This window comes from Candidatus Amarolinea dominans (assembly GCA_016719785.1).
Lineage (GTDB): Bacteria > Chloroflexota > Anaerolineae > SSC4 > Amarolineaceae > Amarolinea > Amarolinea dominans.
In genome coordinates, this window is record JADJYJ010000032.1 from 1 (window position 1) to 57,206 (window position 57,206).

The 57,206-nt window shown below is 63.4% G+C and carries 52 protein-coding genes and 1 CRISPR repeat array (1 of these 53 running past the window's edge); of the genes, 22 read left to right on the plus strand and 30 right to left on the minus strand.

What is annotated here, in order from left to right; translation table 11 throughout:
* Positions 1-1,741: 1,741 nt before the first annotated feature.
* On the minus strand, positions 1,742-2,152 hold the full coding sequence (locus IPM84_25430; protein MBK9096036.1) for a site-specific integrase: 411 nt from the start codon (positions 2,150-2,152) through the stop codon (positions 1,742-1,744).
* Positions 2,153-3,551: 1,399 nt separating this feature from the next.
* Here IPM84_25430 and IPM84_25435 point away from each other — a divergent pair.
* The 5 genes from IPM84_25435 (at position 3,552) to IPM84_25455 (ending at position 6,491) form a co-directional block, all read left to right on the plus strand.
* A complete protein-coding gene (locus IPM84_25435) occupies positions 3,552-4,073 on the plus strand; it encodes a hypothetical protein (protein MBK9096037.1) in 522 nt (173 codons plus the stop codon).
* 472 nt (positions 4,074-4,545) lie between these two features.
* A complete protein-coding gene (locus IPM84_25440; protein MBK9096038.1) occupies positions 4,546-5,013 on the plus strand; it encodes a hypothetical protein in 468 nt (155 codons plus the stop codon).
* The gene (locus tag IPM84_25445) at positions 5,000-5,800 is read left to right on the plus strand and encodes an ATP-binding protein (protein ID MBK9096039.1); all 801 of its coding nucleotides are present in this window, start codon (positions 5,000-5,002) and stop codon (positions 5,798-5,800) included. Before IPM84_25440 ends, IPM84_25445 begins: the two co-directional genes overlap by 14 nt.
* Before the next feature lie 75 nt (positions 5,801-5,875).
* Positions 5,876-6,199: a DUF1670 domain-containing protein gene (locus IPM84_25450; GenBank protein MBK9096040.1), complete on the plus strand. Its 324-nt coding sequence runs from the start codon at positions 5,876-5,878 to the stop codon at positions 6,197-6,199.
* A gap of 130 nt (positions 6,200-6,329) precedes the next feature.
* Positions 6,330-6,491: a hypothetical protein gene (locus IPM84_25455; protein ID MBK9096041.1), complete on the plus strand. Its 162-nt coding sequence runs from the start codon at positions 6,330-6,332 to the stop codon at positions 6,489-6,491.
* A gap of 65 nt (positions 6,492-6,556) precedes the next feature.
* Positions 6,557-7,188: a CRISPR direct-repeat array (repeat unit 37 nt; unit sequence GTCGCAAGACAACTAATCGCCTTCGGGCGATTGAAAC).
* A gap of 642 nt (positions 7,189-7,830) precedes the next feature.
* Here the strand turns inward: IPM84_25455 and IPM84_25460 are convergent.
* The 3 genes from IPM84_25460 to IPM84_25470 are packed head-to-tail and all read right to left on the minus strand — an operon-like array spanning position 7,831 to position 11,733.
* Positions 7,831-10,098, minus strand: a complete 2,268-nt coding sequence (locus IPM84_25460) for a trypsin-like peptidase domain-containing protein (GenBank protein MBK9096042.1) — start codon at positions 10,096-10,098, stop codon at positions 7,831-7,833.
* Positions 10,099-10,140: 42 nt separating this feature from the next.
* Positions 10,141-10,740: a hypothetical protein gene (locus tag IPM84_25465; GenBank protein MBK9096043.1), complete on the minus strand. Its 600-nt coding sequence runs from the start codon at positions 10,738-10,740 to the stop codon at positions 10,141-10,143.
* Positions 10,741-10,782: 42 nt separating this feature from the next.
* Positions 10,783-11,733, minus strand: a complete 951-nt coding sequence (locus IPM84_25470) for a PrsW family intramembrane metalloprotease (protein MBK9096044.1) — start codon at positions 11,731-11,733, stop codon at positions 10,783-10,785.
* A gap of 504 nt (positions 11,734-12,237) precedes the next feature.
* Here IPM84_25470 and IPM84_25475 point away from each other — a divergent pair.
* Both IPM84_25475 and IPM84_25480 read left to right on the plus strand, forming a co-directional pair.
* Entirely contained in the window at positions 12,238-12,768 is a 531-nt protein-coding gene (locus IPM84_25475; protein ID MBK9096045.1) for a nuclear transport factor 2 family protein, read from the plus strand.
* An 11-nt stretch (positions 12,769-12,779) separates the two neighbouring features.
* Positions 12,780-13,709, plus strand: coding sequence for an SDR family NAD(P)-dependent oxidoreductase (locus tag IPM84_25480; GenBank protein MBK9096046.1), 930 nt, complete (start codon positions 12,780-12,782; stop codon positions 13,707-13,709).
* Here the strand turns inward: IPM84_25480 and IPM84_25485 are convergent.
* The gene (locus tag IPM84_25485; GenBank protein ID MBK9096047.1) at positions 13,693-15,309 is read right to left on the minus strand and encodes an NAD(P)/FAD-dependent oxidoreductase; all 1,617 of its coding nucleotides are present in this window, start codon (positions 15,307-15,309) and stop codon (positions 13,693-13,695) included. The two genes, IPM84_25480 and IPM84_25485, sit on opposite strands and share 17 nt — an antisense overlap.
* Positions 15,310-15,753: 444 nt before the next feature.
* Between IPM84_25485 and IPM84_25490 the strand changes: the two genes are divergently transcribed.
* Together IPM84_25490 and IPM84_25495 are read left to right on the plus strand one after the other, a co-directional pair.
* Positions 15,754-16,191, plus strand: a complete 438-nt coding sequence (locus tag IPM84_25490) for a DUF3179 domain-containing protein (protein MBK9096048.1) — start codon at positions 15,754-15,756, stop codon at positions 16,189-16,191.
* A 21-nt stretch (positions 16,192-16,212) separates the two neighbouring features.
* Positions 16,213-16,827, plus strand: coding sequence for a DUF3179 domain-containing protein (locus tag IPM84_25495; GenBank protein MBK9096049.1), 615 nt, complete (start codon positions 16,213-16,215; stop codon positions 16,825-16,827).
* A 20-nt stretch (positions 16,828-16,847) separates the two neighbouring features.
* Here the strand turns inward: IPM84_25495 and IPM84_25500 are convergent, their stop codons facing one another.
* The 3 genes from IPM84_25500 to IPM84_25510 all read right to left on the minus strand — a co-directional run bounded on the left by IPM84_25500 (position 16,848) and on the right by IPM84_25510 (position 18,925).
* The gene (locus tag IPM84_25500) at positions 16,848-17,246 is read right to left on the minus strand and encodes a nucleotidyl transferase AbiEii/AbiGii toxin family protein (protein ID MBK9096050.1); all 399 of its coding nucleotides are present in this window, start codon (positions 17,244-17,246) and stop codon (positions 16,848-16,850) included.
* The gene (locus IPM84_25505) at positions 17,243-17,833 is read right to left on the minus strand and encodes a type IV toxin-antitoxin system AbiEi family antitoxin domain-containing protein (protein MBK9096051.1); all 591 of its coding nucleotides are present in this window, start codon (positions 17,831-17,833) and stop codon (positions 17,243-17,245) included. Before IPM84_25505 ends, IPM84_25500 begins: the two co-directional genes overlap by 4 nt.
* A gap of 156 nt (positions 17,834-17,989) precedes the next feature.
* A complete protein-coding gene (locus IPM84_25510) occupies positions 17,990-18,925 on the minus strand; it encodes a hypothetical protein (protein ID MBK9096052.1) in 936 nt (311 codons plus the stop codon).
* 392 nt (positions 18,926-19,317) lie between these two features.
* Between IPM84_25510 and IPM84_25515 the strand changes: the two genes are divergently transcribed.
* From IPM84_25515 to IPM84_25525, 3 genes are read left to right on the plus strand one after another with little or no spacing between them, the layout of a single operon-like run.
* Entirely contained in the window at positions 19,318-21,408 is a 2,091-nt protein-coding gene (locus IPM84_25515; GenBank protein ID MBK9096053.1) for an O-antigen ligase family protein, read from the plus strand.
* Between the two features lie 11 nt (positions 21,409-21,419).
* Entirely contained in the window at positions 21,420-23,087 is a 1,668-nt protein-coding gene (locus IPM84_25520) for a hypothetical protein (GenBank protein MBK9096054.1), read from the plus strand.
* Between the two features lie 9 nt (positions 23,088-23,096).
* Positions 23,097-23,513 carry a hypothetical protein gene (locus IPM84_25525; GenBank protein ID MBK9096055.1) on the plus strand — a complete coding sequence of 139 codons (417 nt, stop codon included), beginning with the start codon at positions 23,097-23,099 and terminating at the stop codon, positions 23,511-23,513.
* 64 nt (positions 23,514-23,577) lie between these two features.
* On the opposite strand, the gene IPM84_25530 is transcribed toward IPM84_25525, so the two are convergent.
* The 4 genes from IPM84_25530 to IPM84_25545 form a co-directional block, all read right to left on the minus strand.
* Positions 23,578-24,588 carry an enoyl-CoA hydratase/isomerase family protein gene (locus IPM84_25530; protein MBK9096056.1) on the minus strand — a complete coding sequence of 337 codons (1,011 nt, stop codon included), beginning with the start codon at positions 24,586-24,588 and terminating at the stop codon, positions 23,578-23,580.
* A gap of 95 nt (positions 24,589-24,683) precedes the next feature.
* A complete protein-coding gene (locus IPM84_25535) occupies positions 24,684-27,215 on the minus strand; it encodes an FtsX-like permease family protein (GenBank protein ID MBK9096057.1) in 2,532 nt (843 codons plus the stop codon).
* An 84-nt stretch (positions 27,216-27,299) separates the two neighbouring features.
* Complete coding sequence (locus IPM84_25540; protein MBK9096058.1) at positions 27,300-28,055, minus strand: ABC transporter ATP-binding protein; 756 nt, start codon at positions 28,053-28,055, stop codon at positions 27,300-27,302.
* A 98-nt stretch (positions 28,056-28,153) separates the two neighbouring features.
* Complete coding sequence (locus IPM84_25545) at positions 28,154-29,527, minus strand: PQQ-dependent sugar dehydrogenase (GenBank protein MBK9096059.1); 1,374 nt, start codon at positions 29,525-29,527, stop codon at positions 28,154-28,156.
* Between the two features lie 271 nt (positions 29,528-29,798).
* Here IPM84_25545 and IPM84_25550 point away from each other — a divergent pair, with 271 nt between their 5' ends.
* The 5 genes from IPM84_25550 to IPM84_25570 all read left to right on the plus strand — a co-directional run bounded on the left by IPM84_25550 (position 29,799) and on the right by IPM84_25570 (position 35,835).
* Positions 29,799-31,436 carry a PD40 domain-containing protein gene (locus IPM84_25550; protein ID MBK9096060.1) on the plus strand — a complete coding sequence of 546 codons (1,638 nt, stop codon included), beginning with the start codon at positions 29,799-29,801 and terminating at the stop codon, positions 31,434-31,436.
* Between the two features lie 247 nt (positions 31,437-31,683).
* Positions 31,684-33,306 (plus strand): PDZ domain-containing protein, encoded by a 1,623-nt coding sequence (locus IPM84_25555; protein ID MBK9096061.1) that lies wholly within the window; start codon positions 31,684-31,686, stop codon positions 33,304-33,306.
* 159 nt (positions 33,307-33,465) lie between these two features.
* Positions 33,466-34,446 carry a MerR family transcriptional regulator gene (locus IPM84_25560; GenBank protein ID MBK9096062.1) on the plus strand — a complete coding sequence of 327 codons (981 nt, stop codon included), beginning with the start codon at positions 33,466-33,468 and terminating at the stop codon, positions 34,444-34,446.
* Between the two features lie 214 nt (positions 34,447-34,660).
* Positions 34,661-34,879 (plus strand): hypothetical protein, encoded by a 219-nt coding sequence (locus IPM84_25565; protein ID MBK9096063.1) that lies wholly within the window; start codon positions 34,661-34,663, stop codon positions 34,877-34,879.
* A gap of 293 nt (positions 34,880-35,172) precedes the next feature.
* Positions 35,173-35,835 carry a Crp/Fnr family transcriptional regulator gene (locus IPM84_25570; protein MBK9096064.1) on the plus strand — a complete coding sequence of 221 codons (663 nt, stop codon included), beginning with the start codon at positions 35,173-35,175 and terminating at the stop codon, positions 35,833-35,835.
* Between the two features lie 13 nt (positions 35,836-35,848).
* On the opposite strand, the gene IPM84_25575 is transcribed toward IPM84_25570, so the two are convergent.
* The 17 genes from IPM84_25575 to IPM84_25655 form a co-directional block, all read right to left on the minus strand.
* On the minus strand, positions 35,849-36,406 hold the full coding sequence (locus tag IPM84_25575) for a PD-(D/E)XK nuclease family protein (GenBank protein ID MBK9096065.1): 558 nt from the start codon (positions 36,404-36,406) through the stop codon (positions 35,849-35,851).
* Positions 36,407-36,453: 47 nt separating this feature from the next.
* Positions 36,454-37,245 carry a L,D-transpeptidase gene (locus IPM84_25580; protein ID MBK9096066.1) on the minus strand — a complete coding sequence of 264 codons (792 nt, stop codon included), beginning with the start codon at positions 37,243-37,245 and terminating at the stop codon, positions 36,454-36,456.
* Complete coding sequence (locus IPM84_25585) at positions 37,242-37,496, minus strand: hypothetical protein (GenBank protein ID MBK9096067.1); 255 nt, start codon at positions 37,494-37,496, stop codon at positions 37,242-37,244. Before IPM84_25585 ends, IPM84_25580 begins: the two co-directional genes overlap by 4 nt.
* A complete protein-coding gene (locus IPM84_25590) occupies positions 37,483-38,196 on the minus strand; it encodes a haloacid dehalogenase (protein MBK9096068.1) in 714 nt (237 codons plus the stop codon). Before IPM84_25590 ends, IPM84_25585 begins: the two co-directional genes overlap by 14 nt.
* A 134-nt stretch (positions 38,197-38,330) precedes the next feature.
* Positions 38,331-39,494, minus strand: coding sequence for a glycosyltransferase (locus IPM84_25595; protein MBK9096069.1), 1,164 nt, complete (start codon positions 39,492-39,494; stop codon positions 38,331-38,333).
* A gap of 50 nt (positions 39,495-39,544) precedes the next feature.
* Positions 39,545-40,717, minus strand: a complete 1,173-nt coding sequence (locus IPM84_25600) for a glycosyltransferase (GenBank protein MBK9096070.1) — start codon at positions 40,715-40,717, stop codon at positions 39,545-39,547.
* Positions 40,718-40,755: 38 nt separating this feature from the next.
* Positions 40,756-41,553 (minus strand): SDR family NAD(P)-dependent oxidoreductase, encoded by a 798-nt coding sequence (locus IPM84_25605; GenBank protein ID MBK9096071.1) that lies wholly within the window; start codon positions 41,551-41,553, stop codon positions 40,756-40,758.
* A gap of 55 nt (positions 41,554-41,608) precedes the next feature.
* Positions 41,609-42,601, minus strand: a complete 993-nt coding sequence (locus IPM84_25610; protein MBK9096072.1) for a beta-ketoacyl-ACP synthase 3 — start codon at positions 42,599-42,601, stop codon at positions 41,609-41,611.
* 56 nt (positions 42,602-42,657) lie between these two features.
* Positions 42,658-43,569, minus strand: a complete 912-nt coding sequence (locus IPM84_25615; protein ID MBK9096073.1) for a PD-(D/E)XK nuclease family protein — start codon at positions 43,567-43,569, stop codon at positions 42,658-42,660.
* Complete coding sequence (locus IPM84_25620; GenBank protein ID MBK9096074.1) at positions 43,569-44,864, minus strand: hypothetical protein; 1,296 nt, start codon at positions 44,862-44,864, stop codon at positions 43,569-43,571. The genes IPM84_25615 and IPM84_25620 overlap by 1 nt, the downstream gene beginning before the upstream one ends.
* Before the next feature lie 63 nt (positions 44,865-44,927).
* Complete coding sequence (locus IPM84_25625) at positions 44,928-45,653, minus strand: phosphate ABC transporter ATP-binding protein (protein MBK9096075.1); 726 nt, start codon at positions 45,651-45,653, stop codon at positions 44,928-44,930.
* 73 nt (positions 45,654-45,726) lie between these two features.
* On the minus strand, positions 45,727-46,416 hold the full coding sequence (locus IPM84_25630) for an ABC transporter permease (GenBank protein MBK9096076.1): 690 nt from the start codon (positions 46,414-46,416) through the stop codon (positions 45,727-45,729).
* A 4-nt stretch (positions 46,417-46,420) separates the two neighbouring features.
* A complete protein-coding gene (locus tag IPM84_25635; GenBank protein ID MBK9096077.1) occupies positions 46,421-47,320 on the minus strand; it encodes a substrate-binding domain-containing protein in 900 nt (299 codons plus the stop codon).
* 72 nt (positions 47,321-47,392) lie between these two features.
* Positions 47,393-47,740, minus strand: coding sequence for a LysR family transcriptional regulator (locus tag IPM84_25640; GenBank protein MBK9096078.1), 348 nt, complete (start codon positions 47,738-47,740; stop codon positions 47,393-47,395).
* 234 nt (positions 47,741-47,974) lie between these two features.
* Complete coding sequence (locus IPM84_25645) at positions 47,975-48,364, minus strand: hypothetical protein (GenBank protein ID MBK9096079.1); 390 nt, start codon at positions 48,362-48,364, stop codon at positions 47,975-47,977.
* 47 nt (positions 48,365-48,411) lie between these two features.
* Complete coding sequence (locus IPM84_25650) at positions 48,412-49,491, minus strand: DNA translocase FtsK (protein ID MBK9096080.1); 1,080 nt, start codon at positions 49,489-49,491, stop codon at positions 48,412-48,414.
* 341 nt (positions 49,492-49,832) lie between these two features.
* Positions 49,833-50,504 (minus strand): HD domain-containing protein, encoded by a 672-nt coding sequence (locus IPM84_25655; protein MBK9096081.1) that lies wholly within the window; start codon positions 50,502-50,504, stop codon positions 49,833-49,835.
* 472 nt (positions 50,505-50,976) lie between these two features.
* On the opposite strand from IPM84_25655, the gene IPM84_25660 reads away from it, so the two are divergent.
* The 5 genes from IPM84_25660 (at position 50,977) to IPM84_25680 (ending at position 57,145) form a co-directional block, all read left to right on the plus strand.
* Positions 50,977-52,254, plus strand: a complete 1,278-nt coding sequence (locus IPM84_25660; GenBank protein MBK9096082.1) for an MFS transporter — start codon at positions 50,977-50,979, stop codon at positions 52,252-52,254.
* 154 nt (positions 52,255-52,408) lie between these two features.
* On the plus strand, positions 52,409-52,948 hold the full coding sequence (locus IPM84_25665; protein ID MBK9096083.1) for a GNAT family N-acetyltransferase: 540 nt from the start codon (positions 52,409-52,411) through the stop codon (positions 52,946-52,948).
* Positions 52,949-53,197: 249 nt separating this feature from the next.
* The gene (locus IPM84_25670) at positions 53,198-54,307 is read left to right on the plus strand and encodes a site-2 protease family protein (protein MBK9096084.1); all 1,110 of its coding nucleotides are present in this window, start codon (positions 53,198-53,200) and stop codon (positions 54,305-54,307) included.
* A 159-nt stretch (positions 54,308-54,466) separates the two neighbouring features.
* Positions 54,467-54,874 (plus strand): hypothetical protein, encoded by a 408-nt coding sequence (locus IPM84_25675; GenBank protein ID MBK9096085.1) that lies wholly within the window; start codon positions 54,467-54,469, stop codon positions 54,872-54,874.
* Positions 54,875-54,952: 78 nt separating this feature from the next.
* Positions 54,953-57,145, plus strand: a complete 2,193-nt coding sequence (locus tag IPM84_25680) for a glycosyltransferase family 39 protein (GenBank protein MBK9096086.1) — start codon at positions 54,953-54,955, stop codon at positions 57,143-57,145.
* Positions 57,146-57,174: 29 nt separating this feature from the next.
* Here IPM84_25680 and IPM84_25685 read toward each other — a convergent pair whose 3' ends face one another.
* Positions 57,175-57,206, minus strand: partial view of a nucleotide sugar dehydrogenase gene (locus IPM84_25685; GenBank protein ID MBK9096087.1) — the 3' portion only. The gene runs 1,249 nt beyond the window's last position; 32 of the gene's 1,281 nt are visible here — the last part of the coding sequence; its start codon lies off the right edge, out of view — the gene reads right to left on this strand; it ends in the stop codon at positions 57,175-57,177.

Sequence of the window (57,206 nt, forward strand, 5' to 3'; positions counted from 1 at the left end):
GCCGTGGGCGAGAGCCGCTACACCTTCGGCGCGACGCCGACGCAGCGGCGCTTCACCGGACAGTGCTGGACGAGGTGGCGGCGGTTGTATTTCTACAACGCCAGATACTACGACCCTTATCTTAACCGGATTGGATCCAACCCGACAGCATTATACCCAATCCTGGCGATCCGCAAAATCTCAATCGCTACTCTTACTGCCGGAATAATCTCTACGCTTTATCGATCCATCAGGCCACGATCCGTTGGATGGCGTGGCAAGACGAATTTGAGCAGATGCTCATCGTGCGCCGACGGCCGAAGACATTTTGATTCGTCTGTTCTCGATAGCCTTCTCCTGGCGAGTGGAATTGGTCAGTCTTCTGCGACGCTGACGGTAACTACGTCCAGGGAAACCTGGAGAGCGTATTCCGAGACAACCGACCTGCTAACTGGTCATGGAATGACATGCCAAGCGCGCTGAAACCCGACGGTTGGTGCAAAGCTGACGAAGAGGGTATGTCCACCAGAGACATTGGTAGCCTGTCTGGAGGTCAGCCAATCGCTTGGAAGCGCCAAACGCTTGGCCGGCGGTCAGCAATGCAGGGAATCCCACGAGACCTGGGTTTATTTTGATCGGCAGGGGTTGCCTGCCTCGTTCATGGGCACCCCCAGATGACGATGCGAATGTGCATCATTGGGCTTGGGCGCTGACCATGGGGGCGGAGTACGGCCCCGGGCGGCAGTTTGCTCAACACGGGGGAGCGAAATCACGCAATTTCATGGCGATTGGCGCAATAGCTGGTCAGATGTCAGCATCGGAAAATCGCAGCTGCGCCTCGGTGTTCGATTCCGTGTCCGTGGGGTTGACGGACATCACACACGCATGGAACCTCTTGGTGCTGGATCGTTGGTTCTGATGGACGCTGCCAGGAGGCTTGTTATGCAACATATCAGTGTTGCCGGCAGACTGGGAGCAGTGAGTGTCGTGATCTTGTTGGTCACACTGGTAGCTGGATGCTATTCATCGCCCGTTGGAGGGAGGCGAGAAAACAGGTGCCGTAGGCACGCTGCGCGCGATGCGATCCGGATTCTGAGCGAAAAGGTCTGGGTACCATCAGCCATGCCCCAATCTCGTAGGCGGTAAAGCTGGAAACAATCACGGATCTTTCTTCTTCGGTCTCGCCAGGCGTCTGACCAAGCCGACATCGGGATTGGCAAGAGTAGGCCTTGTCAATGGCGTATTCGGTGTGGGCGATGATCTCGGTAGCTTTGAGCCATACGTCTGGCATGCCGTCTTACCGAGACTGTTTGCAGCGTGAACACTTCGAAGATTAGGTTTGTTGGTCTCGCCCCCCACGCAGGGTGGGGGGAAGTTTGCGTTAAGCGCTTTCGGAGCAGTGCAGTTGCGGCAAGAGGCCAGGGAACCTCTGGCAGAACCAGTTTTGACTCCGCCCAGCGCCAACATCGTCGGTGATGACGTTCGCCAGTTTCTGCCGTCTACGCCGGCAGCTGCCTGAATCACGGCTAGGTGCGGCACACGTGGGGAGGTACCGAAGGTGGCGGCGCCAGCGGTGTTGGGGACCTGAAGCAGACGGCGCAATTGCGCTTACCAGGGTCAGCCGTTCTGCGTCGAGGCAGGGGCCAACTTGCCAGGCCGCGCGAGCAGCGCCAGCGAGGTCTCCTCGGTGACAACGTCGTTGACATGGGGGGGTGGGTCGGCTGGGGCGCTGGAGTCTGATCGGGCGTTAATTCGACCCGTATCATGGCGGCGAAGTAGTCAGCCGCGACGGTCTGGTCGTGGACTTAGCGCGTAGACCAAAGGTGGAGTTGAGCCGACGGTGTCCCAGCAGCTTTTGGATCGAGGTGATGGGGCAGCCGGCGTTGAGCAGTTGCGCACAGGTGTGGCGCAGGCGATGGGGGTAGACTTTGATGCCAGTGCGTACGCCAGCAGCCTTGATGCGACTGCGCAGTAAGTCTTGCAGACCGGTTGGTTGCGGTAGAGAAAGACGTGGTTGGTTGGCCCCATACCGCTCCCGGCCAGATAGGCCTGGAGCGCCTGCATGGTGATATTCGGTGAGATAGACGGGCGATCCTGCTGCCCCGTCCCGGCGGACGGTGAGTTGGCGGGCAGTCAGATTGAGATCGTCGAAGGCGCAGTTCTTCGACCTCACCCAGGCGCAGCCCGCCCTGCCATGCTGAGGTGGTGAAGGCGGCGCGACCGCCAGGGCATCGCGTGCTGATGCGATAGCTTCTGGCCTGAGCGACGCGCGTTGCTCGCAGTCAGCGCAAACGACGCACCTCATCGTCGGTCAAGAAACGGGGAGGCTATCCGGTTCCTTGAGATAGCGCAGCGCAGCAACGCCTGCGGCAACGGTGATCGTTGTCTTGCAGGAAGAGCACAAAGGCGTGCAAGGCGAGGAGGTCCCCGGTTTGATGCTTTGGCGCAACCGGCAGCCGATGGGTGATCCACATAGTCCAGGATGTATTGGCGTTTGACATCCGTTAACTGGGTCACGGCATGGTGTTCGCACAGCCAGCGCCAGAGACGGAGGTGGCCGCTCCAGAAGCGTCGGATGTTGTCTCTTCCAGCCGAGCGGGGCGCCAGTTGGCTTGACGGAGGTGTTGATAACGCGTCAGTTCGGACACAAGCCACTGCAGAGACCGGCGGTATGTACGGGTCACCCTCCAAACGGGTGGGCCTTGCTTTCGAGTTGACCCCGGCTCATGACGAGCGAAGGGGGTCAAAACTTGGCCCAGGCGTTACGACACATGTCGTCCATTCGGCACCTCAGTTGTTTGGCTTGGATGTAGGCGAGCGCCTTGGCCCAGGTCGGTGTCCAGGTCGAGTTGGCTGTGTGGCTTAAGATTGAGGCCCAAGACGTGACCGGCCGTGGGGATGTAGAGGATTCTGATAACGGCAGACTAGCGCCGCCGCTGAGCAGCCACGCCTGATAGCGTTCCAGGAATGCAATGTTCTCAGCATTGGCGGGCGGCCGTGGGCTGGGGCGCGCGCACAGCATGGCGGCATACGTTGATCGTGGCCGTAGTGCAGGCCTGGTCGTAGCGTGGGGCAACTAAATGATCGGGAAATGCGTTTAGGGTTCATGGACCCGAAGGCGCCGCCCTTTGAGCCTAAATTTCGGCCCGTGCCGGTTTGCGCGCAGGCGGCATTGTAGTCGGCATTGCACCGGACGATCATTGGCAGCCATGCGCCTTGGGTGGTGGCGGGCAAGAAGCGGTTCCGGGCGGGGTCTGGCGGCACGCAGCCCGGGGCAGGGCGGGGGGGTCGTTGGCGAGGTAACGCAGGCGGTGGAGGGTGAGGGGGACACCGGCTCTGTGTACGGTAGGCGAACGAACGCAGATGGATGGCCGTAGTGGAGAGACCCTGGCCTTGGTAGCTGACGAAGATGGCGTCGCAGGTGACGTGTGTTCAACGACAACTATAATTACTCATTGACGACAATTAGAACTGCCCACTAGGAAGCAGCAGGCAGGTCAGGTAAACTTCCTCTGATCATGAAGGAGAGGGAGGATAAGATGACTTGTACCGATGCTCAAGTGAGGCTAGCAATGCGTGAACGAACGAAAGGCCGTACCCAAGAACAATCGGCCGTCAAAGCGAACATTAAAAGTCGAAAAACGGTTGCTAAGTATGAGGAGCTGGAACAACTTCCCAGTGAAGTGCAGCAACCACGGGCATATCGCACGCGAGACGACCCGTTTAGTGACTATTGGCCGAAGGTAGAGCAGATGTTAGCAGCTGCTCCAGAACTGGAAGCCAAAACGCTTTTCGAGTGGTTGTGCGAACAGCAGCCAGATAAGTATCAGGAAGGCCAGTTGCGAACCCTACAACGGCGGATAGCCGAGTGGCGGGCGATACACCTGGCCCAGATCGCTGTTTTGGCGCAGGTCCACCGACCAGGCGAAATTCTGCAGACGGATGGCACCTGGCTAACGGAGTTAGGGGCGACAATTGCCGGTGAGTCCTTCAAGCATGTGCTGATTCACAGCGTGTTACCCTACTCCAACTGGGAATGGGGGTGGTGGCACAATCGGAATCACTATTGGCGTACCAGCGCGCCTTGCAGGTGACCCTGTTCAACTTGGGCGCGGTGCCGGTGTACCATCAGACCGACAATTCGTCGGCGGTTACCCACTCACTGAGCGCCAGCGATGAGTTGGGCCGGAGTATAATCTGGCTTACCTGGCTCTCTTGAAGCATTATGGGATGCAGCCGCGGACCATCCATGTCGGCAGCCCCGAAGAGAACGGTGACATCGAAGCGGCCAACGGTGCGCTCAAGCAGGCGTTGCGCCAGCATCTGCTACTGCGCAGCAGCCGGATTTTGCCTCCGTGACAGATTATGAGCACTTCATCGCTCAGGTGATGACCCGGCGCAACGAACGTCGGCGGGAGCGCCTGGCCGAGGAATTAGCGGTGATGAAGCCACTGACGGTACCTCCGCTGGAATCGTATCAAGAATGCCGGGTGAGAGTCGGCCGGGGTAGCATGATCCGGGTGCAGCACAATGCCTACTCCGTACCGACCAGCCTGATTGGGCCAAATGGTCATCGTTCACATCCATGAGTGGCACCTGGAAGTCTACTTCCGGCGAAACCTGATGGCAAAGATGCCCCGCCTTGTGGGCCAAAATCAGTATCAACTGAACTATCGGCACTTAGTGGATAGCCTGCTACGCAAACCCGGCGGCTTTCGGGATTACCGTTACCGGGAAGCCTTGTTTCCGACCGTTGTTTTCCGGCAAGCCTGGGAAATCTTGAACCAGTGGCACTCACCGCGCAAAGCCGACCTGATCTACCTACGCATCGTGCATTGGGCGGCGCACACCCTGGAAAGTGACGTGGAAGCCGCACTGAAACGTTTGCTGGAGAGTCCAGAAACCTGGGATGACACCGACGTTGAACGCTTGATCAAGTCTCCATCACCAGCGATACCCCAGTTGGCGACATCATCAGTCAATCTGGCCCAGTACGATGCCCTACTCAGGGAGGTGAACGATGACAGTGCTTGAACCAATTGCGCAACACTGCAAACGCCTGCGGCTGCCCAGCATCGCCGAGGCCGTACCGGAAGCCCTGAGCCTGGCCCAGCAGCAGGACTGGTCTCTCGAGAGTTTCCTGCTCTATCTGTTAGAGCAGGAAACAGCCGGTCGCCAGCAGCGTCGGGTTGAGCGCTTGCTACGTGAGGCTCACCTACCACCCGACAAAACCCTGGCCCGGTTTGAGCAGTCCCGGCTGCCTTTACGCTTGCGCCGCCAATTAGCTGGCCTGATCGAGGGCGGTTTCATCAAGGAGGCAGAAAACATATTGATTTTTGGGCCAACCCGGGACTGGGAAAACACATTTGGCCGCGCGTTGGCTTACGAATGGATTCACCACGATTACAGCGTCTGGTTCACTCCGACCTATAAACTGGTCGACGGCTTACTGCGAGCCAAACGGGACTATGCACTGGAACCGGAACTGAAACGGCTCGATCGCTTTCAGGTGGTCATCCTCGATGACATCGGCTATGTTCAGCAGAGCCGGGAAGAAATGGAAGTGTTATTCACTTTTCTGGCTGAGCGTTATGAGCGCCGCAGCGTAGTGATCACCTCCAATCTCGTGTTTTCACAGTGGGATCAAATCTTCAAAGATCCCTTGACCACGGCCGCGGCGATCGACCGCGTGGTTCATCACAGTCGGATCATCGAGTTCGGGTCCGAAATGACCAGTATGCGAGCGGAAGCAGCCGCCCGCCGCCAATCACAGGAAATGGGTCAGGCTCAGCCTGGCCAGGTTGAGGCAATTCGAAACTAACCATTCAAAATGGGTAATTCTAATTGTCGCTGATGTGTAAATCTAATTGTCGCTTGACAGTTACACAGCGGGGATTTGATCTGGACATGCACCGGAGACGAGGGACACAAGGCGCAGCCAGGGAAGGCGACCGAGGAGTACAAGACGGTGACAGTGGTGTTACCGCTGCTGGCGCCGGAAGAGTGGCAGGAGCGCGTGGAGCGGTGTGGTCGGGAACAGGCCGGAGCGCGTTTACAGGCACGTCATCGGCGACAGGTTGCGCGACTGGTACGGACGGCGGCCGAGCAGGGAGGGCTATTGACCGTGGCTGAGTTGAGCGTGATTCTGGGGATCGGGATGGATCGGGTGCGCAAGGCAGTAGCAACGGAGCAAGCGGAGACGGGAAGCCGTTGCCGCTGAAGGGCTACAAGATGGATCAGGGCAGTCGGCCGACGCACAAGGGAGAGATCATTCGGCTGCACGAGCAGGGTTTGGAGGCGCCGGACGTTCGCGGGAGAGCGGGCACTCACTCAAGAGCGTTGAGCGCTATTTGAAAGACTATGAGCGGGTCTGTTTGCTGCTCAAACAGGGTTTGGCGGTGGCTACGATCAGTGTTATGATTGGTCGTGGGCAGAGTGTGGTGCGAGAGTACGTGGCGCAGGCGCAAACGTATCATCCAGAATTGTTTACTACGACGACCGAGGGTAGTTAGGGTATACTGACATATGTCACAAACGTAACTCTGGCTATCGCGCGCCTGAAGTCGGGAGAATCCTGGTCGCAAGACAACTAATCGCCTTCGGGCGATTGAAACGGCGGGTAGTACCCCTGAGGGACCTGTTGCTGCGGCTGCGTCGCAAGACAACTAATCGCCTTCGGGCGATTGAAACATCCGCCCAAGACGCTGTTGACGATGGACTCGCGCTCGTCGCAAGACAACTAATCGCCTTCGGGCGATTGAAACGAGCGGTCGAAATCGCCGGAGCGGCATCACGTTTCAGCGTCGCAAGACAACTAATCGCCTTCGGGCGATTGAAACGTGCGCACTTATTCTGCATGTCGTGACTTTGCGGGCGAGTCGCAAGACAACTAATCGCCTTCGGGCGATTGAAACCCTGCTTGGACATCCATAACATCGGAGCAGGTCGTTGTCGCAAGACAACTAATCGCCTTCGGGCGATTGAAACTCAGAGCTATCTTATGAATCACGGTCAGCTCATGTCTGTCGCAAGACAACTAATCGCCTTCGGGCGATTGAAACACAGATCGGAGTCGGCGAACTGGATGGGCTCTCCGGGGTCGCAAGACAACTAATCGCCTTCGGGCGATTGAAACGCTCTCCGGGGGGCGGGGGCGGTGCGGATGTCGCGGAGTCGCAAGACAACTAATCGCCTTCTGCTTTGTAAAGACTTGTCAAATTTGGATGGGTGGGATGCGCGTGGGAGCGACCGTGCGTGGGTGAGACGACGGATGGTGGGCTGGGGGATGAGTTACCAGTCGAGGGGATTCAGGCGCCGGAAAGGCGGATACGGGGTGGCAAGCGGACCTCTCGCTCTCTATGATGCCCAATCACACTGGATATGCGACGTCAAGCGTCAAGATTTCTAAGCGAGCCACAACCACAGAGAACGCCGGTAAAGGAACGAGGCTTGGCCGTCAAGCAAAAGAACGCGACCATAAAGGTCAGGGAAGATTGGCGACGCAGCCGCCACCGGCCACCGGCATCCGCGATTCGACAAGGCGCCTGAGGTATGCCAGACTGGCGCTGTGGGCGAGGCGCACGTAAAGGCTGGGAGAGGCAGACAAACGCTGCCCTCACCGGCGACAATGACAGTGTTCCCCGCGGCGTTTGCCAGGCGGCGGGTCGCGCGAGCGGCAGCTGCGGGCGCGGGTTGAGCGCCGGCCGCGAGGTCGGATAGATGTCGCACCAAACATAACTTGCCTGCCCACGAGGACAAGGTCGGTCGCAGGCTGTGGTCTGTGGGCCGGCCTTGTTGTATTGGTGGGGGTCATGGGTTTAGGCAGCAGTTCCAATTGTCAGGTGATTCGCGTCAGCGTTTTTGCATCTGAATCTGCAGCTCCACCTGGTCTGGCGTCTTCTGATTGACGCAGGCGTCATCCTCATTGTGCGTCCAGTAGCCCTCGGCGGCAATCACGACGCTGTAGCACTGACCGCGCAACAGGGGCAACGGCAGTTGTAAGACACCCTGGCGGTCGCTCTTGGTCATCGAGTAGACCTCGTCGTCGGTCCACTTGAACGCGCTGACCTTGATCCCCGGCTTGAGCACGATGAAGAACGCCCCGGCGATGGGCCGCCCTGTGTCCGCGTCGCTGATGACCCCCTGCACCTGCACGCCGGCGGCGGGACTGGCGGGCGCCGGCGCGGGTGTGGGCGCCGGTGCAGCGCCACCGATCGTCACCGAACCTCGCTGCGCCACCTGACCTTCCACCACCAGCTCTAACGTGTACTCGCCGTTGGGCATTTCGTTACCGCTGGCGCTGAACACGTTCGACCAGGTTCCCGACTCGCCCGCCCAGGGCAGCCACTCGTCGCCCCACACATAGGCATTATCCATGAGCTTGACGCCGTTCAGATACAGGCGGTTGGCGCACTTCAAGCCGTTCTGCATGCCGGCGAAGTCCGAAAAGGCGTAGAAAGCGGTGATGCCGGCCGGAAAGCTGGTCTCCGTGTCGAGCGGCTTGCCCGTCTTGTTATCCACGTTGCGCGAAAAGACAAACGGCTGGAAGACAGGCCCGCCGCCCTGCTTCCCGGCGACGGTCAAATCGGCGCGGGCTGCCGGCTGATCGCCGATCGTCAGCTCCAACCGCCAGTTGCCCGCCGCCATGCCGGTGTCGTTGGTCAGCACCATGCGCATCAGACCGTCGGGCGGCCCATCCCAGGTCAGCGTGGCGCTATCTGCCGCCTTGCCTTCGAAAAACCAGGTGTAACCCCACTGGGCGCCAACGGTCATGTTCTGATGCTCGAAGAACCAGTAAAGGCGCTTGGTCCCCTCCGGGAAGAGACGGCTCGACTCGGACGGTTCGCCCGCACTCGTGTAGTCTTGACTGAATACAATGTTGGCAAACGTGGCTGCGCGCGGCGTTTCGACGCCAACCTGAATCTGGGTTTCGGCCACCTGACGGCCCTCGACCAGGAAGCGCATGCGATACAGGCCGTCGGCGAAGGGGGTGTCGCTCCAACCGACCCACCAGTTGCCCGTCGCCCCGCCGACCCAGCCGTCGGCCGACATTCCCAGATCTGGTTCGTCCTTGCCATCTTTGGAGACCTGCATCTCCCAACGCATCCCATCGGCCATATTCTCGTAGTCGAAGAAGATGTACATCTGACGGCTGCCGGAGGGCAGGCTGCTGATCAGCGTCGTTGGCTGCTGCGACTCGCTCACGCCGGACGCAAACTGCAGGTTGAAGAAGCGCGGCTGACTCGCCGGCGCAGGCGCGGTCTCGCCGGCGCCTGGATTGCTCTGGCCCGGCGAAGCCACCCCTTGCCGCGCCGCTTCGATCAGCGGCCTGGCCAGGTTGACCGGGCGCAATCCGTTCAGAAAGCCGCCGATCGGTACGCAGGAATCCTTGTCGTCAAGCTTGCCATCGTGATTGGTGTCGTTCACCGGGCGACAATCAACCACATCCGTGTCCTCGCCGGCGGCCGCGATCGTCGGCACGCCCACCAGCAGACCATCGGCGTCCACCGCTGTCCCGCCGCTGTTGCCGCCGGCAATCGTGGTGTCGGTCTTGATCCAGGCCCGGCCCTCGATGCTGGCGTCCAGCGTGAAGCCGCTGACAACGCCGCGCGTAAAGGTCACGGTGTCGCCGCCGATGCCCGGATAGCCAAAGATGTTCAGCTCGTCGCCCACATCCAGATTGTCAGAGTCGCCCAGGGCAACGAAAGGCAGATTCAACTGGCTGGACTGGATGGGGCGCAGGTTGAGATCGTGTGAGATGCGCAGCACGGACAGATCGAGCCGGGCGTCATCAGCGACGATTTCCGCCAGATAGAGCACCTGCGGCGGCCGATCCGAGCGCGTCGTCAGGGCGATGCCCAAACGGTTGAATTCGCTGAACCTCGGCACAGCGACATGGTGGTTGGTCAGCACCAGCCCATCGGCCGAGATGAGCGTGCCAGACCCGACGCCGCCGCCGCGCAGATTGCCGTTTTCTTCGGTGATCCACCAGACCTGGACCACGGCGGACATGATCTTCAGGCGTCCTGGCCTGTCCAGGGCCAGCGCCGCGGGCGCCAGGCTGGTCAGCAGCAGCGCCACGATCAGTGGAATGCTCAACAGACGGAAGATGCGATTCATCTCGATTGTTCCTTTCAGCGAACATCTGCGGCAGAGAACGGCTCAGCGCAGCGCCGCAGACTGTACGAAGCGGCGAAAATTTGGCGCGGCCGCCGCGAAGGCATCGCCTTCGGCGGCCAGCAGGCTGAAAATGTAGGCCTGGTCGCCGCGCGCAACGGCGATATCCAGGCCGTGTACGACAACCGGCGCGGTTTGGGCAAAGGGATCACTGGGCGCAGAGATGTAGACGTAGTTGGCTTCCATCGTTGGTTGACCGGACACCGGCGCGCCCTCGCTGATCTCGAACAGCCGATAGGCCGTCTCCTGACGTCCGCGGTCGAGCGCCATGTTGTTGAGCGCCAGGGCAAGGGTCGGCGTGATTGGGCCGCCCGCCGCAATCGGCATCGTGCGCGCCTGGTAGGTTGTCTTGAAAGTGCCTGATTCGGGGTTGATGGCCTGGAAGGCCAGATCGGCGCTTGACTGGAGCAGCCAGCCTTGCGGATATGCCACGGTCAGGCCAGCCTCGGCATTGCTGAATTGACTGCGCTGGCCCTGCGCCAGGTTCACGACGACTGCGCCCAGCAGCAGGGCGGCGATCAGTGCGCCGATGACCGCGCCATCGGCCCAGCGGTCAGACCGGCTGCGTGTAATTGATTGTAACATCGGTCGTTCGTCCTTTCTGAAATGCGTTCGCACGTGGGATCGTCACGGGGCGTCGGCGCCGGCCAGGGTCTGCCGGTTGGCGCGGCGCATGAGGCCAATCACCGCATAGAGGGTCACGCCCGCCACGACGGCCGCCAGCGCCAGACCGTACCAGGGAGTGATCGTCTGACCGGCCAGCGCCGAGCCGCTGCGCGTCAAGCCGCCGCGGGCCACGCTGAACAGGCCATTGAGCACGGCGGCCAGCGTCAAACCGGCGGGCAGCCACCAGACCGGTTCCTCTTCGAACTTGGCGCGGCCCAGAAAATAGCCGCTGACGCCGCCAAAACTGGCATGGGCCAGCGCGTTGACGACAATCGTAATGACGCCCAGGGCCAGATTGACCCCGCCGCTCTCCACCACGTAGTGGATGTTGAGCAGGGTGGCAAAGCCCAAACCGGCGGCGGTCCCGTAGAGGATGCCGTCCAAACGTTCGTCGAATTCGGGCGAGAGGTAGACGGAATAGCGCACGGCCGCGTACTTGAGGAATTCCTGTACGAAGCCGACGATCAGGATCGAAGCGAGCAGATCGAACCAGAGACCCCGGCCCAACGCATCCTGGACACGGAACAGATTGCGCACGATGGGGATGCCGACGGAGCTGGCCAGCAGCCCGCCGAACACGAACACAGCCAACACATGGCCCTTCGGCTCTGGCTCCAGCCGATCCTGGGCATAGAAGAAGACCAACCACAGCGCCGCCGGGATCAGGGCCAGCACGACGCCTACCGCCGTCAGCCAGGCGCCGCTCAGCGCCGGCTTGATCGCTCCGGCCAGCAGAGCCGCGGCCACGGCAAAGACCAACAGCGCGCTGACGCTGGCCAAGCCCGCACGCCACACGCTGCCGCGGCTGCGGCTGAGCGCGGCCCAATGCTCCTGGCAGTAGGCCCGGTTGCCCAGATGGGGCGCATTGCCCTCCAGCGGCCGCTGACACACACAACACTCCAGGGTTCTCATGTCCAATTTCTCCTTGTCTGGGATGCGACGGGGGCGCCATGTCTCGTAGTGTACACAGGGATCGTTTAGAGTTCGTAAATTAGCGGGCTGCATGCCGCACATGCGCCGCCAGATTGCGAAGTTCCGGCGAACCCAAACGCAATTGCGCGTTGACGCAAGCCCATGAATAAAGGAACGAGGCTTGGCCGTCAAGCAAAAGAACGCGACCATAAAGGTCAGGGAAGATTGGCGACGCAGCCGCCACCGGCCACCGGCATCCGCGATTCGACAAGGCGCCTGAGGCCGCGAGGTCGGATAGGTGTCGCACCAAACATAACTTGCCTGCCCACGAGGACAAGGTCGGTCGCAGGCTGTGGTCTGTGGGCCGGCCTTGTTGTATTGGTGGGGGTCATGGCGTCACCTGAACTGTAGACAGAACCGCGTTCGCCGGGTATAATGTGCGACTGGCCGGGGCAGACCGGTCCCCCCCTGAACCTCGTAGAAACATTTGGAGATGAAGTGCATATGGAAGAGCGGAAAGAACTGCAAGAACTGGAAGAACTGGAACCAAAGAGGGCGAACCTCAGTCTCGCGCTGCTTGGGAACAATGAAATCGGCCTGCTGAGGACACTGGACACCGGTGTCGTCAGGGAGTTGTGGGGCCGAACCTATAACGCCGACGGGAAACCGGACTGGTCCCATCTCTATCCGTACTATCACCCGGACATCGTTTTCCAGGATTCCATCCAGCGCATCGAAGGGATCGAGGAATTCGTCGGTCTCTGCGAACGCCTGACGCAGCGCTGTCAGAGCCTGCACATGCAGATCCTCTCCATCGCCCAGAACTCCAACATCATCCTGATGGACTGGATCATGACGATGGCTTTCACGAAGTATCCACCCAATCCCGTCTACGGCAGCACCAAGCTCACTCTGCACGAGGACGGCCGCATCATCGCACAACGCGACTATTTCGACCTGTGGGGCGCTATCCTTGACGGAATCCCGCCGCTCAAGACGCCCTATCGCCGCTTCATGCGCAGAGTCTTTGGTTGAAGGGAGAAGCCATGCCCGCCTTCAAGTTGCCGGATGAACTTGCGTTCATCACGAACCGCCGGGCCAGCCAGGGGACCACCACCGCTTCCCTGGCCGGGAAACTCTGCGTCGTCTCCGGCTCAACCTCAGGCGTAGGGCTGGCGGCCGTCAGACGCCTTGCCCGCGCCGGCGCCCACATCGTCATGCTCTGTCGGAACCCCGATAAGGCGAAGGCTGTGCAGAGGGAGCTGCTGGCACGCAGCAACGCGCCGGTCGCAATCGTCCTCGCAGATTTCAGCGATCTCGCCAGCGTCCGCGCCGCGGCCGCGGTTCTCCTGCGAGACTATCCCCGGATTGACGTGCTGATCAACTCAGCCGGGCTGTTTTCGACGAGCCGGACCCTCACCGGGGGTGGTTTCGAGACGGTGTTCTGTGTGAATCACCTCGCGCCATTTCTCCTGACGCACCTTCTGCTCGAACGACTGCAGCAGAGCGCGCCTGCCCGCATCATCCAGGTGAACTCCGAAGGTCACAGGTTCGGCGGGCTGGATCTGGCTGATCTGAACTGGGCGCACAGGCGCTACAACGGCTATCGGGGTTACGGCGCGTCCAAAGTCGCGCAACTGCTGGCCACGTGGGAATTCGCCGACCGCCTGCAAGGCACGGGCGTCACCATCAATGCCATGCATCCGGGGGACGTGAGGACGAACATCGGCAACAACAACGGGCCGTTGTACCGATGGTTTCTGCATCACATCATCTGGGGCACGCTCAAGGACTCCGCCATTTCCGGCGCAGCGCTGCACTACCTCGCGGCCGCGCCCGAACTGGCGGACGTCAGCGGCCGCTTCTTTCACCTGACCATCGAAGAGAAACCGGCCGCGCCGGCCCTGGATCGGGAGATGGGCCGGCGGGTCTGGGAGGCGAGCCTGCGCTTGACCGGCCTTACGCCAGGGCCTTGAGGACCCTGTCCGCGGCCAACTTGCCGGTCAAAATCGAGATGGGCAGCCCGGCTGGGCTGTAGGTCCATTGTCCTGCCTGGTAAACGTCCGGGATCGGCGTCAGCACCGAACTGGCCACCCCCGGCAGACTGCGCACAGCCGGCATGACATCATTGGTAAATGCCCACCCCGTGATGGCGCCGTCCGAGTTGCCTGAGATCCGTTCCATCGTGAGCGGCGTGGACGTGAAGCTGTCCATGACGGCGGCCCTCAGCCCTGGATAAATGCTGGCGTCCAACACCCGGATCATGTGATCAGCCACGAGCTGTTTGAACTCGTCATACCAGCCCAGCGCCGCGATGTGCTTCGTTAGCGAGTATTCGAAGAGCGAGCTGACGATGAGTCCGGTCTTGCCCGCGGGGGCCAGCGTGTGATCCCGCAGAACGGGGCAGGAAATCTCGTAAGTGGTGTGTTCCAGGTAGCGTCTGAGCCAATCCTCGATGCGCGGCCGGTCGGCGATCAGCCCGGCGGCGCTCTCTGGGCCAGCCATGCGCAGTTCGTCCAGCCTGACCTGGGAAAGACCGGCCGTTGACGGCGTGTGGAAGAAGTGCGGGCTGGCGATGCGCCCGAAGGCGCTGCTCTCCATGTCCACCGTGAGATACACGGTCAGAACCGAATCGCCGCCGACTTTCCCCACCAGGCTTTCCTTTCTGGCCCGGATGCGTTCGCCAGCCTGCCTGTCCGGTATGGATGCCGGGTTGACGATCCGGTAGAGCGCCTTCTGATCCGCGGCCCAAACCAGCTTCTTGTACTGGTAGACATTGCCCCGGTCATCCACCGCCTGGCGTCGTCCGGGGTCAAGACTCGTGATCAGGGTCTCGCGCCGGATTTCGCCGCCGTGGTCCAGCACGAAGCGCTCGAGGGCTTGGGGCAGCGTGCCGGTTCCGCCCCTGGGATAGCGGTAATCCAGGTAGAGGCTGAAATAGCTCAGGGCGAAATGTGTCGGCGTCTTCTGAAAGAAATGCTGGGCAATCATGTCAATCAACGCCTGGTTGGCCGAAAACCTGGCGAGATACGCCTCCACCGGCTCGCGGAGGCGGGCAATCTTCGGCGCGGTCAGCGCATATTTGAGCATCCACGGCAGGATCGTCCTGAACACGTAGCCCGGGTTGCGCTTCAAGTCCATGAACAACGGGTTGTCAATGCCATAGAGCACATCCATGTAGCCCATGATTTTCACAATTTCCCGCATGATGGCCGCGATGTCGTCCTTGTTGGCGGGAAAGTGCTTTTCCAGCAGCGCCTGGTACGCCGTCAGGCTGGCCTTCGACTCGATCCAGACCACATCCTCGCCGATGCCGATCGAGACGGGGCTGGGCAGGAAATCCACCTGCAAGCCCAACTGCCTCAGCATGGGCGCTACGATCCCCGAATTCTCGATCGCCCGGATCCCGCCATCGAAGACGAAGCCCTTGTACTCAAATGAATTGACCAACCCTCCGGTGTTCTTCTCTTTGTCACACAGCAGCACCTTCAGGCCTGCCCGCGCGGTGTAGGCCGCGGCCGTCAGGCCGGCCATTCCCGCTCCCACCACGATCACATCATAGGCGCTTGATTCCATACGTGTACCTACCAATCTATAATAGTCATTATTGTAACATACAGCTCGCTTCGTGTATAATAGCCGACACCCTGGCACTCGCATGCAAGATTCCATCCTGAACTATGCTGCGCTTCTTCTTCTTTGGGCAGTTGCGCCTGTTCGTCAACGGCGCACCGCATCCGTTTCGCGGCCTTCCGAAGACCTTGCCGCTTTGGGCCTATGTGCTCCTGCACCGAAGACAGGCGCTCAAGCGTGAGCGTCTCGCGCTCGGCCTTCATCTGCCGGACATTAGCCTGACGCCGAACGGGTGGCGCCTGATCGTGCAGAAATGCCTGCCTGGTAGTACAATCGAACATCGCACCCCCGGCTGTTCATCTGCAACGGAGTTATCTATGAGCCATGGCACACCCCTGCTGATGAAAATGGCTCATGGACAGCAGCGCATTTTCAGAGGAGAACCGGATGTCAACTGCACTTTCGCTCAGCGCGCTTCTGCTCAGCGTGGCCGCAATCTTCGCCTATCAGTGGGTGACGTTCGCCCCCTGGGCCGGCCTGGGCCTGCTCTATCGCATCAAACGGGTGCAACTCCTGGTTGCTGCTGTCGCCTGGACCTGCGCGCTGACCGCCTACGCCCTCCACCCCAGCAGCGGACAGGGGGTCGTCCTGCTGCTCACAGCGGCGCTGACGCCCCTCTCCGGCTTCAACAACGCCGCGCGCATCCTGGTGGCGCTCGACCGGCCGCGCCATGCCGCGGCCGCTGAAGCCGGCCTGGCAGATCGAGCGGCTGTCCTGGGCGCGGTGATCGCCGGCCGCCCCGTGGCCTGGAGCCTGGAGACGCTGGCGCCGCATCACCTGGTCAATGACCAGGTCGCCGGCGCGCCTGTGCTGGCCGCCTGGTGAGCGGCCTGTCGCAGCGGCATCGTGTATGCCGCCAACATCGCCGGCCAGCCGCTGACCTTCGAGACGGCCGCGGTCTGGCGTCGCAACATGATCATGCGCGACCGTGAGACCGGCGCCCTGTGGCAGCATGCCACGGGCGAGGCCCTGATCGGCCCCCTGGCCGGCGCAAAACTGGAATGGCTGGGCGGAGAGCAAATGACCTGGGCCGCCTGGCGCACCGAACATCCTGACACGGTAGTGGCGCTTGAGCCGGCGGAGTGGAGCGGGCGTGCGCCGCGTGCCCTGGTGATGCGCGTGTTAGAATTTGCCACCGCCCATGCCGCCGCGCTGCCGGGCCTCAGCGCGAACGACCGACGCCTGCCCATGCACGCGCCGGTGATTGGCGTCAGCCTGGCCGGCGAGGCGCGCGCTTATCCCCTGGCAACCTTGCGCCAGGCCGGCGTCATCAACGACAGCCTGGGCGGCGTCAACCTGCGCCTGACCTACGATCCGACCGGAGATCGTGTGCAAGCCTGGCGCCTGGCCGCGGCGCAGTCAGAAGAAGAAACAGCCGGCGCCCCAGAGCCGCTGCCGGTGCAGCGCACCTGGTGGAAAGGGTGGTTCGAGTTTCACCCGGCCACAGGAGTCTACCAATGATCCGGCCCCTTGTACGGAGCCTACCTGATCACTGACAGGCGAGCATTGACGAAGAATCGCCACCCTCCGTCAGCCGGACCGGGCAGAGGGGTGGGATCACGCTGCACCATAAAGCTGAACCAATCGCCCAAATCGAGATTTGCTGCTCGTAACAGGGTTGGGCCAATCTCCGGACGCGGTAGGCGCAGCAGTACGTCAACGTCTTTGGTAGTGCGAGCGCGCTGCCCCAGTCGTAGTTGCAGGGCGAGGCCACCCTTCAGTAGCCAGCCGTCTGGCTGCACAGCTAACAGGCGGGCCAGGAAGCGGTCAAAAGCAATTAGCTTGCGCAGGCGCACCAATGATAGCGATCCTTCGGTGCTTTGCTTGAGAAGGCGCGCTTCGAGCGCACGGCGAAAAGCATAATCGGTTTGGTAATTCATGGTTGAGCGTCCTCCGTTAGCGCACGCTGCAGCATTCGAACCAGGCGTTTACTTCGCGGCCTCGCCTCAGCCAGCAGTTCGGCCGGAGTAGTCAGACCAGCGCGTATCGCCTCGCGCGCCGCCTGTATCACAAACTCATCAGAAAGCCCGGCCACGGCAACATCTGCGATGGTGCGCGGTATGGTCGTCACGGGCAGCCCCTCATAGTGGGTAATGTCGTCCGGGCCGATTTGATTGGTGTGAAGGCGAAGGCCACGATGCCGTCGCGAGGTAGTTGGCGGGACCGTCAGGTGAATCGCCTCCGGCAGCACATCTGAGAGTTCGTATAGAAGCAAGGCACTCTCGTGAGAGATGACCGAGCGGGAGCCGACCGTCAACCAGGCAATCACGAGATCTTCGTGGCGCGAGTGCGGGAACTGCGTAAGTCGGTAGACGCCAGGACGGATGCGCTGCACGCGACTAACGTTGGCGAAGTACGCCAGCCGGCGGCGGTCCACACCCGCTGCTTCGGCCTGCGCCGTCGTGAAGTAACCGGCCTGCTCTTCGCCGATCTCATAGAGCCTGGTGAAATGATTGATCGTCTTCATACGGAGACCCATGTGCAAAATGTCTTCATAATACGGACATTATGCACATCATACTACGAACTACTACGTTGGGCAAGTTAGTTGGGCTGCGCGAGCGCAATCTGAATGACTCGAAGCACGAACAAGAAAATGCAACTGGGAGCAGAGTTCCACGGCCTACCAATCGTCTTCCAGGCCACCGCCCATGATCAGTATCTCCTGGCCGTCTTCTGTACGCGCACGGCGAGCGACGGTCTGCTCGAAGTACGAGATCTCTTCGGGGCGCTGTCCTGTCTGGGCGAGCGTATCGAAATCACTTTCGCTGAATGGGGGCGTTTCGGGGCCGTCGGGGAGGGGTAACACATAGTGGATAAAACTGGCGCGGTTTGCGATCAGGTCAAGCGGCAGTCGAATGTTGCTGCCCTGGTTACATGTCAACGCTTGCAGGACGAGTCGTTTGGCCTCAACCGGACCAATACGCGTCATCGGCATCCCGTCCCTCTCCCAGAACTCCACGTATTTCTGCAAAGCCATGAACGGAGTTTCACGCGGGAAGTGGGTAATGTCTTTGAGCGCGCCGTCCCAGGGTGGGTTGTAATCCAACAAGAAACTCATCCCCTGAACCTGGGTGCGCTGCATGTCGCGATACCAGAAAATGATGATGACCACCTGCGAGCGGTTGCCATGAAAAAAGGCATCGAAAAAGGCGTCCGGCTCCTGTGTCTGGGGCTGTATGGCAGGAGTTTCGCCCACTGCTTGCAGCCATGCCGCAGCCCGCTCGCGTTCGGCGCCGGCCAGGGAGTTCCGCGCGACCGCCTCACGCAGCGCGGGCAGATGTCCCCGGCTGCGCAGCCAGGCCGGCATAAGATGATCGAGCCGTGTCTGCGCCTGAGCTGGCGCGACCTGGTAAGCCTTGAGCAGCGTAGCAATCAGATTGACGGACGAGACGCCCTTGCTCAGCGCGTCAAGTTCACCTTGCAGAGCCGCGTCGTCTCCCTGTGGCCAGGCCGGATCGCCCCACAAAGCGTTGAGGCGTTGGGGAAGCAGCGCGGCAGGCGGCAGATTGAGCATCCCCCGCATCTTCTTACTGTGCTTTGTGTCGTGACGACTCATGGATCGCTCCTTATACTTGTAGCCACCAAAGTGGCCGCATTCTATACAACGTATTTCAGGGCGTCAAGTCTGACCCTATTATAACACAACGCCCGCCCGTAACTACTCAAGCATCCTATGCCGACTACAGCCGCCGAATGAATTCGGGCCGCACGGGCGTGGCGCCGACCCATTGACACAGACCCCCCGATTGCTGTACAATGGGGATAATGGTGTACGATTGCCCCGATGTTGCGGGACCACAAAGGCGTGTTCTCCCCACACGGAGGTGGGCCTATTGGCCTGCTTTCATGCGCTGATCGCGGACACCGTGCCTGAGACCGGGCGCCTGGTATGCGCGGCGAAAAACGCGCTGTGACCTGTCCCCGGCACGTCCCCGGAGGTCGTATGTGATGATCACAGTCAGACCCATGCGGCTCTTGCCCCGGTCACCTCCCCTGGATGTGACCGAGGTTCTCCTCCTTGTCGTTGTGTTCGCCGTGCCCGTGGCCGTGGTTCCCTGGGCGAGCAACGCCTTCGAGCTCCCCAAAGCGGCGCTGCTGTGCTTCCTCGTGTTGATCCTGGCGGCCCTGGGCCTGGGACAATTCCTGATCGCGGACCGCCAGCGCCGGCTGCGCTGGCGCGCCGGATGGCGCCACCCTCTGCTCTGGCCCGTTGTGGCCTTCAGCCTCGCGCTCGTGCTCGCCACGCTCCAGTCAACCAACCTTCTGGTCAGCCTGCGGGGTTCTTACGAGCGCCAGCAGGGTCTGCTGACCCAGCTCGCCTATCCCACTTTGCTCCTGCTGACCGTACCGCTCCTGCGCACCCGCCAGCAGATGGCGCGCCTGTGGGAAGCCCTGGTGTGGACCAGTGCGCCGGTCGTGGCCTACGGCCTGCTCCAGGCCCTGGGCGTTGATCCCCTGGGCTGGCAGACCGACGCGACCTCGCCTGTGCTTTCAACCCTGGGACGCGCCAATTTTCTTGGCTCCTACCTTGTCCTGATGGCGCCCTTGACCGGGGGGCTGCTGCTTATCAACCGCCGGCGCAGCCTGCTCGCCCTGCTGCTGCTTGGCCAATTGACCTGCCTCGCGCTGACGCTGGCGCGCGGCGCGTGGATCGGCCTGGCCGCGGCCCTCTTGACCTTGGCGCTGGCCTGGGCCTGGCACACCGGCCAGCGCCGGCTGGCCGCGATGGCCCTCGGAACAACACTCCTGCTCCTCGCCCTGCTCGTCCTGCTCAATCTGCCCCAGCGCCCCCTCGGCTCGCTGGCCGACCTTCCCGGCCTGGACCGCCTCGCCAGCTTGAGCGATACCCGCGCCGGCTCGAGCGCGGCCCGCCTGACCATCTGGCGGGCGACCTTGCCCCTGCTGCAGGCCCGCCCCTGGCTCGGTTACGGGCCGGAAACCATGCGCACGACCTTTGCCGCGGTCTATCCACCGCAACTGATCTATTACCAGGGCCGGCAGACGGTGGTGGACCGTGCCCACAACCTGTGGCTCGACCTGGGAATGAGCGCGGGGCTGCTGGGCATTTTGACGTTTACCGCGGTGCTGGCAGCCTTCATCCGCATGGCCTGGCGTGCATTGCGCGCGGCGTGCGATCGCTGGACGGCCGCCGCCTGGACTGCGCTGCTGGCCGCGGTGACCGGACACCTGGTGGATCTGCAGGTGAGCTTCGACGTCACCGCGACCGCTGCCACCTTCTGGCTGATGCTGGCGCTGGCCGCGGCCCTGGGCCGGCCGGGTGGTCTACCGGCGACGGCTAAGCCCGTCAGCCAGGGTAATCAACCCGGCGCCCGCGCGACCGGTCCGGTGGGCTACCTGCTGGGCGGTATCGCCCTGGCCCTGGCCATTCCCCTAACCGTGCAACCTGTGCTGGCCGATCTGGCTCACTGGCAGGCGCAGCAGTCGCGCCAGCCGCTGACCGCCCGCCTCGAGGCGGCTGAACGGGCAGTGCGGTTCAATCCGGCCGAGCCAACCTACCGCCTGACATTAGCGGCCGTCGCCGTGCAGCGAGGCGACTGGAGCGCGGGCGAGGCTGCCGCGCGGCAGGCCGTGGCGTTGGCGCCTGACGACGCGGTCGTCTGGGCTGCGCTGGGCGACCTGGAGGCGCGCTGGGGCGCGCTGGATTCCAGCCGCCTGGCGATCGCTGAGCAGGCCTACCAGGAGGCCAGCAGACGCGCGCCCACGATCGCGGCCTACCACACCGCGCGCGGGCTGATCCTGGTGCAGCAAGGGCGGTTGGCAGCCGGCACGACTACCCTGCAGCGCGCGATTGATCTGGATGCCACCGATGGCGTGGCCTACGCCTACCTGGGTGATGCCTGGCTGGCCCAGGCGCAGATATTCGAAGCCCTGGCCGCGTATGACCAGGCAATCCGTTGGCTACCCACTCTGAGCCGGGCCTATGTGGGCCTGGCCCGTTGTTATGAACAGCTCGGGAATGTGGGGGCCGCCGAGGCGATGTGGGCGCGTGCGCGACAGCTCGCCGAGGCGGTCCCTTGAGGAGGAAACTCATGAGAACGCACGCTTCGTTGATGGTCGTATTGATCGTCGTCTTGCTGGCCGCGAGCCTGGGTGGTGCCGGGGTCGTCTTTTCCGATCCATTGATCCCAGGAGCGGTTGTGGCCGGCAAATTCAACTACCAGGGACGTCTGACAAGCCCCAGCGGTTTGCCCCTGGATGGGGTCTTCCCCATGCGCTTCCAGGTCTACGATGATGCCGCGGTGGGGGTTCTGCGTTGGGACAGCGGCGTGGTGAATGTCACTGTGGTCCGCGGCCTGTTCAACGTCGGTCTGGGCGTTAATCCGACCGACTTTAACGGCACGGCCTTGTGGCTGCGACTGTACGTGAACGGCGAATGGCTCTCCCCGCGGCAGGAACTGGCGCCGGTGCCTTACGCGTTGAGCCTGCGCCCGGGCGCGCAGATTCGCGGGGAGCCGACCGCCTGGTCAGGCTGGGTACTCAATGTCACCATGGACGGCGCCTATCCGCAAGCCGGCGCGGTGACCGGCGTGGCCGCGACGGGGTCGGCCGTGCGCGGTGAGTCATCCGGCGGCCTGGGGGTGTATGGCTACACCCAGGATGGATACGCAGTGTACGGTCGGGACACGGGAACCAGCCAGGCGCGTGGATACGGCGGGTACTTCGCCAGCGACAACGGCGTCGGTGTGTACGGCTACAGCGCGGCCGATCGCTATTACAACAACACCCAGGCGCCCGGCGTCTACGGCCGCAGCCTCAACGGCGTCGGCGTCTATGGCGTGGGCGAGACCACGCACGAAGGAGTGCGCGGGGAGAGCGTTGACGGCCAGGGATTGCATGGCGTGAGCACGAACGACGCCGGCGTGTATGGGTATAGTACCAACGACATCGGCGTCTATGGCCGCACGGGCGGCAGCACGGGCGCTGATGCCGGCGTCTATGGCTTGGCCGGCGCCGGCGCCTATGGGGTCCACGGTTATCAGAGCGGCACCAGTTCTGGGCTGGGCAGTTTCGGCGAGACCCAGGGCACAGGAGCGGGCGCCTCCGGTCTGAGCTCGAGCAGTGGGAATGGCACGTGGGGCTACAGCGCGAATGGCAATGGTTTGGCCAGCATGACGGCCCGCGCCGACAACAACTATGGGCTGTACACCTATGACAACCTCTACTCGCTGAACATCCACTCCTTTGGCGCGGCCATGCAGGTCGTACAGAACGGCGATCAAGGCTCCCTTGAGCAGGGAGATGTCGTCGCCATCGCCGGCCTGGGGGATTCGCCGGTGGACGGCGTGCCGCTGCTGCGCGTGGCCAAAGCCAGCGAGGCCAACAGCACGGCCGTGATCGGCGTGGTCTATTCCACGTACGCGGCGGCCTGGCTGGCGGACCCGGCCGCGGTGGATCCGACAGGGGCGACCGGTCGGGCCGAACCGATTCCGCCTACGGGGCCGGGGCCGGTTGCGCCCGGGGACTATCTGTTGATCGTCGTGCGCGGCCCGTGCCTGGTCAAAGCGAACGCGGCCGCGACCCCGATTCAGGTCGGGGATCTGTTAGCCAGCAGCAGCCTGGCCGGCCACGCCGCGCGCGCGGCGCGGGTCACGGTGGATGGAGTGCAGCTCGCCATCCCAGGCACGGTCTTCGCCAAGGCCCTGGCGCCCCTGGCCGCGGGTCAAAAACTGGTGGCGGCTTACGTCACGTTGCAGTAGGAGGAGATCATGACGACTCAACGTTCGATGGTGGTCCTGGTCCTTGTGCTGCTCGTCGTGGGCAGCTCTGCGCTGATGGGTCAAGCCCAAACCTCGACCACCTACGACCTGACCTGGCACGTGATAGGTGGGGGTGGTGCGCCGATCAGCTCGGCGAGTTATCGGGTCAACAGCACGGCCGGCCAGAGTGCGGCCAGCCCACCGGCCGCCAGCAGCGCCAGCTACGTCGTGAGCAGCGGCTATTGGCGCTGCGCCGTGGCGGGTGATGTCAACGACAATGGCGTCGTTGACCTGGACGACATTCAGGCCGTCGCCAGTGCCTGGGGTGACATCCCCGCGCCTGGTTACGCCGATCGCGATGGCGACGGGGATGTGGATGTCGTGGACATTCAGCAAGTGACGGCCCATTGGGGAGAGGTGTGCTAGCAGCCAGCACCTGGACGTGGTCTACAGTATCACACTCCCGGAGTGAAGACGTCGTATTGGCTGGTCACTTCCCGAACAAGTTCGGGACTCCCGGTTCGCCTGCAGTTTCGTCGTGATCGGCGCGGTTCAGGGTCGCGCCGCACGCGCCGCAGAAGGTGAACTGGCTGGGGATGTGGTCTGCGCCGCAGGTCTGGCAGGTGCGCAGCGGCGGGCCCCAGTAGAACTCCGGCGCCTCGTCGTTGGCCCAGGCGGCGCGTAGTTGGGCGTAGTCTGGCTGGCGTTTTTCGTCGAAGGCGCTCATCCCCTCGATCGTCTCCGGCGAGCTGTTGTGAATCGCCAGCCAGTCTGCGCCATGACCGATGGTCAGGTGCCAGGAAAGGTCGCGCCAGAAGTTGAGCTGCTGCTTAGTGTAGCGTGTCCCTTCCGGGAATTTGTTGACCAGTTTCACGCACAGGCGCTCGACGGCCGCGTCCAACTCCTCCCGCGGCACCACTTCGTTGACCAGGCCCCATTGCAGCGCTTTGGCCGCCGGAATCTCCTCGTTCAGGAAGAGGATTTCACGGGCGCGGCGCTCGCCCACCATCAGGGGCAGGAACTGCGTGGCGCCGGCCAGGGCGACGGAGCCGCGGCTGGTGCCCACCTGGCGCAGGTAGATGTCGTCGGCCGCGATCGCCAGGTCACAACTGAGGTTGAACTCGTTGCCGCCGCCCACCACGATGCCATTGAGTCGAGCCACGATCGGCTTACCCAGGTTGCGCATCAGTTCATGGGTGGCGATGAACTCACGCATCCATTTGTAATAATCGCGCGGGCGTTCACGAAACTGCTTCTGCTCCTGTAGATCGGCCCCGCTGCAGAAGGCGCGCTCGCCCACGCCGGTCAGCACTACCACGGCAACGGCATCATCCCACAGCGCGTCCTTGAACGCGATCTGCAGTTCCAGCAGCATCGCCAGGTTGATGGCGTTCAGAACCTGCGGCCGGTTGAACGCGACCCAGGCCACGTAGTCGCGCTTGCTGTACTGAATGGCCTTGAAATCGAAATGACTCGGAACTTGACCCACGAATGTGCGCATGGTGATTCTCCCCCCGGAAATAAGTATGGCAAAGTGCAGAGGGCGCTCAGCGTTCCTCTCCCAGCGTTTTGCACTTGGCGCTATTCCTCGTTCCTCTATTCTCCCCGCAGCGCGTCGGCGGTGACCATGTTGGCCTGACGCCAAGCTGGGTAGATGCCCGCCAGCAGCGCGGCCAGCAGCGCGACGCCAAACGCCTGCACGAATGTGGCGGGGCTGAGCTGTAGCTGCAGTGTCCAGCCAAACGAGCGCAGGTTGATGACATAAATAAGCACCAGGGCCAATGCCAGGCCGGCCGGCAAGGCCAGCAAGCCCGCGGTGCCGCCCATCAGCCCGGTCTCCAACAGGGTCAGGCCCCAGAGCTGGCGCCGCGTCAAGCCGCTGGCGCGCAGAATGCCTAGCTCGCGCGTGCGCTCCAGTTGCAGGGAGAGGAGCGCGCTCAGCACGCCAACAAAAGCGACCACCGTCGCCAGCAGTTGCAGCGCAACGGTGATGGCGAAGGCGCGGTCGAACACCTCAAGCACGGCGCGGCGCAGGGCGGCATTGGGATTAATGACCAGTGCTTCCTGATCGGCAAAGCGGGCGCGCAGTGTCTGCACCACGGCATCCACCGAACGCCCCGGCTGTACGTAGAGCGCCACTGAGTTGACTGCGGTATCCTTCCACAGGCGGCGATAGACGGCGTCATCCATGATGACCGTGCCGGCGCCGGCCGCGTAGTCGTAGTAGACGGCCGCAACGGGAAACTCGTGCAGCCCCTGATCGCTCAGCAGGCGCAGGGTGGCGCCGCGCCCCTGGTTGGGCAGCGCGCGCAGGTTGATGAACGGCTCCGAGACGATGACCGCGCCCTCTCGCACCTGCCGCCAAAGCTCGGCCGCATTGGCCCCGGACGACCACAGGTAGCGCCGGTGACCATCGGAGATGTCGCCTGAGACGGCCACCACCGCCACCTGGCCCAGGTCGGGCGAGCTGACGGTGACACTGCGCGCGGTCTCCACGCGGCGCAGGTCTGGCTCTTGCGCCAACGCGGCTGCCAGGCCCGCGGGCAGCGCGGTTGTCACCCGCGTGGCGGTCAGTGTGGGCGGGGAGACGAAGATGTCGGCCTGCAAGGTGGCGCCCAACCAGTCCTCGACCGTGCTGCGAAAGCTGGAAATCATGAGGCTGACGCCGATGATGACCGAGACGGAGACCATCAACGCGGCGATGGCCACCGAGGTGCGGCTGAGCGAGCGCGCAACCGTGCGCGGCGCCAGGCGTCCCAGGTAGCCAAACAGGCGACTGGAGAGCGGCGTCACCAGCGCCATCAGCACCAGGGTCACGCCGGGCGTGAGCAGCGCAAAGGCCAGCACCATCAAGAAGAGACCGGCGAAATTGAGCACGAGCGAATCCTGCGGCAGCCAGAGGAGCAGCACACTGACCGTCGCCAGCCCCAGCCCGGTCAGGGTCAGCCAGGGCAGGGAGCGCCGGATTTTGCTCTCGATGACGGAGCGTCGAAAGGCGCTGACCGGCGGTACGCTGGTGGCCTCCAGGGCCGGCCCGGCCGCGGCCAGCAGCGCGGCGGCCAGGCCGATCACCAGGCCCTTGAGCAGGCTGAGGAGCGGCACATCAACCGTGCGCACGTTGACGACGAAATAGAGATCGTTGATCGTCTGCGTGACCAGGGCCACGGCGGCGCGGCCGAGGATCACGCCCAACCCCAGGCCGAGCAGGGTGCCGATGAGGCCCAATGCCAGCGCTTCGATGAGGACGATGGCGAAGATTTCCCCGCGGGTGACGCCCAGGGCGCGCAGGGTGCCCAGCACCGGTCGCCGCTGAATGACCGAAAATGAGACGGTGTTGTAGATCAGGAACATGCCGACGACCAGGGCCAGCAGGCTGAGTGCGGTCAGGTTCAGCTCGAACGCGGAGGTCATCTGCTCGATCGCATTGGCGCGGGCGGCGGCCGGTTCGATGGACACACCGGGCGGCAGCATGACGCGCAGGCGATCCAACTGGGCCGCGTCAGTGGCCGGGACGATCAGGTCAATGTGACTCAGGCGCCCGCGCATGTCCAGCAGTTCCTGCGCGGTGGCGATGTCGGTCAGAATCAGGCCCGCGAGGGCGCGGCGGCTGATGTCGTCGCTGGGGCGAATCAGGCCCACGATCTGCACCGGCTTGATCTGCGCGCCGATGCGCAGGTCGAGGGTATCCCCACTGCGCAGGCGATAGCTTTCGGCCAGGCTTTCCGATAGCAGCACGGTGTTGGGGCGGGTGAGGAGCGCGGTCAGGCTGTCGAGCGGCACGCGTTGGGCGTTGGTGGTCAAGTAGGTGCGAAAGGGCGCCTCGGCAAAGGGGTCTACACCGAGCAGACGCAAGGGCTGGCTATCGAGCGTGGGCACGATCACGTAGCCTTCGACGATGGGCGCGCTGTCGCGTTGACCCAACTCCACGCGCAGTTGGCGATAGACGGCCTCGTCCAGGCCGGTCGGCCCGCCCAGCACTTGATGGGTGGCCTTGCCGGCCACGGTGTCGGTGGAAAGGCGAAAGGCGCGGCCGGCGCTGCCGTTGGCCAGGTCAATCGCCACCATCATGGCGACTCCCAGGGCGACCCCCACGATGAAGAGCGCACTCTGCCAGCGCCGACGCGCGATGTGGCGCAGGCTGACCCGAACGAGAGAGCGATGGCGATTTTCTACGAAAACATTCCTCACTTCTCACCCCTCACTTCTCACTCTTCACTTCTCACTCTTCTCTATCACCTGCCCGTGGACGATGCGAAAGACGTGATTGGCCTGGCCGGCCACTTCCATTGAATGGGTTGCCATGATGAGGGTGCGACCGGTCTGGCGCGTCAGTTCCAGCAGCAGGGCCAGCACGCTGCGGCCGGTGTCCTCGTCCAGGTTGCCGGTCGGCTCATCGGCCAGAATGAGGGTTGGATTGGCGGCCAGGGCGCGGGCAATGGCCACACGCTGCTGCTCCCCGCCAGAGAGGCGATCGGGGTAGGTGTGGGCGCGGTTGGCCAGGCCCACGCGTGCCATCAGATCGCGCACGCGTGCCAGCGCCTGGGCGGCCGGCCAGTTGTTCAGCTCCAACGTCAACAGGATGTTCTCCTGCACGGTCAGCGTGGGTATGAGGTTGAAGAACTGGAAGACGAAGCCGACATGCTGGCGTCGGAACAGGGTGCGCTGGCGTTCGGGCAGCCGGGTGACAGGCACGTCATTGATCCAGATCGTGCCCGCGCTGGGGTCGTCAATGCCACTGATGAGGTTGAGCAGCGTGCTTTTGCCAGAGCCGGACTTGCCCAACAGCACGGTGAACTCTCCCGCGCGCAGGTCCAAATTGACATCGTGCAGGATGACATGGCGCTCGCCGGCTTCTTCATAGTGCTTGCTCACCCCCTGCAAGCGCACGATGGGCACAGGCGCGGTCACGGACGCGGCGGCGGTCGGGTGTCTGTCGGTTTGGGCGAGCGGTGGGGTCAGCGTTGGCATGAGCAACCTCCAGGATGCGCCTGTCGCGGTGATGCGTTTCAATGGCAGGCTGAGTCATTGGACGCCGCGCCGCGGCGCTCGGTCACGCGCACAACGTCTTACTGCTCCAGAGGATGGGCAACGCCACCGCAGGCATCGCCCCAGTGAACCGCGGTCTCCTGCACATCCAGCACATCATTGGCGCCATCGAAGTTATTATCCAGGTGCATGCTGTAGCCGCTGTCCGGCCACGTGTTGCCCCACAGGTCGGCCGCCTGCTGCACATCGAACACATCCACCACTTGGTTTTGATCAAAATCCCACGGCAAAAGACATCCCTGGTTGCTGAGAACACTGACGGCGCCGAACTCGAGATAGTACAGGCGCCCGTCCGGGCCAACGCTCAGGTCGGTTGGGCAGGTAACGCCATCCACCACCACGGCGCTGCCCGGCGCCAGCGCGTCGAAGCGGGCCGAGGCAAATGGGGCATGGTACATGGCGTAATCACGGTTGGCGCACCAAATCAGGTGATGGCGCCAGGCGGGAATGGTCGTGCTGTTGAACAGTGTGATGCCCACGATGCCGATCGGGTCCGGATGGATGTAGATCGGCTCCTCGTAGGGCCGCGGCAGCGCCACACAGTCGAAATAGCTGGTCGAGCTGTAGGGCCAGCCATAGTTGTGTCCAGCCAGGATCCAGTTGATCTCGTCGTTGCAACCGGGACCGTTTTCGGTGGCAAACGCGAAGTTGGTCACGCTATCGAAGGTGAAATCCCAACTGTTACGCAGACCGCAGGCCCACACGCGGCGGTCAACGGGGCCGGCCGCCTGGGCTGCGTCACACAACGGGTTGGGGGCGGGGCGTGCGGCGTTGGGTTCGGCCAGAAAAGGCGGGCGCACGTCCAGACGCAGCATCTTGCCCTTGGGCGTAGCCAAATTCTGGCTGTGACCGCCATTGCAGCCGTAATCGCCGATGGTGACGTATAAATAGCCGTCGGGGCCGAAGTGCAGGTTGCCGCCGTGGTGCCAGGCACAGTTCAAGTCAGAGCCGGTGCGGGGCACGTCGAGCAAGACCAACGGCGCGGTCGCCGCGCCGTTGGCTTCGGTAAAACGCACCAGGCGGTTGCTGATGACGCCTTCGTTTTCCACGGAGTAGTAGAGGTAGACATACGGTTGCGTCGCGTACAGAGGATCGAACACAATTCCGACCAGGCCATGCTCCACCGCCGAGAGCACCACGCCCGACAGATCGAGCCAGACGGTGGCCGCGCCGCCGCCCACAGCCATCTGGTACACCCAACCTTCTTTGGTGTTCACAAACAGGCGCCCGTCCGGCGCCCACACCATCGCCGTCGGATAGCCGGTGGGCCAGGCGCCATAGGTTTCAATGGTCACATCCGGGGGCAGAGGCTCGGCATGGGCCGGTAACAACGGTGCGAGCAACAGACTGAGAAACCATGCCGCCAAGCAAGCGGTTTTCAGTTGACGACTCATTCTCATCTCCAGAGCTGCAAGTAGGGGCGCACCCTTGCGGCCGCCCACGCGGGCAGGCGCAAGGCGTTGCAGTATAGCATGACGCGCCGCGATAATGAAAATAATGAAATCAGTCATGTAGACGAGGAGAGAGACGGTTTTTACGTCTTGCCAAAACATGGTATGATAGCCGATGTCGTACTCCCGGATTGTGATCGGCTGTCGGCCGCTGTTTGTCTCTCTGCTCCCGGTCCAATTTATCCTGAGCTTATTCTGCCCTGAAAGGTTTGTCATGACCAATGCCGGGTACTATCGCTTCCCCACGCTGCACCGCGAGACGGTGGTTTTTGTTTGCGAAGATGATCTGTGGATGGTGCCCGTTGCCGGAGGAACGGCGCGGCGCCTCACATCCAACCCGGGTCAGGTGGCGACACCCGCGCTGTCACCCGATGGCGCCTGGGTCGCGTTCATCGGTCGCGATGAGGGCCATCCCGAAGTTTACGTGATGCCGGCCACGGGCGGCCCGGCCCGCCGCCTGACCTACCTGGGCGCCAATACGCGCGTCGTCGGCTGGACGCCCACTGGCGACGCGGTCATCTTTGCCAGTGATACCGGGCAACCCTTTGCCCACTTTTCCTTCCTCTACGCGGTGGCACGCGAGGGCGGGGAACCGCAACGCCTGCCCACCGGCCCCGCCCTGAGCATCTCCTATGGCCCGACCGGGGGCATGGTCATTGGCCGTAACGCCACGGACCTGGCGCGCTGGAAGCGCTACCGCGGGGGCTTGATCGGCGATCTGTGGATTGACCCAACCGGTCAGGGCGATTGGCGGCGCCTGCTGCAAGTGCAGGGCAACGTCGCCTTGCCGCTCTGGGTGGGCGAGCGCATCTACTTCGTGTCCGATCACGAAGGCATCGGCAACCTCTACTCGTGCCTGCCGAGCGGCGCGGACGTGCGGCGGCACACGCATCACGGCGACTACTATGTGCGCCATCCGGCCACCGATGGACAGCGCATCGTCTACCATGCTGGGTCCGAGCTGTACGTCTTTGACCCCGCCACGGACCAGACTCAGCCGATTCCGATCGTTTTCCATAGTTCACGCGCGCAGCGCAATCGCAAGTTCGTGGATGCAGCGGAGTACTTGCAGGACTACGACATCCACCCCAAAGGCTGGGCCGTGGCCCTTACGACACGCGGCAAACCCTTCGCCATGGCCAACTGGGAAGGCGCTGTCTTTCAATATGGGCAAGCCAACGGCGTGCGTTATCGCCTGGCAGCCTGGCTGGCCGATGGTGAGCGGCTGGTGGTGGTCAGCGACGCCAACGGTGAGGATGCCCTGGAAATCTACAAGGGCGACAAGGCCGGCATTGCCGAAGCGCGCCTGGAAGGCATGGACATCGGGCGCCCCTTGAGACTTGCGACCTCGCCGCAAAAGAACATGGTGGCCCTGAGCAATCATCGCAACGAGCTGATCGTGGTTGACCTCGATACGCGCACGATGCGCGTCTTAGATCGTAGTCGCCAACGCCCCATTCGAGGCCTGGCCTGGTCGCCGGATGCGCGCTGGCTGGCCTATAGCTTTTCCGATACGCAGCAAACCTCCATTATCAAACTGGCCCTGCTGGAAACCGGCGAGACCTGGGCGGCCACCAAACCTGTGCTGCGCGATGTCGGTCCCGCGTTCGACCCTGACGGCCGTTATCTCTATTTTCTCTCCTACCGGGAATTCGATCCGGTGTACGACAATCTACACTTCGATCTCAACTTCACCTGGGGGATGAAGCCCTACTTGATCACGCTGCAAGCCGGACTGCCTTCGCCGTTCATCCCGCTACCGCGGGCGCCGGGCGAAAAGGCCAGCCGGCCGGCCGCGCCGGAGCCGCGCCCAGCGCCGCCGGCCGCCCCCGCCGGCCGCCCCCCCGGCTGACGGCGAGGCTGCGCCAGCGCCGCCGGCCGCCCCCCCGGCTGACGGCGAGACTGCGCCAGCGCCGCCGACCGCCCCTCCGGCTGACGGCGAGACTGCGCCAGCGCCGCCGACCGCCCCTCCGGCTGACGGCGAGACTGCACCAGCCGACCCTGCAACCGCTGAGGCTGATGCGACCGCACCGGAGGTCAAGACTGCACCGGAGGCCAAGACTGCACCGAAGACCGAGACCGAAGGTGAAGAACCGCCGCTGCGTGTGCAGATTGACCTGGAAGGTATCAGTGAGCGCGTGATCGCCCTGCCAGTGCCCACGGGGCGTTACCACCGGGTGCGCGGCATCAGCGGTAAAATTCTCTTCTCCTCCTATCCGGCGGAAGGCACTCTGGGCAACGGCGCCGGCTATAGCACCGCCCCCGCGGCCAAGGGACGCCTGGAGGTGTACGATCTGGAAGATCAGCGGCAGGAGGTCCTGGTGGACGGCGTCAGCGATTTCGAGATCTCACACGACGGCAAGACCATGATCTACCGGGCGGGCAATCACCTACGCGTCCTGAAGGCCGGGGACAAGCCCGAAGGCAACTCCGGTGGCACTACCCGACGCGGCGGCTGGCTCGATCTGGATCGCGTTCGCCTGTCGGTGGAGCCGCACGCCGAGTGGGAGCAGATGTACCGCGAGGCGTGGCGCCTGCAGCGCGATCATTTCTGGACCGAGGATATGTCTGGCGTGGATTGGCATGCGGTCTATGCACGCTATCTGCCCCTCCTGCAACGCGTGGCCACGCGCAGCGAGTTCTCGGACCTGATGTGGGAAATGCAGGGCGAGTTGGGCACCTCGCACGCCTATGAGTACGGCGGCGACTATCCGCCGGAGCCGTCCTACGACCAGGGCTTCCTGGGCGCCGATTTCCGTTACGATGACACGGCCGACAATTACGAGCTGATGCATATCGTCAACGGTGATGTTTGGGATCACGCCAACAGCGCGCCCTTGCAGCGCCTGGGCATCAATCTCAAGGTGGGAAATCGGCTTGTGGCCGTCAATGGCCGCAAGGTGGGACGCGAGAATCCACTGGGCGAGATGCTGGTTTACCAGGCAGGCAACGAAGTCTTCCTGACCTTCGAGCGCCAGGGCGCGGAGACCCCAACCATGTTCTCAATCAAGACGCTGCACTCCGAATTTCGCGCGCGCTACCGGGAATGGGTGGAAACCAATCGGCGCCGCGTGCATGAAGCCACGGAGGGCCGCGTCGGTTATGTACACATTCCCGACATGGGCGCCCGTGGCTATGCCGAATTTCACCGCGGCTACCTGGCCGAGATAGACCGCCCAGGCCTGATTGTGGATGTGCGCTTCAACGGCGGCGGCCATGTCTCGCAGTTGATCCTGGAAAAACTGGCGCGCCGGCGCTTGGGTTATGATGTGTCTCGTTGGGGCACACCGGTGCCCTACCCCCGCGAGTCGGTCATGGGGCCAATGGTCGCGATTGCCAACGAGCAAGCCGGGTCCGACGGTGACATGTTCTGCCACGCCTTCAAACTGATGAAACTCGGCCCCCTGGTCGGTAAGCGCACCTGGGGCGGGGTCATCGGCCTGACCTACCGCGACTCCCTGGTAGATGGCGGCATCACCACGCAGCCTGAATTCTCCTTCTGGTTCGAAGATGTGGAATGGGGCGTCGAGAATTATGGCACCAATCCCGATATCGAAGTAGAAATACGCCCGCAAGACTATCTGGAGGGACATGACCCGCAGTTAGCGCGCGCGCTGCAGGAAATCATGCAGACCCTGAGTGACCATCCACCCACGATGCCTGATTTTGGCAAGCGACCCAAGCTGCCGCTGCCCATACTCTCACCCCTCACCATACCCTGATCGCACCATCGCACGCCGTTGATCGCAAAACCGGGCTTTTTTGTCGAAGCCCGGTTTTTTGTGCCCTGACAACGTTAGACAAAGATTTTACGTTGTGTCCAATCTGTGTTATACTGATGTCTATGATTTGTCTATACAGACGCGTGGATGAGGTGTAACATGACTGAAATTTTTCGGGCAGAGGATTACCAGAATCACCCGTTGTACAACATCAAAGCGGTTGAGCAGGCCACCGGTTTGACGGCTGCCACGCTGCGCGCGTGGGAGCGACGATACGAGGTGTGCGAGCCGCAGCGTAGTGAAAGCGGCTACCGGCTATACTCAGAGCGTGACATGGCCGCGCTGCACTGGCTCAAACGGCGGGTGAAGGATGAAGGCCTCTCGATCAGTCAGGCGGTAGCTGTGCTGCAGATGCACCGGGGAGCGAGCAACGGCACTGCGGCGCCCGCGGTCATGCCCGCGCCGCAGGTTGATGCCGAACCTTCCGCGCAGATTGATCTGTGCCATCAGTTGATCCGGGCGCTGCTCGCCTTCGATGAGAATCACGCCGACCACATCCTGAGCGAAGCGTTCGCCTTGCACGGCGTCGAATCGGCCTGCGAGCTTGTCATCGCACCGGCCTTGGTGGAGATCGGCGACCGCTGGCATCGCGGCGAAGTGAGCGTGGTGAGCGAACACTTTGCGTCTCACTACGTGCGGCGCAAGCTCGAATCCATGGTCAATGTGACGGCGGTGCATGAGGCTGGGCCAATGCTTATCCTGGGTTGCGCGCCCGGCGACTGGCACGAAGTCGCCCTGGTGCTGCTGGCCTTCTTCCTGCGCCGCCAGGGCTACCGCGTGATCTACCTGGGCCAGAATGTGCCGCTGGAAAACCTGGTGGCCGAATTGGAGCGACTGCATCCGGCCATGGTCATCATGTCCGCGACCACCGACGAAACGGCCGCGGCGCTGGTGCAGGTGTCACAGGTGGTGGCGACTCTGCCCTCGCCGCGACCGCTATTCGGTTTCGGTGGCCGGGCATTCAATCGAAATGTCAGCCTGCGCGCACGCGTGCATGGCTCCTTTTTGGGTGAAACTGCAGCCAGCGCCATCCACCGCGTGCAGGCACTACTGAACCCACCCGCGGCCAATCCGGGGTAGGGGCATGGCCTTGCGCCTGCCCGCGTGGGCGACCGCAAGGGTGCGCCCCTACACCTGACCCTGGAGAGATGCCCGGTACGCCCGTCACTTTCCATGATTCTACTCGTCGCCATTTAGGAATGGTGGGTGATTTTGCGCAGCACAGTCAGCGCCATACTTCAGCAAACATGGCAACAGCCTTCGCGGCTGTTCGGGAAAGGGACAAAAGATCGCCATGCGCGACATGATCATTCAGATTCTGCTCGACAACGCACCGTGGTCAACACCCGATAACAAGCGCCGGGATCGTCCCGGCATGCCAGCCTGGATGGTGCCCAACGGTCTGCTCATCCGTCACCCGGACGGTGGGTTGATCTTTCTGCCTGCCACAGAACTGTTGGAAATGTGGCAATATGACGACCTGATGATGATTGACGCTGTGCCGGCCATGTGACCTGCGGCGCCCGCGGCAACCAGCGGCAACCAGCGGCAACCAATAGAAGATACGTTCACATTAAGACTTGATGAGAGGTCGCCCAACGATGGCCCAAATAGCCGTAACATGCGTACTACAGGGTAAGACACTCACATTTACGCATGAGGTCAGTGCGCCGATTTGCGCGGGTTGGTGTATAATGAGACCGAGAGATGTATTTAGGACTACAAATGGCCACACGCCATTCGCGCAAAACACGATCGGCCATAGTGCTCTTGGCGGCGGGAACATAGGGGAGACATTGTGTCATCATGATTAAGAATGCAAAACAGCCATCCCTGGCACAAGTGCTGGCGCACCTACCTGATGAAGATCCGGCATTTGGTCAGGTCATCACCATCGCCAACTATCGTCGCCATGACGTCATCGCGACGCCACGCGATTTGGACCAGAAACTGCATATCCTGATGGACGGCCGTGCCCAATTGGTGTGTACCAATTCTGAAGGGCGCCGCTTGGTGTTGGCTACCCTCGAAGCAGGCGCCATCTTTGGTGAAGGCGCCCTGATTGACGGCGCGGCGCCTGCAGCCTTTGCCGAGGCCATGAGCGATTGCACGATCTGGGTGTTGCCACGTGCGGATGCCCGCATCATGACCGTGCGCTACCCCATTTTGGGTTGGGGCCTGCTGCAAACCTTCGGCAAGCGCCTGATGCAGGTGGAATCACACCTGGAGGATGTGGCTTACAAGAAGCTGCCGGAGCGCCTGGCCGCGCTGCTGCTGGAACTGGCCGACAAGAATGACACCATCACCGGTACCAGTCACCAAGCCCTGGCCGACCGTCTGGGTACTTATCGCGAAACGGTCAGCGCGATCCTGCGCACCTTCAAGCGCGAGGGCTGGGTGGATCTGGGCTACCGCCGCATCCGCCTGCTGGATGTGCCCGCGCTGGAACTGGCCGCTAACACCTACTAACATGATGGGGTTCTCAGGTCAGTTTTTCATCACAGGCGTGGGCCAGGCCGCAGTGTTGACAACGCACGGCTTCTTCATGTGAGCGCGCGACGTTGACAGACTGACGGTCAGCACGCATGGCGCTCAAGATTTCCAGGAGTTGAGCTTTGAGCGCCGGCGTATACGGAATGCGCAGCGTCACCGGGTCGCCGCTTGCCCCCTGCCCCGCGCCAGGCCGACCGGCATAGTGCAACAGGCCAAAAGCGGGCGCAACGTGCCAGGTCTCTTCGACCAACAGGCAGTAGGCCGCCAATTGTAGAATATGCCCCGGATAGGGCTGCGCCGGCCGGCGCCCGGATTTGACCTCAACCGGGACCGGTGCCGCGCCAGCCGCCACCAGGTAATCCGGCTTACCCACCAGGCCGAACTGACGGCTGATGAGCGGACGCTCCTGGCGCTGCCAGGCCCCCGTGTCGCTGTAAACCACCTCGCCGCTGGGCAAACCGCTGGCAGCCCGCACTTGGTTGCCCAGGCGCAACAGCCACCAGCCTGCAAGCAGAGCCACCAGAAAAGCAATCAGGAGAAGAAGCACCGTAGAACCTCAAGAACCTCTGCGCCGCGTCACGGCCGGCGCCGCGGTCACAGTTGCAGGCCGCCGCCGCCGAACGGCAAGATGATCGCCGGCACGCCCTCCGGTTGCCACGTGCTGAACCAGGCGCTGTCCTCGGGCTTCAGCCGGATGCAGCCACGCGAGGCCGGGTAGGTGCCGATGGATTCGATCTGTTGATAGACTTTGTTGCCCTGGTTGTCGCGCACATAGGGCGCACCGTGGATCAGGATCGAGCCGTTGCTGCGGAAGAGGAACCAGCCTTCGTCCGCAAACACCCCAAACGATGAGAAAGTGCCCCAGTACACGCCCACGTAGCCGTTCCAGGCCGGTGTGCGCGTCTGTTTTTCAGGGTCGCCTGTACTGACCGGGAACAGGCGGATCGCGCCCCGTTCCGCGACGATCATCTGCTGCAAATCCTGGTCAACCACGATGAAACGACCCCCCGGGTCATAACCATAACTGCGCACCAGGGTCGCCAGTTCATCCGTGACGCCAGGCGCCGCGGCCGCAGTCGTCACGGGCGCCGCTGTCGGCGTTGCGGTCGGCAGGGGGGTGTCGGTGGGCAGAGGTGTGGGCGGCGTGGGCGTCGCGGTAAATTCTGGCGCGACGGTCGGGGTCTTGGTGGGAGTGGGCGGCAGGGACGTGGCGCGACCCAACAGGGCCATCAGCAGCCCCGGTTCTTGCGCGCCAGGCCCACTGACGCCGGCGTTCACCGCCAACGCGCCGAGCAGGGTCACGGCCACCAGCAGGAGCCACAAACCCATTTTGAGTGTGCGGCGCCGGCGTGGCGGCGCGGACGTCACCATGTCAGTTTCGTTCATGATCCTCGTGTCAGGGTAAAGAGAAATGCGAGAAATGCGAGTAGGGCCGCGACCAGCAAGATGATGCCAACCTGACGTGCGCGGGCGGCCCAGATCACGCGCCGGCCATGCTGGCGATGCACCCGCGTGCCAGCGTTCATCTCCCCCACGTTCGTGGAAGGGACATCCAGGACACGCGCCAGCCACCAGGCGCGCTGGCAAAAGACATATTGACCGATGTCACTGGCGCGGATCAGCCTATCCTGGCTCATGCGACTCATCACCTTCCGGCTGACCTTCGCCATCTGCGCCAAAATCCACGTCGCTGAACGCGGTCGCCAGATTGTTGACGCCCAGGCGCTGCTCGAAACTGTGCAGGGCGGCGCGCATCTGGTCTTGACGCACGGCCACGGTCAGGTCGCCGCGCGTGCGTTCCAACACGCCGCGCACCGTGTCGGTGTGACGGCGCAGGCCGCCGGTAATCGCATCGGGATAATCGAGCGCGATGAGGTGCGAGTAGACATCATCCATGATGTCGAGATAGCGCTCGGCCTCGGCCACCTCCCCGCGACGCACCAGGTCAAGCGCAAAGCGGCGCAGCTCCGTGGTGGCCTCAGCCAGGCCGCGCAGGTAGGTGGCGCCAACCACGTGCAAGTCCAGGGGAGTGGGCAGCGGCGCCGCAGTGACGAACGCCACCACCAGGAACGCTTCAGTCACCTCTTTGAGCGCGTCCTGCGTGTAGCCCGCGTAGTACAGGTCCTGATGCACGGCCAGATCGGTTACCATTTCCGCGGCGGCCGCCTGCGCAGTTTGCAGCAGACGCTGCGCCTCGTCGAATTCATGGCGGTGCGCGGCGCGGATCGCGTGCGCGCAGTAGCGAATCAGCTCGCGCGAGCGGCGCAGCGTCAGATCGCGCGCGTCGTTTTTCAGAGTCAGTTCGGCCTCGATGGCCGCAATCGTTTCAATCAACATGACAGAATGTCCCCTGGGGTCATCCGTAGATCGTTGCGGTTGCCCTGTGTCGGCAATGCGCCGCCTGATTATAGTCGGATTAGGGGTCTCGTGCAAACGAACGGAACGAGGCGTCCCCGGAGGGTGAGCCAAATTCACTCCTCGCGCCGGCGTACGAAGCGAAAGCCGCCGCCCCGCTCCACCTGTATGACGTGTCCGCGCCAGCGGATGCGCTGTGGCGAGAGCAAGGCCACCAGCAGTTGCAGAGGGAAGATCAGTTGCAGTACGATCACCAGCCAGAGGTGCCGCCAGGGAGTGGCCGTAGACAGGTAACAGCCGTTGAGGTGGGCAAAGCTCAGCAGGCACAGCAGAAAGTAGGCCAGCACCAGGCCCAGGTTGAGCGCCGTGGGTTGCGCAAACAGCCAGGCCACCGCGAGCAGCGGCGCCACGGCCGGGACCAGCGCGACGCCGCAGAGAATCGCCACCTGCCGCGGGCGCAGATGGCGCAGGAGCGATTCACGCGGGAAGATGAACCAACGCTGCATCAGGCCCAGGTAGTGACGCGCGTCGGTGACGTGGATGCTGATGGCATGACGGAGCGGGGTTTGCACCAGGCGGTGACCGGACGCAACCACGCGCTGCGCCACGGCAAAATCGTCCGCCAGCCACGTCTCCAGCCCATCGAAGCCGCCCAGTGCCTCGAGCAACGGGCGCCGCAGGGCGTAGAACATGCCGTTGATGGTGAAGGGCGCGCTCAGGGTGGTGTAGGGGATGTAGGTCAGCAGGCTGTTGCTGTTGACGAAGATGGCAATCAGGCGCGACCACAGATTGTCAAAATGGACCTGGTAGGGCAGGCCAAAGACCAGGCCCACCCCCGGCTGATCGAGAAAAGGCAAGCACTGCTCCAGCTCGTCGTCCGGCAGCATCGTGTCATCATCGAGCACGCAGACCACCTCCCCGCGGGCCGCGGCCAGGCCCTGGATCAGCTTGACGATCTTGGGATTTTGACCCTGCGCCGGCCGCGGGAGCAGCAGCAGGCGCACGGTCTGCCCCGGAAAGCGCGCTTGCAGCGATTGACAGATGGCCTGCCCCGCGGTGTCCGTATCATCCAGCAGCCAGATGAACTCGCGCGCCAGGCAACTGCGCGCCTGCAGGTTGGCCGCCAGGCATGCGGCCAGGGTGGGGTCCCCGCTCAGGATCGGCTGTAGAATGCTGACCAGCGCCGGCGGCCGCGTCAACCGCGGCCGCGGCCGGCCGAAGAAGCGCACCACGGCCACGTGTTTCCACAGCCGATCCAGGATCAGAAGAAGTAGGAGCACGAGGGGTTTTACCTTTCGTTTTTGAGATTACAGGAAATGCCCTCGTGCCCCTACCTGGCCGCGCCGCCGCGCTGGATGCGCCAACGCTGCCCGCGCCACTCCACCTGGTCATCGGCCAGGAGAGCGCCCAGCACCTGGAACGGCGCGATCAGCGCGGTCAGCAGCAGATAGGGCCAGTGACGCCAGGGCGTGGCCGCGCGGTAGAAGCGCCGGTCAATCCAGGCCATCAGCGCGGCGAACAGCCCCAGGCTGATGCCGCTCGCCAGCGCCGCTGACCGGCGCCGTGTCAGCAGGGCGAGCAGCGCCAGCAGCCCGGGGATCAGATTGCCCACTGATGCGAGCAGCGAAACCAGGCGCTGACGTGGGGTCAGCAAGGGCAGCAGATTCTGGCGCGGGAAGATGAACCAGCGCTTCATCTGCCCGGCGTAGGCCCGGCGCGTGGCAAAGTGATTCTCGATCCGGTAGATGAGCGGCGTTTGCACGCAGCGCAGGCCGATGCCTTGCAGGCGCCAGGCCAGCATGTGGTCATCGCCGACGTGCAGACCCAGGCCATCCAGGCCGCCGGCCGCGGCAAAAATCTCACGGCGCAGGGCAAAGCAGTGACCGGTGATGGTGTACGGATCGCTCAGGTAGGTCAACGGCACATAGCTGGGCAGCGCATTGGCATTGACGAACGCGCTCATCAGGGCCGACCCATGATTGCTCCAGTCGGTGTAGCAGGCCAGCCCGAAGACGGCGCCCACGCCGGGCTGATCGAGATAGGGGAGCAGGGTCTGCAGCGCGTCAGGCGGCAGCAGCACGTCATCATCCACAAAGCACAAGACAGCGCCGGTGGCGTGAGTCAGGCCGGCCAACAGCTTGGTCACCTTCAACGCCACACCGGCGGCCGTGTCGGGCGCGGCCAGGATGATCTGCGCGTCCAGCCCTGAGAATTCGGCCAGGTGCGCCCGGCAAACAGCCTGTGACTCCGCATCCTCGCGATCGCAGATCAAGAGTAACTGCACGCGGCCGTCGTAGTGCAAGCGAGCGCGGGCCGCCAACACCGCCGCCAGATTGCTGGCCCCCTGCGTCACCGGCTGCAGCAGGGTAACGGCGGGCCAGGCGGCCGTGCCGCGCACCGGCGCGGGCCGCCGGAAGAAGTCCCACAGCGCCAGCGCCTTCAAGCCGCGCTCCGCCGCGTACAAGAGCAGCAAAAGCCGCGCCAGGCGATCAACCCACATCATCTGATACTTCCTCTGATACTTTCTCTGATCGCCCACGATCATGCGTCCTGCGGCGGGCGGGCGCTCATCATGCGCTGCCAGCGGTGGCGCTGCGTATGCAGGCCGCGGCGCACCAGCCCCGGCGCGAGGGCAAAGAGCCGGCGCAGCGCCTGCTCTCCCACGCCCCAGGTCACCTCGCGCTGTCCTTTGTAAAGCGCCTGCACGATGCGCTCGCCGGCCGCCTCTGGCGCATCCAGGTGAAAGCCCGGCACGCCCGACGCGGCCGCCATGCCGGCGGTCATGGCCGTGCGTACGCCAGGCGGGTAAGCCATGAGGATTTGCACCCCGGCCGGCTCCGCCTCGTAGCGCAGCGCCTCTGCGAAGCCGCGCAGGCCCATCTTGCCGGCCGCGTAGAGCGCGGCGAACGGCTGCGGGACAAAGCTCATACTGCTGCCGATGAAAATCAAGCGCCCGCGTTGCGTCTGTAGATCCGCCCAGGCCAGGCGCGTCAGCTCGATGGGCGCCAGCAGGTTGATGGCGATGGCTTGTGCCACTTGAGAAGCGGGCTGTGCGTGCAATGCGCCGCCGGCCAGCAAACCCGCGTTGTTGACCAAGATGTCCAGTGGCCCCCAGGCGGCGCGCACACTGGCCAGGAGAGCCACGCGCTGCGCCGGATCGCTCAGGTCAGCCGGCGCAACCAGGGCGGCGACGCCCAACGCTTCGATTTCAGCGGCCACGTGCTGCAAGGGCTGTGGCCGGCGGCCGCACAGCGCCACGTTTACACCGCGCCGCGCCAGGGCCTGGGCGATGCCGCGGCCAATGCCGGCGCCGCCGCCGGTGACAAGGGCATAGGGCATGAGGCTTACCTTTCGTTCTTGAGATTGCCCGGGGATGCTCAGGCGGCCCCCAACCCTAAAAGGTCAGCGCCAGCGCGCCGAAGGTCAGCCCGGCGCCGCTGCCGACCAGGACGACGCGATCCCCACGCTGCACGCGGCCCGCGTCGTGGGCTTCGCCGAGCGCCAGGGGGATGGAGGCAGAGATGCAGTTGCCGCGTTCGGGCAGGTTGAGAAAGACTTGCTCCGGCTGAAAACCGAGGCGTGCGGTCAACAGCTCGACGCCATGACGGCTGGCCTGGTGCGGCACCACCAGGTTGACCTGCGATTTCGTCCAGGCGAGCTGGGTAAAGAAGTTCTCCAGGAAGGGGCCGATCAGCCGCGTGGCTTTCTTGAAAACGGCCGGCCCGTCCATGTGAAACATGTTCATCACCGGGGTGGTCTGGGGGTCATTGGGGTGATGCAGAGTGCCGCCGCCCAGCAGGCAGGTCAGATCGGCGCCGCTGCTGTAGGTGACCACCTGGCTGTGCCAGATCGCGCTGCTCTCCTGCGGCGCGGCCGGCGTGATGATGGCGGCTGCGGCCGCATCGCCAAAGAGGACGGCGCTCTCCCATTCCAGGGGGTTGAGCGAGCGCGAGGCTAGTTCGCTGCTGACGATCAGGACGCGCCGATAGAGGCCGCCCGCAACCAGGTGCGCGGCCGCTTGCAGCGCGACGAGAAAGCTCAGGCAGGTGGCGTTGACATCGAAGCACGCGCTGGCGCCGTCGGGCGCGCCCAACTCACGCTGGATGAGCGCGGCGGTGCAGGGAATGGCTTGCTGCGGCGCGCTGGAGGCTCCGATTATGGCGTCCAGGTCGGCGGGCGCGAGGCCGGCGCGCGCCAACGCCATGCGCGCCGCGGCCACGCCCATGCTGACGGAGGTTTCAGCAGTGGCGTAACGGCGCTCACGCACCCCGGTGGTGCGCTCGACCCAACCGCTGGGGATGTTGAGTTGGGCCTCGAGTTCGGCGCTGGTGACGCGCCGCGCCGGCAAGTACCATCCCAGCCCGGCGATTCTGACGGGTAGTTTCATCGGTAGATCCTGAAAAGATCGAGAGTTGCCAACTTTCACAAAGCGAGCAATTCTATTTACGCGAAAGCCATCTCTGCCACATCATCCAGACTGAAGGTCAGGTCAGCCTCGCGGTCATCATCGAAGGTCGCCCAATCGCCCGCTTCCACCCCGCGGTCACACAACGAGCGGTAGGTGCAAAACCGGCAGCGTGCTTCGTCTGGCGTGAGGGGCCAGGTGACGTCATGACGGCTGCTGATCTCCTCGATCAGCGCGCTGAGGTAGCGCCGATGGGCCTCGTGCTGGCGCGCGCTGTAGGCCAGGGTTTGCGGGCGCTGAGGATCGTTGGCAAACCAGTAGACCATGCGCACCTGTTCAGGCGCAATCGCTCCCAGGCCGAGGTCGGCGCCGGCTTCCACCAGGACAAAGGGATAGACCCAGCTCTGCATGCGCTGTGCCAACTGCACCCGCGTGGCCGGCCGGCGGCTGGTCTTCCAGTCCACGATAAAGGCCTGTCCATTTTCCTGGATAGCCAGCAAGTCGTAGCGCGCGGCCAGGCGCTGGCCGCTGATCACCGTAGAAAGCACCTCTTCGGCGCTGATGTTCCAACCGGGCTGGGCGCCGGCCGTCGAAGGCGTGGGCAGGCCGGGCGGCGGTGAGGCCAGGTAGGCCTGCCACCAGCGGCGCAGATCGAAATCCTGAATGCCGGCGCCGATGCGCTCAGCCGCAACTCCGCTGATGTGGCGCTGGATGAGGCGGTGAAAAAGCTGTCCCAACGCCTGATGGTGCTCGAAGTCGAGCAGCGGCTGCGATTCCAGCGCGGGCCAGGGTTGATTGAGCAGGAAGCGCAGTTGAAAACGCCGCGGACATTCGGTGTAGTCCTGCAGGCTGCCCTGGCTGAAGTTGAGTGCGGCCACGGTTGGCTGGCGACGAACCGGCGCGGGTGGAGCGGTGAGGGCGAGGGGGCGGGTGTCAGGGATCGCGGCCATCAGCGCATCACCCAGGGAAGGAAGCCACGCACGCCAGGGGTGGGCGTCGCGACAGGTGTGGGGGTGGGGCGGGCAGGGCAGGCTACGTTGAGTTCGAAGCTGCCAATCGCACCCTGGTAGCCATCCACCACCAGGTAGTAGAGGCCGGCGCTGTTGGCCGTGTGGCTGAGAAAACGATCCCCGTACGCCTGACACATGGAGGGCAGTGCGCCCGACAGGAGAAAGATGTCCAGGTCAGGGCCTTGTGGAGGGTAGGTCAGTTCGAGCTGCAGCGGCTCGCCCGCATCGAGGGACAAGGCGTAGACGCGCTCCGGTCCGCTCTCCAACCAGTCCGGGCGGCAGGCATACTGGCTGATCTGGCTGGCCGCGCCCAGGTTGGCGTCGCTCACCTGCTGCCAGCACTCGATGGGGGTTGCCAGCGAAAGATCAAGGCCCGGCGTCGCGGTGGGTGTCGCGGTGGCCGATGGCGTGGCGGTGGGGGTAGCCGTGGGGGTGATGGTCGCAGTGGGCGTGGGCGTCACCGTCGGCGGACGCGGGGTGGCGGTGGGGGTGCGCGTCGGGGTACGCGTGGGCGTCGGCGTGCGCGTCGGGGTCGGGGTGATGGGGGGGGTGGGGGTGTCGGTGCCCACGGCCGGCCGGTAAGCGACCGACAGGCGCGCGGCCTGGTCCGGCCGAAAATCGAAGGTGAAGAGATCGAGATAGGCGCTGTTGTTACCGGAGCTGACCGCCAGCAGCACCAGGGCCTGGCCGCTGCCCCAGCCGGGGCGGGCGATGATCTCCTGCAGCACCGGCGCGAGGTCTGGCGACATGAACGTGGTCGTCGGCGTGTAGACCAGCGCCCAGTCCACATGCGCGTTGGTGCGCGGGCGCAGGTGCGCCAGGGTCTGCGCATGGTCGAAATCGGCCGCATCATCGCTGGCTTCACCCACCAGGGAAACCGGGATGGGGATGCCGGTCTGCCACAGGGCCGGGTTGAGGGAGAGGGTGGCGCTGACGATGATTACGCCCGGCGGGATGGCTACGTTCTGAAAACGCCAGCCGTCCACATAGTTGACGACGCTGCGCCCGAAACGCTGCAGGATGTCGCTGTTCAGGTTGGCCGGCGTGGAGTCCACCTTGACAGCGGTGTCGTCCAGAAACGCGCTGACCTCCATATTGACCACGGTGGCCTGCGGCGCGGCCGCCAGGGCGCGGGGAATGGGCTGGCGGTCAGGACTGATGAGCAGGAGCAGGCCGACCAGCAGCAGCAGGAACAGAGCAAGCGTAGGCTGGAAGAGAATCGTTCGGTCACGCATGGGCGCATTGTAGCACGACTACGATGGGCGCCGCAAACCGCGCCAGTGGTGGCAATGGCCCCTTCAGTAGACCATGTCCCCACGCACGAAGGCGGCCGTGCGGGGATCACTGGGCGCCTCGAAAAACTGCGGCGTCGCGGTCAGTTCGATCAGGCGGCCGCCCAGCAGCAGACCGGTGCGATGGGCCAGGCGCCGCGCCTGAAATACATTGTGCGTCACCAGCACCACCGTCAGGCCGGCCTCGCGGTTGGCTTCACGGATGATTTCTTCGATCAGGCCCACGTTGTAGGGGTCGAGGTTGGCGGTCGGTTCATCGAGCAGGAGCACCCGGGGGCGGATGATCAGCGCCCGCGCCAGGGCCACGCGCTGCATTTCACCGCCTGAGAGCAGGCGCGCCGGCTGCTGGGCCAGCGACGCCAGTCCCACCCGCGCCAGCATGGCATCCACCTGGCCGTCAGGCGTGATACCGCGCAGGCGCAGGCCAAGCGCCACGTTGTCAGCCACGCTGCTGCGCTGCAACGCCGGGCGCTGAAAGACGGTGGTCACCTGGCGGCGCAGGGCGAGCGGGGCCGGGTGGCGCACCAACTCCCCGGCAAAGCGCATGGCGCCAGCGGTGGGCGGCTCCAGGAAATTGAGCAGGCGCAGCAGGGACGATTTGCCGGCGCCGCTTGGCCCCACCAACGCCAACACCTGCCCCTCGTGTACGCCCAGGTGGGCGATGTCCAGCACGGTGCGCCCCTGGTAGGCGTGTTGCAGTTTTTCGATTTCGTACAGTTCATTGAGGTTCATTAGAGATTTATTAGAGGTTCATCAGAGGTTTATTGTGAGCGACCTCGGTCGTCCTGCCGGGACCCGCTGACATTCAATCGCGGCCCTGCAGGCGCAGGAAGGCCAGGTTAGCTGCGAAGGCCAGCACGAGCAGGATGACGCCCAGGGCCAGGGCGAGGGAAAAATCACCCTGCCGCGTCTCCAGCACGATGGCGGTGGTCAGCACCCGCGTCTTGCCGGCGATGTTGCCGCCGACGAGCATGACAGCGCCCACTTCGGAGATGATGCTGCCGAACGCGGCCACGATGGCGGCCACCACACCAATGCGCGCTTCCAGCAGCACGGCCCAGGCTTCCTGGCGCGAGGTGGCGCCCAGGGCGCGCACCTGCACGCGCAGGGCCGGGTCCACGCCTTGCACGGCGGTCATCGTCAGGCTGGTCACCATCGGAAAGGCGATGACGGTCTGCGCCAGAATCATGGCGCTAGGGGTGAAGAGCCATCCCCAGGCGCCCAACGGCCCGCTGCGCGAAAGCAGGAGGTAGACGAAGAGGCCCACCACCACCGGCGGCAGGCCCATCCCCGTGTAGAGAAGCGCGGTGACCAACCCGCGCAGGCGCGTGCGAGAGAGACCGAGAGCCGCGCCCAACGGCACCCCGCCCAGCATACTCAGCAGGAGCGCCAGCCCCGTCACACGCAGGGAGAGCGTGATGATGGCAACCAAGCCAGCGTCGCCGCCTGCAATCAGGCGCAGGGCTTGGTCCAGGCTGTGCAGGATGTCGTTCATGTCGCTACTGATTCACATTTGGGTAGAACAAGGGCTGCCCGAATTGATCAACGCCAAAAGCGCCGATCAGTTGTTGGGTCGCGGGCGCCAGGATCCAGGCGACAAATTGATCTGCCAGCGCCGTATTGACGCCAGGATGCGTCTGCGGGTTGACGGCCAGCACGCCATACGGGTTGAGCAGGCTCTTGTCCTTGTTGTCTGCCAGGCTGGCGCCGCCCACCAGGATGGCCAGGCCAGGCAGCTTACTCTTCATCGCCAGGAAGGTGGCGCGATCGCTCAGGGTGTAGGCCTGGCGTTCCTGGGCAAAGAGCAGGGTGTCGCCCATGCCCTGGCCCAGGGCATTGTACCATGTCATGTCAGCCGTCGGTGTGATGCCGGCCGAAGCCCAAATCGAAAGCTCTTTGGTATTGGTGCCTGACTTGTCACCGCGGCTGGCAAACGGCGCCTGCGCGGTCATGATGGCCCGGAACGCCTCTTTGGCGCCGCCCAGGCTACCGATGGCGGCCGGGTCGGTCGCGGGGCCGACGATGATGAAGTCGTTGACCATCACGTCGAAGCGCGCCAACGCGTGGCCTTCCGCAACGAACTGGTCTTCACCCTTGCGGCTATGCACCAGCAGCACGTCGGCATCGCCCTGGCGTCCAATTTCCAGGGCCTGGCCGGTGCCCACGGCGACCACATCCACCTGGCACTGATAGGCCTTTTCGAAGACCGGCAGAATGGCATCCAGCAGGCCAGAATCGGCCGTGCTGGTCGTCGTAGCCAGGCGCAAGACGGCCGGCGGCGCAGGGGGTAAGGCGGTCGCAGGGGGCAGGGCGGTCGCAGTGGGCGCGGCGGAAGGGGAAGCACAGGCTGTCAACAGCAGGGCCAACAGGCAGACGATGACGAATAGACGAGAACGCATAAATCCTCCTCAATTGGTTATCAAAGCGTTATTCATTTTCATCATAACGCCTCACTCTGCCTATGATCTATATCATAAATCGCCAAACACTTCGGCAAAACGTTGCTGCACCCATTCGTCCAGCCCTGCGCTGAGCAAGCGATAGCGCCGGATGAACTCCAGGGCCGCCGGCGTCAGCTCAGCGCCGCCGCCGTGGCTGCCGCCGATGTGCGTTGTCAGCAGAGCCACGCCCAGGCCATGCTCCATCTCCTTGATCTTGCTCCACGCCACGCGGTAGTTGACCTCCAACTGATCGGCAGCGGCCGAAATGGACCCGGTTGCGGCGATCGCCTCCAGGAGGGCAATACGCCAGCCGCTGAGCACAACCTCGTCCTCGTGCGTCACCCACAGATTGATGTGCGGAGCCAGTGCGTTGGTCATCAGGTTATTCACCTATTTCATCGAACAAAGCCATAGTCCCGGCGGCAACGCGGCAACCATTCTGGCAATCACTTGCGCATATTCATGAGATTGGACTAATGTGTTGGCGAGCATTACTATTTCTCCCCCGGCTGGCCGTCAAGGGGGAGCGCCAGCCATCAACGTATGAAAACCGACGCGATTGTACCACGCGATTAGTCGCGGGGCAATTACACCGCTTCATGACGACCTGTGTCAATCGTCCGAATCCACGTCCGCGCCGATGATGCGGAAGCGCCGGGGCATCGGCAGCATGGATGGCGTCTCGACCGCGTCGAGCCGGTGGGCTACGCCCTCGTGCCCCAACATCTGGCCGCCGTACCCGTAGGGAAGTTGCCCCATGGGGTTGACGATGATCATCGGCTGCGCGGATGGCGGTTGACGCGCATCGTGCGCCGGCGGCGCCGACGTCGGCAGGGTGCGCCGCATCAGCGAGGCAATCAACAGGCTGGTGGGAATACTGGCCGCCACGCCGAACACCACGCCAATCACTACCGCCATGGACTCGGTACTCATGCGCTGGCCGATCACGACGGCCAACACGCCCACAAAAACCAACAGCGTCAACGGAATCCACTTGTTCATTATATTGGCCTCCTGGCCGCGCCGCGTCTCATGCGCGGCGATTGCCTTCACATCTTGACCAACTGCCTGGCTTCGGCGGGGCTCCAGCGCCGCGAGCGCCGCCCGCCCTCTCGCAACACGTCGACCAGGCGGCCCAGGGTACTCTCACCAATCCAGGCCGCTTGAAAGCGCACTGTCTGCCCTTTGGTCACCAGCAGGAAATCACCTGCACCGGTCAGTTTCTCCGCGCCGGAGCCGGCCAGGCCGGTGGCGATCTTCGCCTCTTCGGGGCTGGTGACGCTGCCCACCAGGCGCACAGGAAAGTTGGCCTTCAACAGCGGCCCGATGGCTGTGCTGGTCGGCTTTTGCGTGCAGCACACCAGGTGAATGCCCGCCTCGCGTCCGCGCTGCGCCAGGCGGGTGAGCGCCCGTTCCACGTCCCGGCCGCCGGCCTGCAGCAGGTCGGCCAGCTCATCCACCGCCACGACCAGTCGCGGTGAATCCACCGGACGCCGCAGTTGCCGCGCCATGGCGTCGCGCCGCTCCATCTCTGTCACCAGGTCGGTCAACACGCTGAGAATTTCGTTCTTGTCGGCCACCAACGGCCGCAACAGATGGGGAAGGCCGTCCAACGGGCCGAAGCCGCGGCCTTTGGGGTCAATCAGCACCATTTGCAGCGCGCCCTGGCGATTGTGCATGGCGAGCGAGGAAAGCAGCGCACGCGCCAGAGCCGTCTTGCCACTGCCGGTGGTGCCCGCGATCAAGACGTGGGTGACATCCGGCGAAGAGAGGCGCAGGAGGAGCGGGGTATGTTCTTCATCAATGCCCAGGACGCCGGTGATAGGTGGAATGTTGGCGAGGCGCGCGCACAGCGGCACCAATTCGATGCGCGGGGCTGCGCCCTCACGGGCGACTTCGATGCTGATCTTGTCGCCATCGCGAAAGATGCGCGTGGAGCGGGCGCCGAGCGCGAGGGCGATCTCTTCGGCCAGCGCGCCCACACGGTTGATGCGCGTGCCCATGGGAGTAACCAAATCAAAACGCACGAAGCGGGCGGTGACGGTCCCTCCCGCCACCCGTCCGCCCACCTTATGGCTGGCCAACACGGCCTCGATGCGGTCCGCCTGCATGTCGAGTTTGCGCTGCATAGAACGATCCTCCTCCGGCGCTCCGCCCGTCGTCTGCTTCCTGCCAGAAGCGGGCGCTGATAGAGGCGGGCCGTCACGCCCGAAGGTGCGCGGCCCTACCCAGGAACCTGGTAGACTGGAAGGGCCGGCAATAGGATCTTCTCTCTTGTGCGCAAAACCAATGATTGCCCTAATGGAACAAGTGTTCTAAGTATATCAGAACATTTGTTCTATGTCAAGAGGCGCGGACAAGCAATTTGCTCACCGATTGGCAGGCGGGAGACGCCCCGCGGGGGGGCGGGGGGGGGGGGGCCCGCGGAGGCCCAGCAGTACGGCTGGGACAGAAGGGCACAGGGTCGCCATCACGGCGCTGGCGGCGTGATCTCTCGGCGCAGTTGTGCCAGGAACTGCTGCATGAACTGGGTGCGCTGCTGAGCTTCGGCGCGCGCGCTGGCAGTTTGCATCAGTTCAGCGAGGCGCAGGAGCTTGACGTAGAAGTGATCGAGCACGTTGGATGTGTCATCCGGCGGGCGCTGGTCAGGAAAGGGCTGGGCGCTGTCAAATAATGGTTTACGCTGCGCCCCGCCCAAGAGCAGGCAGCGGGCAATGCCAATGGCGCCAATGGCATCGAGACGATCAGCGTCCTGCACGACCTTCGCTTCCAGGGTGCGGGGCGCGATGCCGGCGGAGAAGCTGTGCGCGACGATGGCGTGTTCGACGGCAGGGATCAGGGATGGCGGGTAATCGCTGAGACGCAGGAATTCGCCGGCCGCCTCGGCCGCCAGGGTGGAGGCGCGGGCGCGCTGCGGTGATGTCTTGGGCAGCAGGACGCAGTCGTGCAGCCACGCGGCCGGCAGCACGATTTCCAGGCGGGCGCCTTCGGCCACGGTTAACGCGCGTGCCATGTCCGCGACGCGACGCACATGGTCCATGTCGTGCGCGGGGTCGGCATCAGCCAGGCGCGGGGACAGGAAGGCGAAGCAGCGTGCCGCCCAGAGGGTTTCGTCGAACGATCGAGTGCTCGATGGGTTCATGGCATGGTCATTATAGCACAGTGCCGGCAGCGCGGAGCCAGCGCACGGCAACGCCGAATTTGGCACGCCCGTGACCACAGCGAACGCGGCAAACACAAAGAAACGGCCGGCTGGTCGCAGATTGACGGGGGGGCGGGCGGGGGGGCGTGCTCCTTGCGGTAGCAACATCGTTCAGATGTGGAATTCCTGGCCGGCGCGGGCCAGGGCGTGCGTGTGGGGTGCAACAGGCATTGGCTTAATCTGTTATTTTCAAGTAGAATTCGGGCGCCTGCGCGCTTGCAGGCGACATCCCCGGCATCTCGCACGTCAATGACCCGGCGCACGTGGGTCAGAGTCGTGTACTAAGAAAGGCGCTGACATCGTCGTGGAAGAGGTCAATGTTGAAGTCCGGCCATCGTTGCTTCAGGTTCTGAGGAATCGTGGCTTTTCGCGTCTGTGGGCGGCGCAGGCCATCTCCCTGACGGCGCAGTCTATGGTCAATTTCGCCGTCATTGTGCTGACCGAACGGGTCACGCAGCGATCCTTGTTTACCAGTCTGGCTGTCCTGTCGTTCGTGATCCCGCCTGTGTTGGTGGGGGCGTTTGCCGGCGTGGTCGTGGACCGTTCCAACAAACCAGCCATGCTTTGGATTACCAATCTGCTGCGCATGCTGTTGCTGGTTTGCTTCTTCCTGTTCGACCGCGACTGGTCGCCCTCCATTCTGCTGATCGGCATCTTTTTGCTCACGGCGCTTTTCGCCGCGGTATCGCAGTTCTTCGGCCCGGCGGAAGCTGCCACCATCCCGCTCTTGGTGCCGCGCAACCAACTCCTGGCCGCCAACGCCCTCTTTGCCACCACTTATAACGCGTCGCTGGTGGGAGGAATGGCGATCTTGGGGCCAATTCTGGTGGCTTTCCTTGGTTTGCGGCGTTTGTGGCTGTTTGTGGCGGCGTTGTACGGATTGTGCGTCATCCTGGTGGCGCGCCTGCCCTCCGGGGACCGCAGTCACGAGAAGCCGCTGCTGGCGGTCCTGCGTGATTCAACCGACGGCCTGGGCGCAACGCTCCACCGGGAGTTTTGGGTGCCGGTGCGTGAGGGTTGGTCGTTCATGGCCGGCAATGCGCCCGTGCGCACGGCGACCATCAATCTGTCAGTGGCCTCGACCATCCTGCTGGTGGTCGCGACCTTGGGGCCAGGCTTCGTCAGCCGCATTCTGGGCCGCAACCCTGAGGATGTCAGTTTCTTGCTGCTGCCGGCCAGCCTGGGCATGCTGCTGGGCGTCGTGCTGGTGGGCCGGGTCGTGCGCCGGGTGGGCACGGCGCGGCTGATTAGCCTGAGCATGGTGGGGGGTGCGCTTTCCCTGGCCGGTCTGGCCCTCTCGCCGTTCTGGGGCAGCGCGCTGGCGCAGCTTCTTTGGGGAATCAACGCGCCGGCTGACCTCCTGGGCAACACGATCCTGGGTGGGGCCATCGTCATGGCAGTTGGCCTGGGCCTGGTCAATTCCTTCATCACGGTGCCGGCCTACACGCAGTTGCAGGAGGAGACCGAAGATCACATGCGCGGGCGTGTCTTCGCTTCGCTCTTCATGATCACCGGTTCGCTCTCCATGCTGCCGGTGCTCTTTGCCGGTGCGCTGGCCGATTGGCTGGGTCTCGTCGCCGTGATGGTCGTCGTGGCGCTGATCATGGGGCTGGCCGGCCTGGCCACTCTGAGCCGTCGCTCACCGGCGCCTCAACCACGCGGCCAGACCGACGCGCCGCCTGGCAATTGAACCGTGAGCCATCTGTCAGATATCTGTCGCAGATCTGTGGTGTACCCGGCTGCCATGGGTTCCATACTCAGCAAACTCCCGGCGGGAGGCTGTCACCGGCAATCCAGCGGTTTGTGGCACGGGGCAGCGCAAATCACAGATTTCGGAGGGTCATATGTTGTACGGGGAAAGGGTCCGTTTACGGGCCATCGAGCGCACGGATCTGCCGACGTTCGTGCGCTGGTTCAATGATCCAGAGGTGCGCCAGTATCTTCTGATGTTCGAACCGATGTCCATGGCCATGGAGGAACGTTGGTTCGAGAAGCGGCTCAGCAGCGAAGATGATTATCTCTTCGGCATCGAAGCGCACGTCGGGGATGAGTGGGTCCACATTGGCAACAACGGTTTGCATCGTGTTGAATGGAAGAACCGGTTTGCCAACTTTGGCATCGCGCTGGGCGAAAAGGCGTATTGGGGTCAGGGTTACGGCACCGACGCCACCCGCACCATCCTCCAGTTTGCGTTTGGCGAGCTGAACCTGCACCGCGTCGAGCTCGATGTGTATGATTTCAACCCGCGCGGCATTCGCTGCTACGAAAAGGCCGGTTTCCGCCATGAAGGCGTCAGGCGCGAGGCGATCTTCCGCAACGGCCGGTACCACGACATCCTGACCATGGCGGCTCTTCAGCATGAGTTCAGCCTGCCAGGCGCCTGAGCCGGCTTCCGTGTCGCCTTGAACACCTGATCGGCCGGCCCAGGCGTCAGCGCCGTAACGGCAAAAGGGTTTGACTGATTGTACGTGCTTGAGGTATAGTAAGCCTGGTGAAGGCGTATTGTGCGTTCATCCTGACAGAAACGGCCCATGAGCCGAGATACAATGTGAGGAGCGCGACCCAGACGAAACCAAAGACCGCTGACGAACGTGAACCGGGCCGCATGATGGGTCGCATCGAGAGGAGTATGAATGATTGATTTGAGTTTTCTGAGCAACAAACTTGCCTGGCTGGCTGTGATTCCAGTCCTGGGCGTTCTTGTTTTCTGGCATGAGCTGGGCCACTTCTTGGCCGCGCTGTGGATGAAGGTCAAGGTCGAAGAGTTTGGCTTTGGCTACCCGCCCCGCATGGCGACGCTGTTCGAGCGCAAGGGCATCAAGTTTACACTGAACTGGCTGCCGTTGGGCGGCTTTGTGCGCATGGTCGGCGAAGAAACCGGGTTTGACACCGAGGGCAGCCTGACGTCGAAGAAGCCTTACCAACGCGCGATCGTCCTGCTGGCCGGCCCGTTGATGAACCTGATCCTGGCGCCAATTCTATACGCCGTGGTTTTCTCGTCCGGTGTACCGTACCCCCTGGGCAAGGTGGAAATCACCACGATTATGCCAGGTTCGCCGGCCGAACAGGCTGGCATCCTGGCGGGCGACCAAATCGTCATGGTGGGCGATGTGCGTCCCACCACCACCGACGCGGTGCGCGAGACGATCGTGCAGTACCGCGGGCGCCTCATGCCGATTATCGTGCAGCGCGGGGATCAGACCTACAGTCTCTCCCTCACCCCGCGCACCGTGGAGGAAACACCGACCGACCAGGGAGCAGCGGGAGTCGGCATCCAGCGCGCGCTGGTCACAGCCAGCGGCTTCGGCCAGGCCGTGACGATGGGCATTCAGCGCACCGGTGAAGTGGTCATCATGATGACTACCGGCCTGGGTGAACTGCTTCGTAACGTGATCGCACCGGCGCCAGATGCACCGCCCATGGGTGGCGTCGCCGGCCCGGTGGGCATTGCGCGCATCACCGGCGAGTTGGCGCGGCAGGGACTCCTGCCGTTGATCGAGCTGACCGCTTTTCTGAGCCTCAACTTCTTCATTATCAACCTGCTGCCCCTGCCCGCGCTGGACGGTGGACGCTTGGTCTTCGTGCTGCTGGAGGCCATTCGCCGCGGCAAACGCATTCCGCCAGAACGCGAAGCCCTGGTCCACCTGGTTGGCATGATGGGGTTACTGGCGCTCATGTTGGTCATCTCCTATTTTGATCTGGCGGCCTGGTGGAGCGGCGCGCCTCTGTTCCCAGCACAGTAGACGATGCGCAAGATGGGTTTTGACGGCCTCCTGGCGCGGTACGCGGGTACTATTGTCTCTCCCGACCGCCATGCCTACAATATCACCGAAACAATGAGTCGCTGTCGCTCTTTGTGCAACATCAAAAGAGCGAAGCTCAAAGGCTAAAGGAGGTTCGTCATGTCTCGTCGTTCAATAGTTGCCTTCCTGGTGACGGTGCTGATGGTTGCGGTGGTTGGCGTTGTTCCCGCTGGTGCGCATGTGTCGTGGTGCTCATCTGACCCCGTTGTCACTCTGCCTGACGGTAGCGTTGTCAATGTGGTGGTGGAGGCGCCGGTCGAGAACACCGGTTCAACCGTGAGCGTCAACCTGCTGGCCCCGCAAGGGTCAGTACTGACCGCGGTACTCGCAGGTGATCTCGATCTGGACGTGAATTTTCATGCCGTTCAACATGCTAACAGGATGTTCCTGGTTGTGGCGCCCCACGGTAATTTTCCGCTGCGGGTAACGGTGACACGCGATGGCGCCACGGTGGCCTACGCCGAGGGCGAGTCCGGCCACGCGCTGACCATGTGGGTGAACTTCTAGGTCTCCAGTCTGGACACTCCCCAAACCCCAAATTGGGAATAAAAACCGGCGGTGCTATAATCACCGCCGGTTCTTCTTATGCAAAAAATCACCAAGACACTCATATCACCGCTCGTGCCCATCCTTTGGCTGGTGTCAGGCACCGTGTGGTTTGCCTGGCATGGCTGGCAGGAAGTGCATAACCCCAGCCCACTGGCCACCCCAGGTTACTTCGACTGGTTGCGCTACCTGGAGCGTCTGACGCCCACCTGGAGCCTGGCGTTGACCCTGGCGCTGCTGGTGTTCGTGGGCGGCGGCTGGCTCCTGTGGCAGCAAACCCGCTTTGACCGCTGGCTGTTGGCAGCGGCCGGCATTGCCCTGCTGGCCCTGGCGGCATGCCGACCGGTCACCAATGGCTTCAGCTTGTTGATGGCGGTCGTCCTGGCTGCCATTACGGCCGCGGCCGGCCGCTGGGTCATGCGCCGCCTCGCCATCGCGCACGAGCAGACGGCAAACACGCTCTTCTTCGCATGGATCATCGGCTGCGGTCTACTGGTACTCAGCGCGTTGACGCTTGGCTCCCTGCATCTGCTGTCCACCTGGACACTGGGTCTGGCGTTGGCCCTGGCTGCGCTGGTAGCTCGCCACGATCTGTGGTGGCTGGGACAAACCGCGCGCACCTGGCGCCCCTCGTTGCCCGCAGGCAGCAGCCAGCGCCTCATGCTGCTGGCGCTGGCGCCGTTCGCCGCGCTCGATCTGCTCGGCGCGCTGGCGCCGGTTGCTGCTTTCGACGCCACTTGGTACCATGTCTTCCTGCCCCGGCTCTATTTGCAGGTCGGCGGCCTTGACTACTTCCCGGCACTCTATCGCAGCCTGTGGTTTAGCAATGTCGAGATGCTCAACCTTTGGGGTCTGGCCCTGGCCGGTGACCAACTGGTGCAGTTGATCAGCTTGGGCCTCACGTTCTTATTGCTTCTGGGCGTGTTCGTGGCCGCACGTCAATGGTTTGGAACACAGATTGCACTCCTGGCCGTCCTGCTCCTCTTCACCACCCCGGTCGTCGCCAGCTATGCGCCGTTGGCCTACGTAGACATTCCATTGGCTCTCTTTCACCTTGCAACTGCCCTGGCCTGGTTGCGCTGGATCCAAACCGACAAAGCCGGCTGGCTGCTTACGGCCGGCCTGGCTGCCGGCCTGGCTGCCGGCACCAAGCTTCTGGGCTGGCCCTACCTGGTGCTGTTTGTCGTGCTGACGCTGGGCCGTTTACTCTGGCGGCCACGCGCTGGTCGCTGGTCGCTACTCGCGGCCGCCATACTGGTAGCGGCGCTGCCGTCTGTGCCCTGGCTGTGGCGCGCCTGGGCCCTGGGTGGTGATCCAATCTTTCCGTTTGGGTTTAGTTGGTTTACAGAGGCAACCTGGAACCAATGCGCCGATCTCTTACACAAGGCACACTTTGCCTACGTCGGCGTCGGTAAGGTGCGCAGCCTGGCTGCGGTGGGCGTGATACTCTATTTGGTCGCGCTCTATGGCAGCGGCATCTGGTTGAGCTTGGTCTGGCCGATCACGTTGTTGCCGCTATTGCGGGCCGGATTTGGAGATAAACGGCGCGTCCTGATCCGGTTGATGATAGCTGGCATGCTGGTGACCCTCATGCAGGCTTTTCTCTTTCCCATGCCGCGCTTCTTTATCTTCGCGCAAGCGCTGGGCGCCATTGTCGTGGCAGCCTGCACCTGGTTTTACCTGACGCACGGCCCGGCGTGGTCACGCAAGCTGATGACGGCGCTCTTGGCGATCGCTATGGCGCTGGGGCTGGCCCATGCGGCCTCCGCACGCCCTGACGCCACGCGTGCGGTGTTGGGGCTGGAAAGCGAGGTGGAAGCGCTCAGTCGGGGCTTGCCGGAATATGACGCGATGGCGTGGGCAAACCGTAACCTGCCAGCCGAGGCGCGGGTGCTCAACTGGTCCTTGCGCGGTTCTTTCCTGTCGCGTGACCAGGTGCCGGTTGACCCGGCCTTTCAGGGATTGCTCGATTTTTCCCAACTGACGGACGCGCAGCGCTTTCTGACCCGTCTGCACGAACTAGGCATCACCCATCTGCTGGTGCTGCCCGATGGTCGCCAGTTCTTCTATCCCCAGGGCAGCGAGGTGGCCGCACATCTCGATGCGTTCCTGGCCGCGGTTGACTCCCATCTGACCCTGCTGTACACGCACAATGGCACGCGTGTCTATGCCATTGACACCGAGGGCCGCGTGCCGCCAATCCCCTTGCCTGGCATTGCACTTTGCCGCTAACGCGAGAATCTACTGGGCCGGCCGACTTCTCACGGCAGGGCGTGGCGCGTATCAATGACCA

What these genes read in the sequence shown, in the direction of transcription:
- IPM84_25560 (MBK9096062.1), top strand. Translation starts at nt 33,466, where the DNA reads ATGACTGAAATTTTTCGGGCAGAGGATTACCAGAATCACCCGTTGTAC.
- IPM84_25680 (MBK9096086.1), top strand. Translation starts at nt 54,953, where the DNA reads ATGCAAAAAATCACCAAGACACTCATATCACCGCTCGTGCCCATCCTT.
- IPM84_25580 (MBK9096066.1), bottom strand. Translation starts at nt 37,245, where the DNA reads ATGAACGAAACTGACATGGTGACGTCCGCGCCGCCACGCCGGCGCCGC.
- IPM84_25660 (MBK9096082.1), top strand. Translation starts at nt 50,977, where the DNA reads ATGGTCAATTTCGCCGTCATTGTGCTGACCGAACGGGTCACGCAGCGA.
- IPM84_25465 (MBK9096043.1), bottom strand. Translation starts at nt 10,740, where the DNA reads ATGTTACAATCAATTACACGCAGCCGGTCTGACCGCTGGGCCGATGGC.
- IPM84_25620 (MBK9096074.1), bottom strand. Translation starts at nt 44,864, where the DNA reads ATGCGTGACCGAACGATTCTCTTCCAGCCTACGCTTGCTCTGTTCCTG.
- IPM84_25550 (MBK9096060.1), top strand. Translation starts at nt 29,799, where the DNA reads ATGACCAATGCCGGGTACTATCGCTTCCCCACGCTGCACCGCGAGACG.
- IPM84_25480 (MBK9096046.1), top strand. Translation starts at nt 12,780, where the DNA reads ATGCCCGCCTTCAAGTTGCCGGATGAACTTGCGTTCATCACGAACCGC.
- IPM84_25490 (MBK9096048.1), top strand. Translation starts at nt 15,754, where the DNA reads ATGTCAACTGCACTTTCGCTCAGCGCGCTTCTGCTCAGCGTGGCCGCA.
- IPM84_25675 (MBK9096085.1), top strand. Translation starts at nt 54,467, where the DNA reads ATGTCTCGTCGTTCAATAGTTGCCTTCCTGGTGACGGTGCTGATGGTT.
- IPM84_25640 (MBK9096078.1), bottom strand. Translation starts at nt 47,740, where the DNA reads ATGACCAACGCACTGGCTCCGCACATCAATCTGTGGGTGACGCACGAG.
- IPM84_25565 (MBK9096063.1), top strand. Translation starts at nt 34,661, where the DNA reads ATGCGCGACATGATCATTCAGATTCTGCTCGACAACGCACCGTGGTCA.
- IPM84_25530 (MBK9096056.1), bottom strand. Translation starts at nt 24,588, where the DNA reads ATGCGCACATTCGTGGGTCAAGTTCCGAGTCATTTCGATTTCAAGGCC.
- IPM84_25470 (MBK9096044.1), bottom strand. Translation starts at nt 11,733, where the DNA reads ATGAGAACCCTGGAGTGTTGTGTGTGTCAGCGGCCGCTGGAGGGCAAT.
- IPM84_25445 (MBK9096039.1), top strand. Translation starts at nt 5,000, where the DNA reads ATGACAGTGCTTGAACCAATTGCGCAACACTGCAAACGCCTGCGGCTG.
- IPM84_25515 (MBK9096053.1), top strand. Translation starts at nt 19,318, where the DNA reads ATGATCACAGTCAGACCCATGCGGCTCTTGCCCCGGTCACCTCCCCTG.
- IPM84_25475 (MBK9096045.1), top strand. Translation starts at nt 12,238, where the DNA reads ATGGAAGAGCGGAAAGAACTGCAAGAACTGGAAGAACTGGAACCAAAG.
- IPM84_25540 (MBK9096058.1), bottom strand. Translation starts at nt 28,055, where the DNA reads ATGCCAACGCTGACCCCACCGCTCGCCCAAACCGACAGACACCCGACC.
- IPM84_25525 (MBK9096055.1), top strand. Translation starts at nt 23,097, where the DNA reads ATGACGACTCAACGTTCGATGGTGGTCCTGGTCCTTGTGCTGCTCGTC.
- IPM84_25670 (MBK9096084.1), top strand. Translation starts at nt 53,198, where the DNA reads ATGATTGATTTGAGTTTTCTGAGCAACAAACTTGCCTGGCTGGCTGTG.
- IPM84_25625 (MBK9096075.1), bottom strand. Translation starts at nt 45,653, where the DNA reads ATGAACCTCAATGAACTGTACGAAATCGAAAAACTGCAACACGCCTAC.
- IPM84_25635 (MBK9096077.1), bottom strand. Translation starts at nt 47,320, where the DNA reads ATGCGTTCTCGTCTATTCGTCATCGTCTGCCTGTTGGCCCTGCTGTTG.
- IPM84_25460 (MBK9096042.1), bottom strand. Translation starts at nt 10,098, where the DNA reads ATGAATCGCATCTTCCGTCTGTTGAGCATTCCACTGATCGTGGCGCTG.
- IPM84_25650 (MBK9096080.1), bottom strand. Translation starts at nt 49,491, where the DNA reads ATGCAGCGCAAACTCGACATGCAGGCGGACCGCATCGAGGCCGTGTTG.
- IPM84_25600 (MBK9096070.1), bottom strand. Translation starts at nt 40,717, where the DNA reads ATGATGTGGGTTGATCGCCTGGCGCGGCTTTTGCTGCTCTTGTACGCG.
- IPM84_25520 (MBK9096054.1), top strand. Translation starts at nt 21,420, where the DNA reads ATGAGAACGCACGCTTCGTTGATGGTCGTATTGATCGTCGTCTTGCTG.
- IPM84_25500 (MBK9096050.1), bottom strand. Translation starts at nt 17,246, where the DNA reads ATGAATTACCAAACCGATTATGCTTTTCGCCGTGCGCTCGAAGCGCGC.
- IPM84_25645 (MBK9096079.1), bottom strand. Translation starts at nt 48,364, where the DNA reads ATGAACAAGTGGATTCCGTTGACGCTGTTGGTTTTTGTGGGCGTGTTG.
- IPM84_25655 (MBK9096081.1), bottom strand. Translation starts at nt 50,504, where the DNA reads ATGAACCCATCGAGCACTCGATCGTTCGACGAAACCCTCTGGGCGGCA.
- IPM84_25630 (MBK9096076.1), bottom strand. Translation starts at nt 46,416, where the DNA reads ATGAACGACATCCTGCACAGCCTGGACCAAGCCCTGCGCCTGATTGCA.
- IPM84_25435 (MBK9096037.1), top strand. Translation starts at nt 3,552, where the DNA reads ATGCGTGAACGAACGAAAGGCCGTACCCAAGAACAATCGGCCGTCAAA.
- IPM84_25505 (MBK9096051.1), bottom strand. Translation starts at nt 17,833, where the DNA reads ATGAAGACGATCAATCATTTCACCAGGCTCTATGAGATCGGCGAAGAG.
- IPM84_25485 (MBK9096047.1), bottom strand. Translation starts at nt 15,309, where the DNA reads ATGGAATCAAGCGCCTATGATGTGATCGTGGTGGGAGCGGGAATGGCC.
- IPM84_25585 (MBK9096067.1), bottom strand. Translation starts at nt 37,496, where the DNA reads ATGAGCCAGGATAGGCTGATCCGCGCCAGTGACATCGGTCAATATGTC.
- IPM84_25570 (MBK9096064.1), top strand. Translation starts at nt 35,173, where the DNA reads ATGATTAAGAATGCAAAACAGCCATCCCTGGCACAAGTGCTGGCGCAC.
- IPM84_25665 (MBK9096083.1), top strand. Translation starts at nt 52,409, where the DNA reads ATGTTGTACGGGGAAAGGGTCCGTTTACGGGCCATCGAGCGCACGGAT.
- IPM84_25590 (MBK9096068.1), bottom strand. Translation starts at nt 38,196, where the DNA reads ATGTTGATTGAAACGATTGCGGCCATCGAGGCCGAACTGACTCTGAAA.
- IPM84_25510 (MBK9096052.1), bottom strand. Translation starts at nt 18,925, where the DNA reads ATGAGTCGTCACGACACAAAGCACAGTAAGAAGATGCGGGGGATGCTC.
- IPM84_25615 (MBK9096073.1), bottom strand. Translation starts at nt 43,569, where the DNA reads ATGGCCGCGATCCCTGACACCCGCCCCCTCGCCCTCACCGCTCCACCC.
- IPM84_25440 (MBK9096038.1), top strand. Translation starts at nt 4,546, where the DNA reads ATGGTCATCGTTCACATCCATGAGTGGCACCTGGAAGTCTACTTCCGG.
- IPM84_25610 (MBK9096072.1), bottom strand. Translation starts at nt 42,601, where the DNA reads ATGAAACTACCCGTCAGAATCGCCGGGCTGGGATGGTACTTGCCGGCG.
- IPM84_25605 (MBK9096071.1), bottom strand. Translation starts at nt 41,553, where the DNA reads ATGCCCTATGCCCTTGTCACCGGCGGCGGCGCCGGCATTGGCCGCGGC.
- IPM84_25545 (MBK9096059.1), bottom strand. Translation starts at nt 29,527, where the DNA reads ATGAGTCGTCAACTGAAAACCGCTTGCTTGGCGGCATGGTTTCTCAGT.